Origin of the sequence: Mesorhizobium australicum WSM2073 (genome assembly GCF_000230995.2) — a bacterium.
In the GTDB taxonomy this organism is placed as follows: Bacteria; Pseudomonadota; Alphaproteobacteria; order Rhizobiales; family Rhizobiaceae; genus Mesorhizobium; species Mesorhizobium australicum.
On record NC_019973.1, the window covers coordinates 4,398,926 to 4,452,937 of the forward strand.

Genomic DNA, 54,012 nt, shown 5'->3' on the forward strand with positions numbered 1-54,012 from the left:
ACGCGTGGCCTTGGGCTTGAAGAGTTTCGGTGTCGTCGCGTTCGCGCTGCTGGTCGCTGGCTGCGCCGGAAATACGCATGATCTGCTCAACAAGACGACGGTCACCGTACCAGCATCCGATATTGCGGCCACCCATGAGATATTTGTCGCCACCACCCGCCAGAAAGCGGTGAAGGACCCGCGACAGGTCTTCGACGGCGACCGTTCCCTGACCACCAGTTTCGCGCGGGTCGACGTCACGGTTCCGAAGAGCCATCAGGTCGGCAACATCGAGCGCGCCAAGGGTTCCGCCAACAGCAATCCGGCCAAGGATTTTGCGGCCACGGACGTCACCTTCTACGAAGGCGCGCCGCAATTCGCCAAGGCGGTCGGCTCCGACATCGCCATGCGCGGCGACCGGGCGCTGGTTTTCGTGCATGGCTTCAACAATGGTTTCGACGATGGCATCTACCGGCTGACGCAGATCGCCCACGACACCAAATATCCGGGCACTCCGGTGCTGTTCTCATGGGCATCGAGCGCCAAGACGACGGGCTACATCTACGACAAGGACAGTTCCACCGCCGCCCGTGACGATCTCGAGGCAACGCTCAGGATGCTCGCCAAGACGCGCGTCAAGAGCATCGACATCATCGCCCATTCGATGGGAACCTGGCTGACGATGGAGGCGCTGCGCCAACTTGCCATCACCGGCGACCGCGATCTCGGCGGCAAACTGGGTTATGTCATCCTTGCCTCACCGGACATCGATGTCGACGTGTTCAAGAAGCAGATGATCCGTTATGGCAAACCCAACAAGCCGTTCGCCGTGCTGCTTTCGGGCGACGACCGGGCGCTCAAATTGTCCTCGTTCATCTCCGGCGACAAACCGCGCGTCGGCGACTATGGCGATGCCGCCGATCTCGCCTCCTATGGCGTGTCGGTGGTCGATCTGACCAAAACGAAAGGCGGTGACGGCGGCCTCAACCACGCGAAATTCGCCGACAACCCGTTCCTGGTGCAATTGCTGGGCGACCGGCTGCGCACGCCGGCCGGGCTCGCCGCGGACGAGAACCCGGCACAGCTCGCCAATATCGGTCAGGGCCTGGGAAAGGTCGTCGGCTCCGCCGCAGAAGTCATCATCACGACGCCGTTCAAGGTGCTGACCATCGCCACCGGCGGGTGAGCAGCCACGAGCGGACGGCTGGTCTCAGACGAACAGATCGACCTTCTGGAACGTCGTCACGTCGATCAGGCCGACGTCGGAAATCCTGAGCTCGGGAATGACCACCAGCGCCAGCAGCGAGTGCTGCATGTAGGCATTGTTCAGGGAACAACCCATCTTGCGCATCGCCTCGGTCAGTTTCTCGGCCTTGGCGGCGACGATCTCGGCCCGCTCGTCCGACATCAGTCCGGCGATCGGCATTTCGACCAGCGCCAGTTCCTTGCCCCTGGAGAACAGCACGACCCCGCCGCCGACTTCGCCCAGTCGGTTCACGGCCAGCGCCATGTCCTGCTTGTTGGTGCCAACGCAGATGATGTGATGGGCGTCATGGGCGACGCTGGAGGCCATGGCGCAGTCGGCCATGTAACCGAAACCGGAGACGAAGGCATTGGTGACGCCACCCGTGCCCCTGTGCCGTTCGACCAACGCGATCTGACAGACGTCGTTGCGGCGGTCCATCGCGACCAGCCCGTCCTCGACCGGCAGATCGGCCTCCAGGGCCCGCGTCGGTGCCTGGTTCTCGATGACGCCGATCACCCGCACCCGCACCTCGTTGGCGCCCTTGGGTGCCGCGATATCGAAATCGCCGGCCTTCAGTTTCTTGCCCAACTTGACGGTGTTCTTCGCCGTCTTCGGATAATCATAGGCCGGGATATCGATGTCCAGCTTGCCGCCCTTGGCCAGCCTGACGCCGCGCGCATAGACCTCGTCGATGCTCATTGCGGCGAGATCGGAGACGACCAGCAGGTCGGCCAACCGCCCCGGCGCGATCGAACCGATCTCGCGTTCCAGTTTGAAATGCTGAGCGGTGTTGAGCGTTGCCATCTGGATCGCGGTCACCGGCTTCAGCCCCTGCTGGATGGCGTGGCGCACCACCCGGTCCATGTGGCCGTCCTGGACAAGAGTGCCGGAGTGGCTGTCGTCGGTGCAGAGGATGAAATTGCGCGGATCAATGCCGCTCTCCGTCACCGCCTTGATCTGAGAGGCAACGTCGTACCAGGCCGAGCCCAGCCGCAGCATCGCCTTCATGCCCTGGCGCACGCGCGCGATGGCATCCTCGGCCCGCGTGCCTTCGTGGTCGTCCTCTGGGCCGCCGGCGACGTAGCCATGGAACGGCAAGCCAAGGTCACGCGAGGCATAGTGGCCGCCAACCGTCTTGCCAGCCTGAACCGTGGCGGCGATCTCGCCCGACATGACGGGATCGTTGGCGGCGACGCCGGGGAAATTCATCACTTCGCCGAGCCCGATGATGTTTTCCCAGGTCATTGCTTCCGCGACATCGGCGACCGTCAGCTCGGCGCCGGCATGCTCCAGCCCCGGTGCCGACGGCACGCAGGACGGCATCTGCACATGCACGTTGATGGGCATCGCCACCGCCTCGTCATGCATCAGCCGCACGCCCGGCAGGCCCAGCACATTGGCGATCTCATGCGGATCGATGAACATCGAGGTGGTGCCGTGCGGGATGACGGCGCGGCAGAATTCGGTGACTGTGACCATGCTGCTCTCGACATGCATGTGGGCATCACAAAGGCCGGGCACGAGGTAGCGGCCGCCGGCGTCGGCCACCTTGGTGCCCTGCCCGATCGTGTGGCTGGCATTCGGCCCGCAATAGGCGAAGCGGCCGCCCGATATGGCGATGTCGGTGCCGGCGATGATCTCGCCCGAATGGACGTTCACCCAGCGCCCGTTGCGGATGACCAGATCGGCGGGTTTGCGGCCCATCGCGACATCGACCAGATCGGTCGCCATTTCGGTCCACGGTTTGGGTTTTGTCGCGCGGACGGGCGGCTTCCTGATCATCAAAGACTCCTGTTTGTCCGACTGTGCCAAGCCGACGGCGTTTTGGCCAGCGAGGAAGAATGGATTTGCCTGGAGATTGCCGGATTACTCCGGTTTCACGTCAACTTCGACCTTGGCGTCGCCGGCTGAAATCCGCTCGGCGATACGCTCGACCTCGCCGCCCTTGAACGTGCCGCTGACCATGATTTCGCCGCCGCGTATCGGCTCCACGACGCGCGGCGACATCACCACGGCGCCGTCGATGCTGAGATCGACAATCTTGCCGACATTTGCCCCCGTAAACCTGGCAAAGGCTTTGCCGCTGTCGGGAGTGAGCTTCAGGCTGAGCATGGCCTGCCCCGAAACAGAATCGGGAACGGCCACGGCCTTGGCAATGATGAGCGTCAGCGGTTCGGCCACGGCGGCCTGACCGACCAGCACCACCGCCGCGACGGCCGCGACCAAGCGGAACAAGATGCGCATGAAGGATCCTCTCACGATGGCGGTGTTTCGCACGAGGCGCGCGCCACCGCAATCGCGGCAGCACGCTACCCGCCAACTCCTCGAGACCCGCGAGGACGCTAACCGCGTTTGCAGAAATCCGATTCCGTTTTGCCGAAAATCAGGTTAGGCTCCGACCTGGGGTCTATGACTCTTCTCGGGGAGTTCGATGCATCGCCTGATGGTCGCAAGTGCCGGTCTTCTTGCCCTGTCCTTGCCGGCATTTGCTGCCGACGCGACAGTCGATGTGCCGATGACCGCGCCTGGCTTCGACTGGACCGGCTACTATGCGGGCCTGCAGGCAGGATATGGCTGGGGCCGCTCCGAGATCACCACGACGGAAGGCGCGCCGTTTTCCATCACGCCGGACGTCGGCGGTGGGTTCGTCGGCGGCCATGTCGCCGGCCTCTGGCAGTTTGATCAGGCAGTGCTGGGCGCCGAGGCGGACCTCAACTATTCCTCGGTCGACGGCATGGCGCAATCGGGCCTGGGAGATACATTCGGCGCCGACATCAAGTGGTTCGGGTCGGTCAACGCCAAGGCCGGCTTCGCAATGGACCGCCTGCTGGTCTATGGCATCGGCGGCATTGCCTTTGCCGGCATCGAGACGTCGCAGACCTCGGGGCCAGGGTTCGACAACACGGGCACAAATGTCGGCTGGACCGTGGGCGCAGGCGTCGACTACGCGCTGACCGACAAGTTCGTCGTCGGCGCGCAATATCGCTACTACGACTTCGGCTCAGAGAACCACGAGGCACCAGCCCCCTTCAACGACCGCGATCAGAGCGTGAAACTGAACACGGTCGGCATCAATCTCAGCTACAAATTCTGAACGTAGTCCACAGGTGACGTTTTCGGCCCTGGCTTACAACGGCCGCGGCTACTCGCTGGAAAGGGGGCGGCCGGCGCCCCCAAGTGGGCGGGGGGATGGGTTGGCCTGAGAGGCGCCGGCCCAGGCGGATCAGATCCGCCACGCAGATATTTACCGATGCGCGCGGCGCGCATAATTCCGCGATCGCGCCAGTATCGTTATGCCACCTCCTCTGGGTGCGCGTTCGGCCACCGCAGAACACGACTTGACGGGCTGTGTCTGGCATCTGAAAAGGACGTGCCTGCGGACGTGGCGGAATTGGTAGACGCAAGGGACTTAAAATCCCTCGATCTCTGATCGTACGGGTTCGATTCCCGTCGTCCGCACCAGAAAAAGTCTTCAGATTTGTTTTGATTTTCTCTGTTGAACCGCCGCAGCATCATTTAGCCGGCGTGCCACTGCTGCGGATCACTGCTGTAACTCGGACAGCGCCCTCTCCATCGGGGCCATTGAAATCTGGATCGGGCCGGAAAAAGCCACGTCCATGTCGAAGATCAGGTAGATCGCCCCGGCAACCAAAGCCGCCGATGCCGCGTAGGTCGAAACGGTGATCGTATTGCGTGGCGCCCTGAAGCCGAAGCTGGCGAAGATCAGCACCAGCCAGGTAACCAGGAGCGTGATCAGAGGCACCGGGATCGTGCCCTCCGACTGCTCGATCAGCACCCAGCGCAATTCCAGCACTTTCTGCAAATGCTGGCGGGCGTCCTGCACAATGAAGCCATGCGCATCGTCGGTCGGCGCCAGCGCACTCAGCCGGGTGCCGATTTCCGCCAGCAACTGCTCAGAGAGCCGGTTGGCGGCGACCAGCGTCTCGCTCGTGGGCGAAGAATCACCCGCCACACGCTGCACATAGACGACCAGCGGCTGGCGTACCGTGTCGGTTTGCGGGCCATATTGGCGCAAGGTCCTGTCGAGAAGGATCAATTCGGTCGCATAGGCGTGCACGTTGCGGTCGATCGATTCGAAGGTGTTCCTGGCCGAGTTGATCATCAGGCCGAGCATCAGCGAGGTCATGACCCCGAACAGGTTCGCGGCGTGCCGAACCACGGTGTTCGTGTCGTCATCACGATGTTTGGCTGGCAATTTTGGCCATATCGCCGTGCTGGCGAGCGCGGCCACCGTCAGGCATAGGAAGATTACCATTGCGATGAAAGCTTCGCGCATGCCGCTCATTCCGATTGGCAATGGCAAGGCGTCAGTTGATGACCGCCATCACTACTCCGGCGCGTCCTTGCGCCCTGCCGAACGCCTGCTGCGGCCCTTGTGGCCGATATTGCGGCCGTCACCGCCCCGGAAGGCAAGCGAAGCCAGACCCCGACGCACCGAGGTCCCCAGAGCCTTCGATCTTGATGACGGGTGTGTCATTCGATGTAAGTCACCGCACCCGTTTGCAAGTCATAGATTGCCGCGACTATCTTCAGCTTCCCCGCCTTGATCAGGCCGGCTAGGACCTTGCTCGAGGCGGCCAGTCGCCTCGCGGTCCTCCGCGCGCTTTCCTTGGCGGTGTTGTCGACGAAATCACCCGCTTCGCTCCGCGCGGCTATCGCCGCGGGCAGGATCGGTTCGATCATCGGACCGATCGCGCCAGGATAGGTCGCGTTCTTGGTCACTACGTCGCACGCCGCCTTGACGGCGCCGCAGTTTGTGTGCGCGAGAACGACGATCAAGGGTGAGCCGAGCACCGCTGCCCCGTATTCGACCGTACCGAGCGTGGCGGTGTCGACGAGGTTGCCAGCATTCCGGGCGACGAACAGTTCTCCAACGCCGTGACCGCCGAAAATCAGTTCAGGCGGAACGCGACTGTCGGCGCAACTGATGATCGTGGCCCAGGGCGCCTGGTGTGCGGCAACAGCATTCCGCTGCGCGGCAAGGTCTATCGAGCAGAGTTCCGGGTGACCGACGTAGCGTTCGTTGCCGGATTTCAGTGCGGCGAGCGCGTCATCGAGGCTCAGCGCGGTCACCGCACCTTGGGCCGCGCGCGCCCATGTGGCCCCACCAACGCCGAACGCAACGAGCCCCGCGCCGACTTTGAGGAAATCCCTCCGGTCGACCGCTTTGCCATCACAGGTGTAGCACATTCTCAATTCCCCGCCCTGGTCCCCAAGGCATAATATGCGCTTGCTCTAATATATAGCAAGCGATAGGCGACAACGTCAGGATTGATGAGATGGCGGCGGGATGCGAGACGACTAAAGCCACCGGCAACGCAGTGCTGGGTGCCCTCGTATCAACCGGCTTACCGCCTTTAGGTGACCTTCAGCGAGAAATTGCCGTGGATCTGGATGCCCAGTCGCTCGCCCTTTCTCCAGCGCACTTCCGCTCGATAAGTCGCACCGTCCAACGGCACGCGCAGCCGGAAGGTATTTGGCACTTCAACCCCCGCAGCGACACGCAACTCGGCGCCATGCTCATGCTGGTTTCTGACGGCGCAGCCTATTTCGCCATCCTGCGTGATTATGAACGCCTCCTTCAAAACCACCTCGCGTAAGTGCGTTCGACGCTCTACTGGAGGTTCAGAAGGTTTATCGGTCATGGCAAGCCGCCTCCGACGAGCGAAATGCTACCAGACCAAGGTCTGCAGCTCAGGACGCAAAGGTCTGACGTTTTCGCTTAATTCGTGTATCTGACCCTTTGTACGCTCGGCACATTAGTAAATCGTGAAATATATACTCTATGGTCGTCGCCAATATTGTCACCTGACGCTGAGACACAGACGGCGAAAATGGCATGGGGAAGCCAGGTATGTTCATCGACTTCTACGAAATGCTGGAAATCAGTCCGAATGCCAATTCGGAAACGATAGAACGCATTTTTCGGCATTTTGCCATGCGCTACCACCCCGACAACCAAGTGACTGGGAACGAGTCACGCTTCAGCGATATTCTTGAGGCTCACAACACGCTCAAGGATCCGGTCAAGCGTGCGCAATACGACATTCAGTACAAGGCGCATTTGAACCACCGGGCCGAGCTGACCGATGAGGCGAGCAACACAAAGGGCTTCGATCGAGATTCCGTCATTCAAGCCAAAGTGCTGTCACTGTTGTATGTAAAACGCCGGCAGGACGTCAATCATCCCGGGATAGGCGATGAAGAACTCGAACGAATGTCAGGCTGTCCGCAAGAGCACCTCGAGTTTCACCTCTGGTATCTGAAAGCGAAGGGCTGGATAGCCAGGACGGAAAACGGCACGTTCGCCATAACCGTCGAAGGCGTCGATCGCGTTAATTCCGAACATCATCGTGACGCGGCCACCACCCGACTGTTGGGTCACGCGGGCTGAATTGAGATCGCTCGGTCTCTGATCAAGCCGTCACCGGATTCAGCTTCAGGTGCTGGATCAGGATGATGGTCTTGGCATCGACAATGCGGCCATCGGCGATGCCGGCCAGCGCTTCGTCGAGCGGCATTTCCAGGACCTCGATGTCCTCGCCCTCCTCCGCAGCGCCGCCGCCGGCCGAGATGCGGTCGGCGGGCGAGTAGCGCGCGACGAAGAACCAGAGCCGCTCGGTGACGCTGCCCGGGCTCATATAAGGCGAAAACAGCCGCTCGATGTCCTTCAACCGGTAACCCAGTTCTTCCTCGGCTTCCTTGCGGATGGCGGTTTCCGGATCGTTTTCGTCCAGCAAGCCGGCGCAGGCCTCGATCAGCGGCTCGCGGTGGCCGGTGACATAGGCGGGATAACGGAACTGGCGCACCAGAAGCACAGTCGAACGCTGGGGGTCATAGGGCAGGATCACCGCGCCGTCGCCGCGATCATAGGTCTGGCGGACCTGCGTCTCCCATTGACCGTCACGCCGGCGATAGTCGAGCACGGTCTTTTTCAGGACCGCCCAGTCGTCGGAGAGAACCTCTTCTGAGCGGATACGAACGCGGTCTTCCATATGACACCTCGATGCTGGCTGGCGGACGCAGGCGTAGCCGCGAAGCGGAACAGGCGCAATCCGGCGATTGGTCCAGCGCGCGCTTCACCGTCTCGTGTGTGGTATGGACGGGTGCCGTCGCCTAGATAGCGCATTCCCCTTCCCGGAGTTTTTCCATGACGACATCGCTTTTCCAGCCGATCACCCTCGATGGGCTCACCTTCCCCAACCGCATCGCCGTGGCGCCGATGTGCCAGTATTCCGCCGAGGACGGCTCGGCCAGCGACTGGCATCTTTACCACTGGATGAACCTTGCCATGTCCGGTGCCGGCATGGTCACGGTGGAGATGACCGACGTCGAGCGGCGCGGGCGCATCAGCCATGGCTGTCTCGGCCTCTATTCCGAAGACAATGAAGCCGCCGCGCGGCGCGCGCTGGATGCGGCCAAGCGCGTGGCCGCACCCGGCACTAAGTTCGGCACGCAGCTGGCGCATGCCGGCCGCAAGGCCTCGAACCGCAAGCCCTGGGAAGGCGGCGGCCCATTGCAGCCAAACGAGGATCCCTGGCAGACCGTCTCGGCTTCGGCCATCGCCTACGACGCCGGCTGGAACGTGCCGCGCGCCCTGGACGACGAGGAAATCCTGCAGCTCGTCGAGCGGTTCGCGGACGCCGCAAGGCGGGCCGACCGTGCCGGCTTCGACTTCATCGAACTGCATGCGGCGCATGGCTACCTCATCTTCCAGTTCCTGTCGCCGCTGTCCAACCAGCGCACGGATCGCTGGGGTGGCTCGCTGGAAAACCGGATGCGTCTCGTCGTCGAGATCGCCAGGGCGGTGAAGAAAGCCGCGCCGAAACTGATGCTCGGCGCACGGCTGTCGGTGAAGGATTGGGTCGATGGCGGCTTTGACGTCGCGGACGCGGTGGAGGTGGCGAAAGCGCTGAAGGCCGAAGGCGTCGCCTATCTCTGCTGCTCGAGCGGCGGCAATTCGCCATTGCAGAAATTACCCACCGGCCCCGGCTATCAGGTGCATCTGGCCGAAGCCGTGCGCAAGGGCGCGGGCATCCCGACCCGGGCGGTCGGCCTGATCGACGACCCGAAACAGGCCGAGGCTGTTATCGCCGAGGGTCGCGCCGACATGGTGGCGCTGGCGCGAGCCTTCCTCGCCGATCCGCGCTGGGGATGGCGTGCGGCCGCCACGTTCAGCGAAAAGATTCATCCGGCGCCGCAGCTCGCCCGCTCGGTGACGACGATGGAACATTGGATGAAGGCCACCGGCTGATCCCCCTTTCTCCCGACGCCGGCGCGCTTGCGCAACGGCGTCGCGACCTTTGGGCGCAGGCCGAAGGCCACTTTTGCAACCAAATTGGCTGCTTTGCGTTGCGGCCATGATGATGGACAACAAACCCTTTGAAACGCCGGTCGTGGTCGAGCTTGGCCATGTCGGCAAATATCGCCATATCCGCTCGACCCAGGAGGCGGCCGAGTGCTTGATGACGGTGTGGCCGCTCAATCGCGGGCCTCGTCATCGTGATGCCCTCGACACTTGCCTCAAAGTGCTGGAAGGTTATCGTTCGACAGCGGAAGCGCGCCGGGCACTGATCGAGGCGGCCAGGGAATCGGAAGTGCTGGTGCCCGACGACAAGCTGCCCGACGACCGGCTGCATTGAGCAGGCGGACCTTTTAACTGGAGGTTTTGATGGCGAAGCTGACTTACAAGATCGTCGAGCATGACGGTGGCTGGGCCTACAAGGTCGGTGCGACCTTCTCGGAGACATTTCCCACCCATCAGGATGCATTGCGTGCCGCCGAGATCGCTTCGGCCGAACAGCAGGTGGCGGGTTCCACCGATGGTATCCAGTATGAGGACGCCGAGGGCAAATGGCACGAGGAACTGGCCGACGGCCGCGATCGGCCCCAGACTGAAATCTCGGATTGATCCAGCCCTGCGCCAGCCGCGGACGCCAGGAGAGACGGCGTCCCGCGGCAGGCAATACACGGCTGGCCTATTTACTTGCCGCAATACTGATCGTTGACGTTGCCCTGGGCGTTCGCATCGGGGCCTGGCGTGCTTGAGGCACAAGGCCCGGCCGGGCCGGGGTTGCCAAGGGTGCTCAATCCAGAGCCGTCGGCGTTGATGCTGCCAGTGGTGCTCTGGTCGATGGCCGACGAATCCTCATTGCCGAACAGCCACCAATTGTGATGGTTGGAATAGGTAGCGTCCGACGATTGGGCCATCGCCGATGTGGCGAGACCGATCGTCAGGACGGATGCTGCGAAAAGTTTCCTGTACATTGATTTTACTCCGTATCTTGATCTTGGCCGCCTTGGGATGCGACACGGGGTAAACCTGACCGTCAGCCGAATGGTTCCCTGAAATTCTCGTGAAGTGGCGGTGATGTCGGGTGACAAAAGCGCGTGCCGCCATGCGCTCGAAGGCTGTGACCTGTTCGGGCGCGACGGATTGCGGCACCACCTCGGCCCTGGTCGCCCTCCGCGACCGAGGACAATCCGGAAGGGCTTGTTCCCATCCTGGTCAAGCCGCGCTTGGTACTGCAATGCAGGTGTGGTGGACGTGTCGGATCGTTCGCCTTTGGACGGCATTGCCGCCGCCCATCCGCCGCGCTATTTCAGGCGACCCGTCCTGCCGGAGCGTTCCATGCCTGAAATCGTCACTGCCGCCATGCTCGTCATCGGCGATGAGATTCTGTCCGGCCGCACCAAGGACAAGAACATCGGCCATCTCGCCGATATCATGACGGCGATCGGCATCGACCTGAAGGAGGTGCGCATTGTTCCCGACGAGGAAGACGAGATCGTCGCGGCGGTGAATGCCGTGCGCGCACGCTATACCTATGTCTTCACCACTGGCGGCATCGGCCCGACGCATGACGACATCACAGCCGATTCGATCGCCAAGGCGTTCGGCGTGCCTTGCGAATACGATGCCAAGGCCTATGCCCTGCTGGAGGCGAGCTATGCCGCGCGCGGCATCGAATACACCGAGGCGCGCAAGCGCATGGCGCGGATGCCGCGCGGCGCCGGCCATATCGACAACCCCGTCTCCGTGGCGCCCGGGTTCCGCATCGGCAACGTCCATGTCATGGCCGGCGTGCCCTCGATCTTCCAGGCCATGCTCGACAATGTCGTGCCGACCTTGAGAGCCGGCACCAAAATGCTGTCGGCCACGGTGCACTGTCCGTTCGGCGAGGGCCTTGTCGGCGGGCCATTGGGCGAGATCCAGAAAGCCCATCCGGATACGATCATCGGCTCCTACCCCAAGTATGGCGACGGCAAGTTCTGGACCGAACTGGTCGTTCGTGCCCGCAGCGCGGAGGCGCTTGAAGCCGCGCGCGCCGACGTCGAGGCCATGGTGGCAGGCTTCGCGGCTGAGGCGAGCTGATCCGCTGCAAACCGGAACCAAGAACGACGCTACGACGTTTCCATGGCGCGGGGCTCGTCGCTCGCACGATCGAGGGGTCATCATGCGTTTCAAGACCATCGTTGCCATTCTGCAGAACGAGCAGGACGCCGAGCGGGTGCTCGACTGCGCCATTCCGCTTGCCAGCCGCTTCGAGAGCCATCTGATCGGCATCCATGCCGAGGCGCTCCCGGTGCCCTACACGTCGGCGACGGGCTTTCCCGATACGGAATTCCTGCAGGTTTCTGCCGACATGAACCGGGAGCGGGCCGACAAACTCCAGGCTGTCTTCCTGAAGCGGATCGAGGATTCCGGCCTTTCCTTCGAATGGCGCAGCCTGGAGAGCTTCTCCGGCGACAGCGCACTGACCGGCATCTCAAGCGTGCGCGCCGCCGATCTCATCATCGCCGCCCAACGCGAGACCGGCGGCGATCCGAGTGCCGACGTCGATACGCTTGTCTACGACGCCGGCCGGCCGGTGCTGGTGGTGCCGAGTGGGGGTCCGCTGGTCACCACCTTCAAACGCGTGCTGCTTGCCTGGAACGGCAGCAAGGAGGCCGCGCGCGCCGCGTTCGATGCCTTGCCTTTCATCATCGAGGCCGAGAAAACCGACATACTGGTCATCGATCCGCCCGATACGCTCGACGAGCGCCCGGAGGCCGCGGGCGCCGAAATCGCGTCGGCCCTGTCGCGCCACGGCGCCACCGTTAGCGTCTCGGTGCAGAAATCGGGCGGCACCTCGGTCGACGACATGATCCAGAACAGGATCACCGAGACCGGCGCCGATCTGCTGGTGCTTGGCGCCTACAGCCACTCCTGGCTGCGCCAGCTGCTGTTCGGCGGGGTAACACGCACGGTGCTGCGCTCGTCGCAGGTCGCGGCCTTCCTGTCGCGATAAGTCCACAGCGATTGCTGCCGGCCACCCTTGCCAAGTCCGGGGGTTTCCAGTTAATTCCGCGCGCATTCCCCTGTTTCTTGCACGCGGCCGCCGCGTGCCGTGGAGTGCGCGAGACATGTCCCTTCCCGAAAAAGCCTTCCCGGTCTCCTGGGACCAGTTCCATCGCGACGCGCGCGCACTTGCCTGGCGGCTTGCCGGCACCAGCAAAGGTCAGTGGAAGGCTATCGTCTGCATCACGCGTGGCGGCCTGGTCCCGGCGGCGATCATTTCGCGCGAACTCGGCATCCGCGTGATCGAGACGGTCTGTGTCGCCTCTTATCACGACTACACCAGCCAAGGGCAGTTGCAGGTGCTGAAGGAGATCACGCCGGCCTTGCTGGCCGACGATGGCGCCGGCGTGCTGATCGTCGACGACCTAACCGACACCGGCAAGACCGCCGGCATCGTGCGGGCAATGATGCCGAAGGCCCATTTCGCGACAGTCTACGCCAAGCCGAAAGGCCGGCCGCTGGTCGATACGTTCGTCACCGAGGTCAGCCAGGATACCTGGATCTATTTCCCTTGGGACATGGGTTTCACCTATCAGAAGCCGATCGCCGACGATCACGCCGGCTGATTCGCGGCAAGCTGCTTTTTTCCAATCAAGCCAGCGCCGACGGCAATATTTGCTTGCGCGAAGGCATCCGCCGCCAAGATATCCTGTGAAATCGACCCTTGTTGGCGGAAATCAGCCAGCGTGACCGAAGTTTTTACTTTTATTGGTCACAATTAGCCGTAAGATTCATGAGACGGCAAACGATTCTGGAGGCTGGGGCTAGCTTCTCCGATGTTGACACGGCCAACGACGCACAACCACCTTGCTGAAAGGGTCAGGCGACTCTTTGGCACGGCGCCGTGCCGTCTGCAGGTTGCCGCCCTGCCCTGGCGCGATGTCGGGAACGGCGTCGAGGTCATGTTGATCACCAGCCGTGATACTGGCCGCTGGGTGCTTCCAAAAGGCTGGCCGGAAGCCAGGGAGCCGCTCTGCGAAGCGGCCGCCCGCGAGGCCGCCGAGGAAGCCGGTTTGCGCGGAAACATCTCTCATCTCGAAGCCGGCCGCTATTTCTATGCCAAGGTGCTGGCTTCGGGCGAAGAAGTGCCTTGCGAGGTTCTGGTGTTCCCACTGCACGTCGACAAGATCGCGGACCGCTGGAAGGAAAAGCACTCCCGCACCCGCAAATGGGTCAGCTCCAGCGAAGCGGTGCGCATGGTCAATGAACCCGACCTTTGCCAGATCATCGCCTATTTCTGTGCCGACCCACGCAGGTTCTCCTGATCGACGCCTTTCGCGGCAGACGCACAACCTTGTGCCGCAAGGGTTTGCTAATTTTTGGTGGTTAGGATCGATCGTTCCTGGCGTTTGATCGATGGCGAATCCCGCAGACCCACTTCAGCACGACCCCGGCGAGCCGCAGCGCGAGCATCGTCCGCGCGTGCTCAAAGGTGGAACAGTCATCACGGGGATCCAGAATTCCGAAGTCGCCTGTACGGTGCGCAACCAGCATGCGGGCGGCGCCGAACTGAAGTTACCGGCCGAAGCCAGGGTTCCCGATCATTTCCTTCTCTACATACCGCTCGACGGCGTCGCCTATCGCTGCGAGGTCCGCTGGCGCCGCAGCGACCGGATCGGCGTACAGTTCAACGGGACCGAACCCAAGCCGAAGCTACACTACGGCTGAGGCCCGGCTCACCGGCACGGCTGGCTTTTTGCGGCATCCCAGCAAATGTTTCGCAGCGCCCGTGCCGCTGGCCAACGATCGCACCGGCTTACCGCCGGGCAGATGGCCGACGGGTCGATTCTATCCCCGTTATCCACATGTGTGACACACAAGATGTTGGGGTCACAAAAGCTACGCAAACGAATCCTTGACGGCTCGAAACGAGTCGCCTTTTATAGGCCATGCGCTCCTGTTGAGAGCGCGACCGGAAAGTTCTGAGCCCGGTCTTTTTCCCGGATTATGTGCGTTTTGCCCGCATTTCCGCCTGTTTACGAGGCCGGCGGAAGCGTTGGGATCGTGGGTTGGGTGGGCGACGAAAGGGAGAATTGTCGGACTGGAATAAATTGTCTGTTAATACTATATTTAGTGTTTGCAGCTAAGTTCGACGCTAGATAGTGTGAATTTCCCTCGAGTGAGGGAATCGAAAAATTCAGTTTTGAGGGGCCCGCGGGCCGGTTGGCAGCCTCGGCAGATGCCTGGCAAGGCGTATTGTCGTGTGCGTGGCCGAGCCTGCGAAGAGGAGATGCCGCATTGTTCGCAATGCCGGCAAACGGCGGACTGCGCGTTTCGTCTTTTGGGGCAGAAATCCCCTGATGAAAGCGCTATATGTAGACAAAAGGGACCGGACCAATGCGCATCGAGCGTCGTTTCACCAAGCCAGGACATGCAGGCCAAGAAGGGGCCGCTTATGCGGAGATCGAATTCCGCAAGGCGCTTTCCGAGATCAAGAATCCCGATGGCTCGGTGGTGTTCCGCTTGGACAACATCGATGTGCCTGCGCAGTTTTCCCAGGTCGCCGCCGACATCCTGGCTCAGAAATATTTCCGCAAGGCCGGCGTTCCCGCGCGCCTGAAGAAGGTCGAGGAGAACGACGTCCCCTCTTTCCTGTGGCGTTCCGTCGCCGACGAAGCCGAACTCGCCAAGCTTCCCGAGGCCGAGCGCTACGGCTCCGAGATCGACGCCCGCCAGGTCTTCGACCGGCTGGCCGGCACCTGGACCTATTGGGGCTGGAAGGGCGGCTACTTCAAGGCGTCGGAGGAAGACGCGCGCGCCTTCCGTGACGAGCTTGCCTATATGCTGGCGACCCAGCGCGTCGCGCCGAACTCGCCGCAATGGTTCAACACCGGCCTGCACTGGGCCTATGGCATAGACGGTCCGAGCCAGGGTCACTTCTATGTCGATCCGTTCACCGGCAAGCTGACCAAGTCGAAATCCTCCTACGAGCATCCGCAGCCGCATGCCTGCTTCATCCAGGGCGTGCAGGACGACCTCGTCAACGAGGGCGGCATCATGGATCTGTGGGTGCGCGAGGCGCGCCTGTTCAAATATGGCTCCGGCACCGGCTCGAACTTCTCGCTGCTGCGCGGCGAAGGCGAAAAGCTGTCCGGCGGCGGCCGCTCGTCCGGCCTGATGAGCTTCCTCAAGATCGGCGACCGCGCCGCCGGCGCCATCAAGTCGGGCGGCACGACGCGCCGAGCGGCGAAAATGGTCATCGTCGACGCCGACCACCCCGATATCGAGGAATTCATCGACTGGAAGGTCAATGAAGAGCAGAAGGTCGCCTCGCTGGTGACCGGCTCCAAGATCGTCAAGAAGCATCTCGAAGCGATCATGAAGGCCTGCGTGAACTGCGAAGGCCATGACGACGACTGCTTCGATCCGGCCATCAACACGGCGCTGAAGCGCGAAATCAAGTTGGCCAAGAAATCGGCTGTGCCGGAAAACTACATCTACCGCGTCATCCAGTTCGCCAAGCAGGGCTACACCTCGATGGCGTTCAAGACCTACGACACCGACTGGGATTCTGACGCTTATCTCACCGTTTCGGGCCAGAACTCCAACAATTCGGTGTCGCTGAAGGACAATTTCCTGCGCGCCGTTGAAGAGGACGCAGACTGGCATCTGACCGCCCGTAAGGACGGCAAGGTCTTGAAGACACTGAAGGCGCGGGACCTCTGGGAAAAGATCGGCTACGCCGCCTGGGCGTCGGCTGATCCCGGCCTGCACTTCAACACCACGATGAACGACTGGCACACCTGCGCTTCGGCCGGTGCGATCCGGGCCTCCAACCCGTGCTCGGAATACATGTTCCTCGACGACACGGCCTGCAATCTCGCCTCGATCAACCTGCTGCCCTACCGCAACACCGACGGCACCATCGATATCGCAGCCTACGAGCACACCGTGCGGCTGTGGACCATGGTGCTGGAAATTTCGGTCATGATGGCGCAGTTCCCGTCGAAGGAGATCGCCAAGCTCTCCTACGACTACCGCACGCTGGGCCTCGGCTATGCCAATATTGGCGGCCTGCTGATGACGTCGGGCATTCCCTACGATTCCGACGAGGGCCGCGCCATCTGTGCCGCGCTGACCGCCATCATGACCGGCGTCGCCTACTCCACCTCGGCCGAGATGGCCTCCGAACTCGGCGCCTTTCCCGACTATGACCGCAACGCCCAGAACATGCTGCGCGTCATGCGCAATCATCGCCGCGCCGCCTATGGCGACAAGGACGGCTACGAGAAGCTGGCCGTCAATCCTGTGCCTCTCGTCGCATCGGACCTGAAGCAGCAGGATCTGGCCATCCATGCCAAGGCCGCCTGGGACCGCGCCATCGAACTCGGCGAGGAGCATGGCTACCGCAACGCACAGGCAACCGTGATCGCGCCGACCGGCACGATCGGCCTGGTCATGGATTGCGACACCACCGGTATCGAGCCCGATTTCGCCCTGGTGAAGTTCAAGAAGCTCGCCGGCGGCGGCTATTTCAAGATCATCAACCGCGCCGTGCCGGAAGCGCTTCGCACGCTGGGCTATTCCGAGAGCCAGATCGCCGAGATCGAGGCCTATGCCGTCGGCCACGGCAATCTCAACCAGGCGCCGGCCGTCAACCCCGGCTCGCTCAAGGCCAAGGGCTTCACCGACGACAAGATCGCGGCGCTCAACGCGGCGCTGAAGTCGGCCTTCGACATCAAGTTCGTCTTCAACCAGTGGACGCTCGGCGCCGACTGGGTGAAGGAGACCTTCGGTTTCACCGACGAGCAGCTCAACGACTTCTCGTTCGAAATGCTGCCGGCACTGGGTTTCTCCAGGAAGGACATCGAGGCCGCCAACATCCATGTCTGCGGTGCGATGACGCTGGAAGGCGCGCCCTTCCTCAAGGCCGAACACCTCCCCGTGTTCGACTGCGCCAGCCCCTGCGGCAAGATCGGCAAGCGCTCGCTGTCGATCAACAGCCATATCCAGATGATGGCGGCGGCGCAGCCCTTCATTTCCGGCGCCATTTCCAAGACCATCAACATGCCGAACGACGCGACGGTGGAGGACGCCAAGAGCGCCTACATGCTGTCGTGGAAGCTGGCGCTGAAGGCAAACGCGCTCTACCGCGACGGCTCGAAGCTGTCGCAGCCGCTCAATGCCTCGCTGCTCGCCGATGGCGAGGAGGATGAGGATGATGCGGTCGAGCAGCTGATCCAGGCACCGGCGGCGGCGCGCGCGGCGCAGATCACCGAGCGCATCGTCGAACGCATCATCGAACGCGTGTCGCGCGAGCAGGAAAAGCTGCCCGGCCGCCGCAAGGGTTATACGCAGAAGGCCAAGATCGGCGGCAACACCATCTTCCTGCGCACCGGCGAATATGACGATGGGCGTCTCGGCGAGATCTTCATCGACATGAACAAGGAGGGTGCCACCCTGCGTGGCCTTCTCAACAACTTCGCCATCGCGATCTCGCTTGGCCTGCAGTATGGCGTGCCGCTCGACGAATATGTGCACGCCTTCACCTTCACCAAGTTCGAACCGGCCGGCATGGTCATCGGCAACGATGCCATCAAGAGCGCGACGTCGATCCTCGACTATGTGTTCCGTGAGCTGGCCATTTCGTATCTCGGCCGCAACGATCTCGCCCATGTCGACCAGTCGGATTTCTCCAACACCGCACTCGGCCGTGGCATCAGCGAAGGCAAGACCGACGCCGTCTCCAAGGGTCTGACCCGCGGTTCGCCGGTGAAGCTGGTCTCGAGGGCAGGCGAGCCGAAGGGCTTTGCCGGCTCCGGCACCCCTGCCCGCTCGGCGCCGACAGCCTTCTCCGGCTCCAACGTGCTGGCGCTGAAGCCCGCAACCGACGAGGCGGTCGCCTACAAGCGCGACTATGAGGAGCGGGCTAGGGAATTGGCGGAAGACATCGCCTTCGAGGAAGCGGCCTCCGATGCCTCGACCGATACCACCGCGGCGCTGTTCACCGACACGGCGGCCCATGAAGCGGCCGAAGCGAAGAAACTCGCCGCCGACCGCCGCGCCAAGTCGCTGCTGCAGGGCTACACCGGCAATTCCTGCTCCGAGTGCCAGAACTTTACGATGGTAAGGAACGGGACTTGCGAGAAATGCGATACTTGCGGTGCCACGAGCGGGTGCAGCTGAGGAAAAACTTAAACCGTAACATCATCGGCCCGGTCATAAGATCGGGCCGAAATGGCAAAGGGAACAAAAAGGGTACAACGCATAAGGATGTCTTTATGTGACATCCTCCGAAAACACCAAGGCCGACCCTCACGGGTCGGCCTTGAATACCGCGAATAAGCCGAAGCTGACGCGGGGCGAAGAGACCTGACGACCTCTCCTGTAGCAAGGTCACCATATGGGGAGTCGGGGCTTGGAGTCGAGGTAGCTGAGGCAACACGGGACACAGAAAATGTCTACATTTGGAACGTCAGCTTATCTGAAATTGATCTCCCTTAATCCGAAGCCGCAACGCACCGAATTGCGAAAAAGACTCTCTCCGAGCGATACCTCTTATGACTTTCATCGATCGCTACGCCTTCATGCCAATCGGTTGCTCGCAAAGGGGGAAAGCACAGAGAGTGTGCTCGAATCCGTAGGTCGCATAGCAAAACTGCCAGAACGAACTTCCGTCCAAGCGGGCCTCGCAGCCCTCTTAAATTGGCGCGCTTCTCATCCCTCAAAACTTTTTGAAATTAGAAGCCACATTTACACCAGCCCAAACGACATCTTCAAAATCGGCTTCTCGGCGGATTTTGGGACAGTGATCGATGGTAGGCGATGCGCCGTTCACCTCTGGAACACAAAGAATCCTCCCCTTTCAAAGAGATTGACGATTGGAACTCTCTCTTTGCTCAAGCAAAGCTACCAAGACATAGATAATCTTGTCGTGTTGTCACTGCTCGACTCCCAGCTTTTATGGTCAGTTGAGGATCCTCGATACACAGCTATTGGACACAACATCGCACTACGGATCGAAGAAGTCATCTTGAGTGTCGAGGGAGAATTGCGCACGCCCACTAAGGATCGGCGAACTCCGCCTGCTCCTCCATATCCGTTGGCATGACTGATCACCACGAGCCCCTTCTCCCTCATTGTGGGAGAGGGGCGGCGCCTGGGACATTGAACAGCATCCTCAAGCAGACCTGTCTAAAGGAGTGATAAGATGCGCTACGCGGTCGTGTTTGAAAAAGCAGAAATAATTTTTTCCGCTTATGTGCCGGACCTGCCCGGCTGCATCGCGACCGGTGCGACTGTTCCTGAGGTGGAACCGAGATTCGTGACGCCTTATGCTTTCATATCGAAGGTTTGCGAGCCGATGGGCTGGATGTGCCCAACGGTGTCAGTCTCGCGGAATATGCGGAGGCATAGAAAACCACCGCCGTCCACTCGATCTCAGCAGCTACCCCCTACGGCAACACCCGCAGCGTCTGCTCATCAAACAACGGCTCATCCTGGCCCACGCGGACGAACAGCACCTTCCGCCCCTCACCCGCCGGTACCTCGAAATACTGGATACCGTCAGGCATTTCGCCCCAGTCGCCGCAGGGCGGGTCGGGGACCTCGTCAGGGTCGGCCCGCGCCTTCAGCTCTTTCGCATAAGCGGCGTCGGGACTGAATGTGTAGCGTTTGACGCCGGCGGGCACGGTGCCCTCCGTGTAAGGCGCGAGCACGCAGCGGGCGCTGACGGCCTTGTCGGTCTTTTCCAGGAACAGACGCCGCATGGCAGCCTCTGCGGTTTCGCCAGGCTGGATGTCGAGCACCTCGACAAGCGGATCTGGCGCACCGCCATCGCTGTATTTGATGGCGAGCGCATTGCCGACAAACTCGAAATGGATCTGGCGAAAGCCGAAATCGCAGCGCTGCGCCCATGCGACCAGACCGATCGTCCTGTCTGTCAGTTTTTCCCAGACGCATTTGTCGATCGGCGGCCGCGATGGTGCCGGCTCCTCCGCGCGCGCCCCGGCAGATACCGTCACGAACGCGAACAGGGCGCAGGTCCAGACGATCGATCTCATGGCGCTATTCATCGCTGCATCCCGTCAAAGTGAAGGCATCCCATGCCCAGCCATCCGGATTGGCATTGGCGAAATCGGCCCATTCGGTGAAAGCCGCGCCGAAATCCGGCAACAGCAACCCTTTCGGCGCCGGTGTCGCTTCGTGCGAATTCAGCTGCTCGGCGCCGCCTCCGGTCAGGGCATAGACCTGCCCGTCCCATATCCGGCAAAGCCCGCTGTCGTCTTGCAGACCCGCTTCGCGGTCGTCGTCGGTGCAGGGGTGGCGGATGGTACCGAGCGGAAACGAGTTCTTGCCGTTGGTCCAGGTAATATCGGCCGGCAGGCTTATGCCGGTATGAGGCACGGCCAGCGAGAACACCTGCGTCGTCAGTGCCGCCGGTTCGTTGCCCAGCGGCCGGAATTGCATGACCGCGCCCGAGCGTGGCTCCTGATAGGTGGCGTGGCTCAAGAGGCATTCCTTGGCGCTCGCCGCTTGCATGAGCCCGAGCGAACCCAGGGCAACGAAGGCCAGTTTGCGAATGATCATCGAAATCTCGGGCAATCTGTTGTGAAGCAAGGCCGGCTGCGTGCCGGGCCGCACAGTCGCATCATCCGTACAAAACCATAAGCGAAATCCGGAACCGCTGCGTTTATCGTGCCTCGATCGAAAACTTGCCCCACACAAACCCGCAATCTGTATGATCGAACGCAGCGGCCCAGGAGACAAAAGATGCGGCGTTTGGCACTGATCATAGCGATCTCCGCAACGGCGATTGTGCCGGCCGTTGCGGCAGCGCGCTATGTCGGGACGTGGTCCAGGGACAGGTTGAACTGCCATGCGACCGCCGACGTCCAGCGCCAGACTGTCTTCACTGTGGATCAGTCGGCCCTGTCGTTTCCCAACCTCGGCTGCGAGCACGCGATCTTTCGCAAAACCGCCATCGGCTGGGTGGTTCGCGCCAGCCAGTGCTACGGCGCGGACCCATCGCTCGACGAGCCATTTTCTCGCACCATCCATATCAAAATCGACGGCGCGACGGTGCGGTTGAGCTGGCGCGGATTCGACAGCGGACCTCTCGTGCGCTGCTGAAAGCGGTGACACTCAGACCGATCCGACCAGCAAGGCCGCGCCGCCGAGAAAGCCTGCCGAGCAGACCCACAGCAGCCATAGCCCGCGCACCCGGCATTCGAGCACCGCCGAGGCGGGGTTGGCGGGGTCATAGCGAACGTCGACCTTGCTGCCCTCGACATAGCGCCGCGCCTGACCGCCGACGAGGCCGGGCAGCGAGGCCGTCACGCTGGCGCCGAAAGCGACGCGATCGGCGCTGTAGCGCTGTCCGGCGACACCATAGCTGTAGACGATGCGGGATTTGAACACCGTGCGCCAGGGCCGGTACCCACCGCCCTCAAACCGGTCGCGGGTCTTGATTGCCTGCAGGCCGGACGCATCGATACGGCCGGCAGCGGTCGGCCATGTTGCCGCTTGTCCGGCCATCGATCTTTGGGCAAAGCCCATGCGCAGCACAAAAAGCCCCATGAACAGCAGGAATGCCGCCGCACCGAGGTTCCGCGGCTTGGGCAGATGCGGCCCGATAGCCTCCAGCACGCCACCGACCGAAAACACCAACACCAACGCACCGACCACGAGCCCCGCCGAAAGCTGGACCATGAACTTGAAGGCGCCGTCCGGCATGGTGCGCTCGATCACGGCCTTGCCCGGGCTGGACGGGTCATAGAACACGGTTACCGCCGCGCCACGCGGAAACCGCGCAAGAGTTTCCGCGACTTCGAAATTTCCGAGGTTCTCCTGCACGCTGTAGTGCGAGCTTTGAAATGTCTTGCCGCCCACCTTGTACTCATAGGTGATGGCCGGAAAATTGCGGATTTCGGTCGAGGTGCTGCTCTCCGAGCCGGTACCCGAGCTTGTCACCTCGCGCGCCTCGACGCGCGACGAGACGATCTTTCCAGGCGTCGGCAACCAGCGGCTGGCCGCCTTGACCTCGAGCCATTTCAGGAAAGTGACGATCGACAGCATGCCGGCGACCGCGCAGGCAAAGCCGACCAACAGAAACTTGAGCTCCAACTCGTCCCCCCGACGACTAGAGTACAGCAGCACGCATATAGACAGCATGGCGAGGGCAATGTCTCGTCTATTCGCAAGATCAGGAAATGATCGCTGGCAAGGTTCAATGCTGTCGCGTGGCCATGGGAGCGGCGACCAGCCGCTATTCGGCATCGTCGATTGCCATGACGCGAACATAGCCCTCCAGCTGAAGGGCGCGATCCCGGATGATGTTGGTGGCGTCGGCTGCCTGCATGGGCACGTACATCGTGCCTTGCCTTGTTTCATAGAGGGCGCCCCGTGTCTTCGCCTCGCTGTCGCGGAAGGCCAGCCAGGCGCGTTGTGACAGACGAAGATTTTGCGCTGCCTGGCGCGGTAATTTGCGCAGGAGTGTCGCATAAGCGGCATTCATGCGGCGATCGTAGTCGCTTGATGCCGTCGCCTCGCAGTCGGTTTGGCCTGCTGTAGAGCCATTGGCTGGATCATCCAGGCAGCGGTCGAGCGTATCGGCGGTGGCGTCTTTCAGACCCGCGGCCATCGGGCTCGCGGGCAACAGCAATGTCAGCAGGCAGACCAGTGCCCCATCGAGCCGAAGCCTCACACCGATGTTCTCCATCTTGCCTCCGAGGACGTATCCGAAGCACGGTGGGAACCGCGCCAGGAACCGGTGGCCAATGCGGCGGGCCATCCGCACGATGACGTGATAAAAGGACGATCGATCCGATCGGACGGAGATCCAGGAGACAACAGCCGGGACGATGCGCATGAGCGAACAAACCGAAGATGACACCGATATACTGAACCAGCTCGCCTATGTCAGGGCCGATCCGACCCAGCACGACACGCTGACCCTTCTCGCCATGATCGATGCCGCGATCGCCGAGATCATGGGCTTGAGGGCGCGGCTGCGGTTGAGCGAGGAAAAGAACGGCGGGAGCAACCGGTTCCAATAGGTGGACAGGACGAGCGCCGACGCGAAAGCATCGGTTCTAATCCGCGTCGGCCATCATGGCCCGACCTCCGCCGCCGGCCCAGGCGCGCCATTGCCGCTCATCGCCATGGAAGACGTTGAGATCGATGCGGCCGGTTACGCCATGCGACAGGCCGGAGCCGGAATACTGCCAGAACAGCCATTTGCGATCGGGATAGACCTTTGACGGATGCCGGGCCACGGCGCGCAGCCAGAACGGGTAATCCGGGAATGCGCCCTGAAGGTTGTCGCGATAGAAATCGGGCGCCGTGTAGATGATCGGCCGCTGGCCGTAATGGCGCTCCAGCTTGTCCATGAACACCTGCATCTTCTCCAGGACCTTTTCGCGCGACGGGCGCCGCTGGCAGCTGGAGTCGCCGTTCCACTCGACGTCGATCACCGGCGGCAGCGCGCCGTCGACCTTCGGCACGTTGCGGATGAACCAGTCGGCCTGCTCGCCGGCGGTGCGGCACCAGTAGAAGAAATGATAGGCACCGCGCTTCAGGCCCGCCGCGTCGGCATCACGCCAGTTCTTCATAAACAGGGGGTCGAGGTGGTCGCCGCCGTCGGTCGCCTTGATGTAGGCGAAGTTGGCGCCCTGGGCGCGCAGCTTCTCCCAGTTGACGTTGCCTTGCCAGCGCGACACGTCCACCCCGTGCACGGCAAGGTGACGGGGCGACGAGCGGCCGAAATTGATCGGCTTGGCATCGCGGAAGCCATAACGCGTGACCGGGCCGGCCAGCATGGACGGTGCCGCCCGCGACAACAGCTTCGGCGGCGACACCAGGGCGGCCTCCTCGATCGGCGGCTCGACGCTGTCGGGCAGTTCGGGTGCGGGAAACGCCACCGTCTCTTCCTCGGCAAGGCCATAAGGCCGAGCGGTGGTATCCTCTGCCGCAACCTCAATCCGCTTGCGCGCCGCGTTTGCCCTGGCCACCGGAACGGACGCGATCGGCGCGCTTGGACGCACCACCGAACTGGTGACTTCATTGGACGGCTTCTGCATGTCGAGCGCATCCATACCCGATGTCGACGAACAGCCGGCAAGGCAGAGCGATGCGATCACGAAACTCACGACGCCTGGTAACCGCATCTGGACCTGTACTCGAACACAACAGACCGAAGGCGACGGCCGACGGACAACCAGACGAGTTATGAACGAGAAATTACCAATAAAGTTTGAATCAAGTTTTTTACCATGGCTGTGGCCGCGTTCTGACAGTCGTCGGCAGCGGCCCGGCCAAGCCTTGACAGGGCCATGATGTGGCTGTTGAGAACGGGGTGCGGCGCGGCGGCCCTGCCCGCGCCAAGGGCCGCAAGCTGCCGGTCGAGAATTATTACGGCTGGCTCGTCGACGGCAAGCTCGACGAACTCAGGATCTTGCTCGACAGGGCAGCTGAGGAACACTTTCAACACGGAGCTTGCGTGCAGTCGTTCATCGACCAGAGCGTATGTTTCATCGAGAACCATCAGGCCTGGGCGGGTCTCGTGGTCGGATTGCTGGCCTTCGGCGAGTCGCTGGTGCTGGTCGGCATCCTGTTGCCTGGCACCACCGTGCTGATCATCGTCGGCGGGCTGGTGGGCGCCGGTATCGTCCAGCCCCTGCCCGTTCTCCTCGCCGCGACGCTCGGCGCGGCGCTTGGCGACACCATCTCCTATTTTCTCGGCAAATGGCTGGGGCGCGGCGTCGTCCACAAATGGCCGCTCAACCGTTATCGCCGCGAGATCGCCAGGGCGCGCCTGTTCTTCCATCGCTACGGTGTCGCCGCCGTTTTCGTCGGCCGCTTCTTCGGTCCGGTGCGTGCCACCGTGCCGCTGGTCGCCGGCATGATGGGCATGAACAGGCGACGCTTCCAGGTCGCCAATATCCTGTCGGCGATCATCTGGGCGCCGGTCGTGCTGTCGCCTGGATGGCTGGTGACGAAAGGAGCCGACAATCTGCCTGAACTCGACGCGACCAGCCTGTTCGGCCTGGCGGTGATCGCGGCCATGGTGGTGGCGATCATCGTCGCCGTGCTTGTCGTCAGACTGCGTGGCAGGCGCAATGCAGGGAGTGCGTCTCGCGATTGAAGGCGCCTTGCATCAGCCGCCGCGCTTCCTGAAGACGCCGATCATCGGCCCCAGATTCCAGTAGTCGTCGTTGCGACCGATGGCCGGAGCGAGCAGGCTCGATATCGTGCCGTCGAGAAAGAGCGCGTTGTCGCAGCCGAGCGCGTCGCGAAACAGGCGAGCGAAGGCATGGAACGTCACCGTGCCGTTCGAGATGGCAAAGACGGCAACACCGTCCTTTCGCACTCCGACGCCGTCGCGGCTCTTGCGCGAGGTGCCGTCGGCCTGGAATTTCGGGTGAAGCTGGCCGTCGATCACCAGCATTGGCCCTGATTGTGTCGCATAGTCGGTGGCTGGCCGCTGCCTGACGAAGTCCTTGGTCGCCCGCACCACGGCCTTGCCGCGGCTCATATAGAAAATGCCATTCGGCTGCAGCGAAAAATTGCCGCTTCCCGATCCCGTTTTCACACCGGCCATTTCCTGGCCGCGTTCGACGTAAAGGCCGACCGGCCTGAGATCGGGGTGGTACATGCCGGCATTGATGGCAAACAGCATGGTCCGGCCCGCCATGCGCTGGGCGTTGTCGAGATTGTGCAGCGACTGAAAAGGCTTGCCTGCCGGGTCTTTCCAGAACAGTTCGATCGAATAGAGCTTCGGATCGACCTCGCAGACGAGGAAGCTCGTAGCCTCGAAGGAGACGTCGCGGCACGGCGGCACCGAAGCGAACCACTGGCCGAATGCCGCTGTCGTGGCGACCGCGTACGGCAACGCGGCCTTGAACAAGCTCAGCAGCAAGGGCGCCGAATACAGGACGGTCAAAAAATCCATGCGCGTTCCGGATTGCCATTCCAACGAACTGTCGTGGATAGCACCGCTTGCCGGCACGATGAAGGATTTGCTGAAAGAAGTATGGATTATAACCCGGACTTCGGGCAGCGATTATTTGACCGCGCTGACCAGCTTCTCCTCGCCGGCAAGAATGGAGACCCAGCGCCCGGTATTGTCGCTCGCCTGTCTTTTGAGATAGCGATACGGGGTCTGGTTCCAGAGGCGAACCTTGTCGACGAGATTGTCGAGGATGAAGTCGCCCTTGTCGGTGCGCACCGTCAGCACGGCATGGCCTTCGCCGTCCGGCTTGCGAACCACCGTCATCAGGAGATTGGCTATGGCGATGCCCAGGCTGTTGAGCTCACGCCGCTTTTCCAGCGCGTAATCCTCGCAATCGCCGAAGCCATTGTCCGGATAGGCCCACCATTCCTCCTTGCCGTAATTGTCCATGTCGCTCATCGGCTTGACGCGCGCGTTGACCGAGAGGTTTACGGCGCTGATCTCCCGCAACAGCTTGCCAGTCATCTGTTCCGGCTCGCTGTCGGATGAACGGATCGAGCACTCGGCGGCATGAATCTTGCAAAAATCATAGTGGCCAATCGGCTGGGACGTCGAGCCGCCGATAGCCATGGAAACGGGAGCCGTGTAAGCGGAATTCGCCGCCGAACAGAAAGCAATCAGGGCAATCGCAAGCCCCAGCCCCTTCGCCTTCCGGCGCCAACCCATCGAGGATGCCATCCGGCCCCGCCCATCTGTTTTGTTAACAGAACGTTAAGGGCGGTTGTATCCCGAAGTCAACCAAACCGGCCGATCACATCTTGGAGGGACGCCGCATGCCCCTTCGAGGGTTGCAGCAGCGCAACACCGAGGTTCGGGCTAGGGAGCTAGACGAGCCATCCCATCGCCACCCCCAGCAGCAGGACGACGCCAAGCAGGCCACGGTAGATGACAAAGGGCCAGGCGGAGAAGCGTTCCAGCACACGCATCAGGCCCCAAATGGCGAAGAAGGCCGAAATCGAGGCGACGAGCAGCCCCAGGCCAAGAACCGACCATCCATGGGCATCGAGATGCACCTTGTGCAGTTCCCACAATTCCTTGAGGCCGGCGAGCGCGATGGCCGGCAGCCCGAGCAGGAACGAGAAGCGTGCCGCCTCGGCCCGCTTGAAGCCGAGCCCCAGTGCCGCCGTCAGCGTCGAACCGGAGCGAGAGACGCCCGGGATCAGCGCGCCGACCTGGGCGACACCGACAAGAAGCGCGTCGGCGAGCGACGCTTCGCCGATGGTGCGCTTGTGGCGGGCGAAAATCTCGGCCAGGGCCAGCAGGATAGCCATGCCTATGCAGGCCCAGCCAATCACGCTCAAGCTGCGCAACGGCGAATTGCAGGTGTTGAGAACACCCGAAAGTACCACGCCGGCGATCACAATCGGGATTGTCGCCAGCACGATCCAGGAAGCCAGTTGGAAATGCCGATCGGCGAAATCGCGCCGTGTGAGAGCGTCGATCGAACCGAACAGGAGATCCCTGACATCGCCCCAGAAATAGCTGACCACGGCGGCAAGGGCGGCAAGCTGCATGGCGGCGGAGAAGGCGGAACCCGGATCCTGCCAGCCAAGCACCGCCGGCACGATGCGCATATGGGCGGTCGAGGAAATCGGCAGCAGTTCGGTTATGCCTTGCACCAGGCCGAGGAATGCGACCTTGGCAAATCCAAGGCCGACAAAGCCCGTGTCGACGCCTTGCGTGCAGATATCAGCCATGTCGGGTTCCATCCGGGAGAGATCGGAGTTGCGAAGGCACCATCGGAGGAGATCGGTGCCCGGCAAGGCATACCGTCATGCGGCGGATAATCAATTTACGGATTTGTAAGCTGGCACCGCCGCGTCGGACGCGCACGGTTCAAACCGGCCCGAAGGGCCGGCGATGCTCCCATGGCTGGAGGTTGGCAAGACGATTATGGGCAGAGCCAAAGTTTCTGGCAGGTCCTGGCAATAACATGGGCGGGCGGCACAACAGGCTCCTCCGTGGAGGGCCGGCGAGCCCGCTCGAGCAGCATGCGCAGCTGTTCCGGGCGCACACGGTCACGTTCCATCACGAGCAGGACCATAGGATCGCTCAAAAGCTCGTCCAGGGTGCTGATGCTGTCGTTCATCCGTCGTCTCCTCGAATGCCGGGCCCGCGACGCTTAGATAGGGAGACAAAGATGGCCCGCCAATGACGCTTTGCCGGCTATCACGTGTCTCTTTGGATTAATTTTTGGTCATCCTGGGGCACGTCCTTTCCCTTCGCGGGGAAGAAGGAAGCTAGGCCGGCGGAGCGCCTTCAAATTGCGGCAGGCCGTCATCCAGCATCACCCAGGGCTGTTTCGAGACGGTCCAGATGTGCATCTGGGGCCTGAACAGCGATGGGTCGTCAAGCGAACCGGTCGTCACGCCGATGATGCCGGCGGAATCGCGCCGCGAAAACAGGGTCGTGCCGCAGGCCGGACAAAACCCGCGCTTGAGGTCCGGCGAGGTGTTGACCGTGGCCAACGGGCCCTCGACCGTCACATCGTCGATGCGGAAAAGAACACGCGCATTGAACGCCGCGCCGATCGCCTTCTGGCAAAGCCGGCAATGGCAGATGCGCTCGTTGATGGAGGCGGCATCGGTGCGATAGCGCACGGCCCTGCACAGGCATCCGCCCTCGTATTTTGCCATCGCCTGGATCCATTGGTGGAGTGAACAGGCGGCAAAAGTAACGGCGAGGTCGATTGGGTCAATTGAAAAGCTTTGATACAAGGTCATCGATTATCGTGATGCAGCAGGATTTCATGACACCCGACATCGAAACGATCGGCATCGCGGCCCTGTTCGGGTCGCCCTCGCCCGCGCGCGACCGTGCCGACGCCGGGATCATGGCCGCGGCGGCCGGCATCGGCTTCCTGGCGGTCCGGGATTTTCCCGGCGATGACTGGCTGACGCCCGACAAGCGCGCGCAATTGCTGCGCATCTTCGCGCTTCCTGACGCCGAGAAGCAGGAATTGCTGCGCTGGAATTTCGATCACACCAAGAAAAATTTCTACCGCGGCTGGTTTCCGCTGCAGCCGCAAGCCGTTTCCTACAAGGAAGGCATCGACATGGGGCCGGATCTTGCCGATGGGGCGCGGGTCACGGCTTCCGACGATCCCTTGTGCGAGCCGACACCCTTGCCGGACGAGCATGCCCTGCCGGGCTGGCGCGCTGCCGCAGCCGACTACTATCGCGTGATGGAAACGGTCGGCACCATGCTGATGCGGTCGATCGCCCGCGGGCTTGGCCTGCCTGAGATGACCTTCGATACCTATTTCGACGGCGGCATCTCGACGCTGCGCCTGATCCGCTATCCCCTGCGCGACGCCAATGCGGGCGTCGACACCAGCGGACCGGAGTATTCGGTGACCCACAAAGGCGAGACGCGCACCATCATCGGCCGCGAACATGCAGATTCAGGCTTCGTCACCTTGCTGGCGCAGGACGGCGTCGAGGGCTTGCAGGCGAAAAACCTCGCCGGCGAATGGATCGACGTGCCTCCAGCCGACGGCACGCTGGCGGTCAATTTCGGCCAGTTGCTGGAACGCTGGACCGGCGGCCGCGTGCGGGCGACACGGCACCGGGTCATTGCGCCAAAAACGGTGCGGTTCTCGATCCCGTTCTTCCACGAGCCACGCGTCGACGCGGAAATCTCGCCTTTGCCGCTGGACGGCGCCGAACCCTTCGCGCCGTTTCTTTACGGCGACTATCTCTGGGAGTCGGCGACGAACTTCGTCGAAATGAGCGGCATCAAGCATCTGAGGCAGCCGCGCCGGGCCAAGGCTTCCTGAACAGCACGCCGGCTGTCTCGCAGGAGACGGCCGGCGGAGAAGGCAGGGGTCATTCGGCTTCGCCGACCACCTCGTCCCAGCTCTTCACCCTGGTCTCGCCGTCGAGGAACGGCAATGCGGCGGCCGTCAGTTCCGGAGCGAAGAAGACATCGTAGTGGGTGCGGTTGGGCAGGATGGCCAGCCGGTTCCGCGACAGGTTCTCGCGCATCCAGCCGGCATCTTTCAGGCCGCCGCCGAGCATCTGGTAGAACTTGATCTCGTGCTCGGGCTTATACATGTCGCTGTCGCCATAGGCGAGCATCACGGGCATCTTCAGCTTGGGAACGTCGGCCGAGAAGTCGTAGTTCTGGCGCATGAAATTGCCGAGCGCGTCGAGCAGTTTCGGGAAGTCCTCCGGATGCGGGGCGACGGCGACGTAGGATTTGTACATCGGCGTGTCTTTCATGTACGTCGCGGCGGCGGCACTCACCTGTGCCTGCTGCGGACGCATCTCGTCGTAGAAGCCGTCGGCGGCATAACCGGTCGAAACAAGGACCAGCCGGCGCACGGCCTCGGGATGCTGGACCGCCATGCGGAAGGCAACCCCGCCGCCCAGCGAATAGCCCATGACGTCGACCTTGTCGTAGCCGAGTGTCTTGACGATACCAGCCATGTCGTCGCCGATCGCCTGCAGGCTGAATGGCCGGTCGCCAAGGGCGGTGCGGCCATGCCCCTGCAGGTCGACCCCGATGACGGTGCGGTTTTCGGCTAGCTTGGGCAGGATCGGCGCGAACATGTCGGTGGAACCGAGGCCGCCATGCAGCAGAAGCAGCGGCTCACCCTTGCCATAGACGGCGTAATAGTAATTCACGCCATTGATCGGCAGCAGGCCAGACTTTTGTGGCTTCGGCAGTGTTTTCGTTTCGGTCGTCATGGCAGGCTTTGTCTCCTCTGCATTGATGGTGCCCGGGCAAGCGAGAAACGCAGCGGCCGAGGCAAAAATGGCAAAAAACAGAACTTTGGACATATCGAACTCCTCCGGTGTGGCTCTGTCAGAGCGTCCTGGCGAGATCTTCGAGCTGATCGGTGCACTGGCCCCAACCGGCGTGAAAGCCCATGGCCTCGTGCTGCTCGCGGTCGGCGACGCTCCAGTGCCGGGCGCGCGCGATGTAGCGGGTCTTGCCCTCGCCCTCGTCCTCGAAGGTCAGTACGACTGTCATGAACGGTTTTTCCGATGGCACCCATGACTGGGTATAAGCATCGGTCAAGACGATCTTCTCGCCGGGAACGACCTCGAGGAAGACGCCGGGGTTGGGGAACTCGTTGCCGTCGGGCCCTGCCATGACGACTAGGCTGTTGCCACCGGTGCGCACATCCATCTCGGCACGCGGCGTCGTCCACGGCTTTGGCGCGAACCATTGCGTGATCAATTTCGGTTCGGTCCAGCAGCGATAGACGTCCCCGCGCGGTGCATCGATGATGCGGGCGAGAACCAGTTCACGGTCGTCGGCGGGGGCGATGTCGAGCTTGGTGGCCACGGTGGTCTCCTCGGTTTGATCTGGCTTCCGTCCCAAGGACGAGCCGACGCAAAGCAAACCGACATCGCCCGCGAAAAATTCTGGAAACGGAGGCTGAAAACGGCGAGCGGAGCGCGTGTCAGTGGCGCTTGGCTTGCACCAGGTAGGCGTCGATTACGGTCTCGCCCAGCCATTTGGCGGCTTCGAGCCGGTGCAGGCCTTCGACAAGTATGTGCCGCTTGCCATCGTGGCGGACCTGGATCGGCGTCTTCATGCCGTTCTCGAGCATGTCCTCGGCCAGATGCCGGACGGTCTCGGGGTGCAGCGTCTTCTTCCGCGCCGTGGGCACGTAGATGTCGTAGACCTTGACCTTTTGGACCCTGAGCATACCTGTCCCCATGGCGGAACTGCCGCCGTCTTCCTGAGATAGTCGGTTTGCCGAAGGCGGCCAAGGGCGCGGCTAACGAATGCTGGCATGATCGTTTCCATTTGACGCCTGGCGGGCGGATCGCCGAAATGGCGCCTCAGATGGGCCAGGGCTTCATGATCAATCTGCCGACCGAATTCCCCGATTTCGGGCTGACAGCCGAGCAGCGCCGCCACGCGGTGCGCGGCCACTATTACGAGTGGCCGGGCATGGATGGCGAGCGCGGCGAAATCTGGTGCTACAGCGACCGGTTTTCCTATCGCGCCGGCGAGACAGTTACGCTGCATGTCAGCTCGACCGCTCCGTCCTTCGGCATGAGGATCATCCGCGATGGCGGTGCCGAGACGAGAGTATTCGAGAAATCGGACATTGCGGCGCGCTGGCAGGAGAGTCCGGAGCAATGCTCGGTCGAAGGCTGCGGCTGGGAAGCCTCCTTCGAATTTCGCGTGGAGAGCGACTGGCCCTCCGGCGCCTACCTGATAACGCTGACCGCCGACGGACGTGACGGCAAGCCGATCCAAAGTCACCACATTTTCATCGTCTCTCCCCAGCCCGGCAAGAAACCTGGCCGTGTGCTGCAGGTGGCGGCGACGGGCACCTGGCTTGCCTACAACACCTGGGGCGGCTCCAACCATTATCAGGGCATCACCGGGCCCGACCGCGACCAGTACTCGCCCATCGTGTCGACGCAGCGCCCCTGGTGCCGCGGCTTCGTCGTGTTGCCCGGGGATGCACCGCGCGTGCCGTTGGAGGTGGCGGTGCCGCCGAAGACCGTGCCGCGTTATCCGCACATGGAATGGGCGCTCGCCACCGGCCATTCGAAGAAATACGCCTCGTCGGGCTGGGCCAGCTACGACAGTCATTTTTTTCGCTTCGCCGAACGATCAGGCTACGGCGTCGACCTCGCCAGTCAGCATGACCTCCACTTCTCGCCCGAGATTCTCGACGGTTATGACTGCGCGGTCTTCGTCGGCCATGACGAATACTGGACTTGGGAGATGCGCGACGCGGTCGACTTCTATGTCGAACGCGGCGGCCATGCGGCGCGTTTTGCCGGCAATTTCATGTGGCAGACGCGGCTGGAAGATGAGGGCCGCCGGCAGGTCTGCTACAAATATCGCGCCCGCACCGAGGACCCGGCCTATCGCGGCGGCGACGTGACCCGCGCCACCAATTCCTGGGAAGCACCGGAAATCGGCCGGCCGGGTTCGGCGACCTTCGGGCTCAATGCGACACGGGGCGTCTATGCCGGCTGGGGTGGCTGCGCGCCACGTGGCGTACGCGGCTTTCCGGTCTATCGGCCGGAGCACTGGGCCTTTGCCGGCACCGGCATCTACTATGGTGACCTGCTCGGCGCCGACAGCCATGTCTATGGCTATGAGGTCGACGGGCTCGATTTCGAGATCCGCGGCGGGCTGCCCTACCCCACGCCAGACAGCGGCGCGCCTGACGGCCTGCAAGTGCTGGCAGTCGGCATGGCCAGCCAGGTCGAGGAAAGCGCCGACATTCCGATCGAGGACCAGTTCCTCACCGACGAGGATGGCCGCTTCACCGCCGAAACCTTGTTTGGCGAGGCAAGCGACGCCAATCTCGAAAAGGTCAAACGCGGCAATGGCATGATCGTCAATTTTCCACGCGGCAAGGGCGAGGTGTTCCATGCCGGAAGCTGCGAATGGGTCGCCGGCCTGCTAAGACAAGACCCGATGGTCGAACGGGTCACCCAGAATGTCCTCGACCGCTATATCGGAAAGTCCTGACATGTCGAAAGCCCAGACCGCCGTTCAAGACACTGATGCCCGGCGCCGATCGCATTTGTTCTACCTCTCCAGCCTGCGCCGGCCGCTGATCGACCGCGCCGAAGGCATTTACATGTGGACGCAGGACGGCCGCCGTTTCATCGACGGATCGAGCGGCCCAATGGTCGCCAATATCGGCCATTCCAACCGCAATGTGCTCGATGCGATGAAGCGGCAGATGGACCGCGCCACCTTCGCCTACCGGCTGCATTTCGAGAACGAGCCGGCGGAAGAATTGGCGCGCGAACTGGCTGGAAAGTTGCCGGAAGGCATGGACCGCATCTTTTTCGTGTCCGGCGGCTCGGAAGCGACGGAATCCTGCATCAAGCTGGCGCGGCAATGGGCCGTGGCCACCGGCCAGGCCAGCCGCTGGAAGGTGATCACGCGGTTTCCTTCCTACCACGGCGGCACGCTCGGTTCGCTTTCGATCACCGGCGACGACGCGCTGGCCGAAACTTTTACGCCGATGATGCGGGTGATGCCGACCGTGCCGGCACCGACCGCCTGGCGCGACCGCGACAATCTCTCGATGGAGCAGCGCGGCGTCCGCTACGCCGACATGCTGGAGGAGAAGATCCTCGCCGAAGGTCCCGAAAGCGTCGTCGCCTTCATCATGGAGCCGATCGGGGGTGCTGCGACCGCGGCCCTGGTAGCACCCGACAGCTATTATGCGCGCATTCGCGAGATCTGCGATCGCTACGGCATTCTGCTCATCCACGACGAGGTGATGAGCGGTGCCGGCCGCACCGGCAAATTCCTCGGCGGCGACCACTGGAACTGCAAGCCTGACATCGTTGCGCTGTCGAAGGGGCTCGGCTCGGGCTATGCGCCGCTCGGCGCGCTGGCCGCACCGATGCGACTGGTCGAGCCGCTGCTCGCTTCCGGCGGCTTCCAGCATGGCCACACCTATGCCGGCAATCCGCTCGCCTGCGCCGCCGGGCTTGCGGTGCTGGGCGAAATGGACCGGCTCGACCTGATTGCCAATGCGGCTGCCATGGGCAACGTGCTGATGGACGGATTGAAGGAACTTGCGAAGCGGTTCCCCTTCATTGCCGATGTGCGTGGCAAGGGGCTGCTTACGGGCGCCGAAATGGTCGCCGATCCCGATACGCTGAAACCGATCGAGCAGGGCAAAAAAGCCACGCAGCGCCTGCTTGATCTCGCCTATGAGCGCGGGCTGATCATCTATGGCCGCAGGGTCAAGGGCGGCGTCGACGGCGACAATTTCATGGTCGCGCCGCCGATGATCGTCACCGGCGAGCAGGTCGGCGAGATCATCTCCATCATCGGCGACTCGCTTGAGGCTCTGGCGGGCGAATTCGACCTGCCGGTCGAAGGCCGGGGGTAGCGGAAATGGCGCCGCGAAAAGTCATCATCACCTGCGCCGTTACAGGCTCGGTACACACGCCGTCGATGTCGCCCTATCTGCCGGTGACGCCGGACCAGATCGCCGCGGACGCTATCGCCGCGGCCGAGGCCGGCGCCTCGATCCTGCATCTGCACGCCCGCGATCCCAAAGATGGCCGCCCGACCGCCGATCCCGAAGTGTTCATGCAGTTCCTGCCGCGCATCAAGCAGGCGACCGATGCGGTGATCAACATCACGACAGGCAGCTCCTCGCTGATGACGCTGGACCAGCGGCTGGCGGCGCCGCTTCGGGCCCAGCCCGAAATGTGCTCGCTCAATATGGGCTCGATGAATTTCGCGCTGTTCCCGATGCTCGACAAGCCAAGGGACTGGCAGCACGAGTGGGAACCGAAGCTGCTCGAAGCCACCCGCGACACTATCTTCAAGAACACCTTCGCCGACATGGAAGGCGTGATCGAGCGGCTGGGCAAGGGCTGCGGCACCCGCTTCGAGTTCGAGTGCTACGATGTCGGCCACCTCTATTCGCTGGCGCATTTCCGCGATCGGGGGCTGGTTTCGGGGCCGCTGTTCATCCAATTCGTGCTGGGCATCCTGGGCGGCATCGGCGCCGACCCGGACAACCTCATCCATATGAAGCGCATCGCCGACAAATTGTTCGGCGACAGCTACCAGTTTTCGGTGCTGGCCGCCGGCCGCAACCAGATGCCGCTGATCTCGATCGCCGCAGCCATGGGCGGCAATGTCCGGGTCGGACTGGAGGACAGCCTCTATGATGGCCGCCAGCTGGCGAAGTCCAACGCCGACCAGGTGCGGCGCATCCGTGGCATTCTCGATGGACTGTCGCTGGAGGTCGCCACGCCGGCCGAAGCGCGTGACATGCTGGCGCTCAAGGGCGGCGACAGGGTGGCTTTTTGACGAGATGACAGCGCCCGCTCCTGCCACTGTACCTGTCACGCGTGCGGTTATCCTTCGCCCCGGCACCATCGATGACGTCGAAACCATTCACGCGGCGATCCTGAAGCTTGGCACTCATATCGGGGCGCCCGAGGAAATCATCTCGACGGCGGACGATCTCAGAAGCTGGGGCTTTGGCGAAAAACCCGCCTTCTCGACCCTCATCGCAGAAGTCGACGGCGAATTCGCCGGGCTGTGCCTGCATTTCCCGATCTTCTCGACCTGGATGGGACGGCCTGGCGTCTATGTGCAGGACCTCTATGTCGAGGACCGGTTTCGCGGCCGCAAGATCGGCGAACGCCTGCTGCGACGCGTGGCTGCCGAGTGCCGCAAAGAGGGCGGCGTGTATCTGAGGCTGTCGGTCGACACCGACAATGAGGGTGCCAAGTCCTTTTACGAACGGCTGGGCATTGCCTGGTCGAGCTACGAGCAGACGCAGAAAATCATCGGTGAGGCATTTTTCGCCTTCGCCGACGCGCCGGAAAATGGGGAGCAGCAATGAAGGCCTTCTATGCGCAGGAGCAGAAGCGCCACGATCCCAGGGCCTTTCTTTCCAGTGGCGCGGCGCAGCCCAACCCTGAACAGCCGGAGCGCGTCGAAAGATTGTTAGCCGGCGCAAAATCAGCTGGTTGCACGGTCGAGCGACCGCGCGATCACGGCCTCGGTCCGATCTCGGCGGTGCACACACCCGAGTATCTCGACTTCCTCGAACATATTTTCGAACGCTGGCAACGGATCGAAGGGGCGTCGGCCGAGGTCATTCCCAACATCCACCCGATCGCCCGCAACGGCTCCTATCCGGCCTCAGCAGTGGGCCAAGCCGGCTACCACATGGCCGACACCGCCTGCCCGATCTCGGGCGAGACATGGCAGAGCGCGCTGTGGAGCGCCTGGAGCGCGGTCGAGGCCGCCGAAACCGTCATGGCCGGAGCGTCGGCCGCCTATGCGCTGTGCCGCCCGCCCGGCCACCACGCCTTCGCCGATGCCGCCGGCGGCTTCTGCTTCATCAACAACTCAGCCGTGGCGGCGCAAGTGCTGCGCAGGCAGGCGGCCCGCGTGGCGATCCTCGATGTCGACCTGCATCACGGCAACGGGACGCAAGGCATTTTCTATGCGCGACCTGACGTGCTGACGGTGTCGCTGCACGCCGATCCGGTGCGGTTCTACCCGTTCTTCTGGGGCCATGCCGACGAGCGCGGCGAAGGTCCCGGGCTTGGCTATAATTTCAACCTGCCGCTGCCGCGCAAATCCGCGGATGCGGCGTTTCTGGAAGCGCTCGGCGTGGCGTTCCAGCGTATCCGCGCCTTCTCCCCCGATGTGCTGGTCGTGGCGCTCGGCCTCGACGCGTTCGAGGGCGATCCGTTCGGCGGGCTTTCGGTGACGACGCCGGGCTTCTCGCGCATCGGCGAGGCCATCGCCGGGCTCGGCCTGCCGGCGGTCATCGTCCAAGAAGGCGGCTATCTCTGCGACGAACTCGGCGACAATCTCACCGCCTTCCTCACCGGCTTTGGCGGCAAGGCGCGGTGAGAGTTCAAGCCCAAGTCAGGAGCGTTGCTGCCTGAGCATGGCAATCACCCGGTGCACGCTTTCCAGCGTCTCGTCGATTTCGGACGCGGTGTTGTAATGGGCGATGCCGATGCGCACGACGCCTTGCTCGGCCGGAATGCCGAGCTGATGGATGATCTCCCAGGCATAGTTGTGGCCCGACCACACGAAGATGTTCTCGGCGTTCATCTGCCGCACGATCGTTTCGGGGACAATGCCATCGACGGTGAAGGAGACGGTCGGCACACGATCGCCGAGCCGTTTCGGATCGGTGATGCCTCGGACCGTCAGCCCGGAAATGTCGGACAAGCCATCGATCAGCCTTTGCGCCAGCGGGTTTTCATGGGCAATGGAGACCTGGAACGCCTTGGCGATCTTCTGCCTTCTTGAACCACCCTCACCTGCCGCCGCGCCGAGCTCGGCGAAATAGTCGACCGCGGCGGTCAAGCCGGCCATCAGTTCAATCTGCGGCGTGCCGAGTTCGAACCGCTCGGGCAAGCCGTTCGAGGAGCAACGGCACTTATAGGCTTGCAGACCGTCGATGACGTCGCGCCGGCCCCACAAGATACCCATATGCGGACCGAAGAATTTATAGGCCGAGCAGATCAGGAAATCGCAGCCGAGTTCCTGCACATCGATCAGCCCATGCGGTGCGAATTGCACCGCATCGACATAAACCAGCGCGCCGGCCTGTTTTGCAAGTTGGGTCAAGGACCTGACCCGGTTGATCGAGCCGGTGAGATTGCTGGCGTAGTTCAACGCCACCAGCCTTGTCTTCCCGGACAGCAGGCCGGCGAGTGTCGCCTCCTCGATCTGCCAGGTCTTTTCGTCGAACGGCAGCCAGCGCACGACGAGGCCGAGGTCCTCGGCCAGTTGCAGCCAGGGCGACACATTACCCTCATGATCCATGCGGGTGAGGATGATCTCGTCGCCTGATTTCATCGTGCGGCCGAGCGTGCGTGACATATGATAGGTCAACGTCGTCATGTTGGCGCCGATGACAATCTCCCGCGGGCTCGCCGCGCCGAGGAAGTCGGCCATCGCCAGATGCGCCTCGTCAACGACCTGCTGTGCCGCGATCGTCGTTTCAAAATAACCGCCGAGATTGGCGTTGGTCGTAAGCAGGCAGCGCGACACCGCGTCGGCCACGACCTGCGGCACCTGCGTGCCGGCAGGATTGTCGAGATAGATGCGCCGCCGGCCCTTGTCGGTCAGCGAGAGAGCGGGGAATTTTCCACGCACGGCCTCGATCGAAAAATCCACCATCGTCTCCATCCCTTTGCTGCTACACGACAATTCCGGGCTCGGTCACGGGCAGGGATTGCCGACCCTCTGGTGAACGGCATCCACCGCCTTCTGCATTTCTTCAGTCCAGACGACATCCACCGAAGACAGCGCCATCTCCAGTTGGAAAATGGTTGTCGCACCGATGATGTTGGAGGTCACGAAGGACCGGCTCGAGACATAGGCATTGGCAAACAGCGCCGGCTCCAGGCCGAAAGAGCGCGCCAGCTCATTGTATTCGAGCTGCGCTTCGGCGGCATTGGGCGTCTCGTAACGCTGGCCGCGGTTAAACAGCTGCGAGCGCGAGCCCTGCGGGCGGGCGCCATGATCGTATTTGCCGGTCAGATAACCCTGGGCAAGCGGCGAATAGGCAAGCAGCGACACCCCTTCGCGCTCGCAGACCTCAGCGAGGTTCACCTCAAAAGTGCGGTTGACGAGGTTGTAGGCATTCTGGATCGAGGCGACGCGAGGACCGATCCCTTTGTCGGCCTCTGCAAGGAAGCGCATCACGCCCCAGGAACTCTCGTTGGAGAGACCGAAATGGCGGATTTTTCCTGCCTTCACCAGGTCATCGAACACCGCGAGCGTTTCGGCGATCGGCGTTTCACCGACCGGCGCGCCGACAGAATCGGCACGCCGCGCCACGGCGCCGACGCGCGTCGGGTTGGCGCCCCAGGGGATGTCCCGCTCCGGCCAGTGGATCTGATAAAGGTCGAGATAATCCGTGCCAAGCTTGGCCAGCGACTTGTCTATGGCATCGAAGATATCGGCCCGCACCAATTGCGAGGGCCGGTCGCCGCGAAACCAGCTGTTGGCCGTGCGGCCGACGACCTTGGAGGCCAGGATCACCTTGTCGCGGTTGCCCTTGGCCTTCATCCAACTGCCGATGATCTTCTCGGTCCGTCCTTGCGTCTCCGCCTTGGGCGGGATCGGATAGAGTTCGGCGGTGTCGATGAAATTGACGCCGCGCGAGAAGGCCAGGTCCATCTGGGCATGGCCTTCGGCCTCGGTGTTCTGCTGGCCCCAGGTCATCGAACCAAGGCAGATCTGGGTAACAAGAAGATCGGTCCGACCGAGACGGCGTTTGTGCATGGGATTCTGCTCCGGAGGGCATATGTGCGCGGCTGCGCGGGGAGGAGTTCGCATCTTATAGGAAAAGCAGAGGCGCTCTCCAAGCCTTGCCAGGCCGACTTTTGCGTGAGCAGAGCGGGGTTAGCGTCGTGCGGCGGCCACGGCGCGGCGCTTGGCCTCGTCGATCAGCATGTTGGCCACCTGCATGCGGATCATGGCGCGCTGGCGCAAATGCGGGGCGACGCGATCGGGATGGTTGGCGAAAGCAAAGCTGCGGCGCATGCGGCCGAAGTCGGCGGCGCTCTTGGACTGCTCCAGTCCCAGTTCGACCGCGATCGATTCAGGATCGATTGGCGGCAATGTTTCTTCAGGCTTCGGCTCTTCGCCAGCCAGCGCCAGCCTTGCCTGTTCAAGCACGGCGGCAAATTCGCTGGCCAGATCAGCGCCGGCCTCGCGATATTCCGCGGCGGATACCTTGATGCGGCCGGAATGGAGTTCATCGGCGACCGAGAGATAGTCGAACGGGATGGATGGGCGCGCGCCGGTCTCTACGCCCTCACCGCCGTTGCCCTTGTCGGTGGCAACGAAGAGGTCGTCGAGCAGTGACGCAAAATCCCGCTTGGCGCCGGTAGCGATATCAGCCTCCCCCATGCCCGACAGTTCGAGTTTCAGACCATAGAACCAGCTCGTTAAAAATAAATACCGCCGGTCTTAACTAATTTCCATTCAGGGGATCGTTACCGCAGGCGCAGGCAAAAGCCGGACTGCATGTTCATGCAGTCCGGAAATTCGCCAGGAGTGGCGAGGAAAACTGGCCATGTACCAGCTTCGAAGCCTACGTTGGGCGCGGCGCAAGAGTTTCACCTTGCTGCAAAAAAATTTCAAAAAAACATCCGGACATGGCAGGCATGCATATGCTGCACTGCACAATCTTCACGATTCATCTATATTGCCTGATGTGGAGGACCAACCAGGAGCCTGAATTATGGGTTTCTTCACGGAAATGTTCGCCCGGCCGCGCCCGCAGGAACATCTGAGATATCGCGCGGCGCTCGCGCTCCTTTATTCGATGAGCAATGCCGAGCGCGCCGACATCGGCATCAAGCCCGCCGATTTCCCACGCATCGCCCGCGAAATGTCCATCCGCTAAGCAGGTTGCGAGATGTCCCGGATCGACCCGGGACATCTCAAAGTCCGATTTCTCAACGCGATCCGAGGAATGTCGCCTTGCCCAGCGGCACGCCATTGTGGCGCAGGATGTCGTAGGCGGTGGTCAGGTGGAAATAGAAATTGGGCATGGCCACATGCAGCAGATATTGCATGCCGCTCAGCGTCGTTTCCCGGCCCCCCAGCTTCAGTTCGATCATCCTGTCATCCGACCCGTCGATATCGGCTGCGGAAAAAGTCGCCAGGTAGGCGACCGTCTTGGCGAGCCTCGCTTCGAGATCGGCGAAGCTTGCTTCATTGTCCTCATATTTAGGCACTTCGCGGCCGGCCAGCCGTGAAGGCGCGCCCTTGGCATGGTCGGTTGCGATCTGCACCTGCCTGGCAAGTGCGAACATGTCGGGCGCCAGCCGTGCCGTCAAAAACACCTGCGGGTCGATCTTGCGGTCAAGCGCATTCTGTTCGGCTGCAGCCAGCACACTGGAAAGTGCTTTCAGCCTGGCTGAAAACACGGGCACGGATGCCTCATACATCGATATCGTCACGTCGGATCTCCTGTCCGGCAGGAACGCCGGCGCGAGGACGTAGCGCTCTCAGGCGCGATTCTTCAAGCGGTGGCCGCATGGCGTCACCACGTCGCCGCAATCGCTGCGGTAGAATCTTCGTTATCGAGCGGAGATTCCCGATGAGACGCGCCCTTTTCGCAGCGACTGCCCTTCTCTCCCTTGCCACGACAGGCCACGCGGCATTGGCCGCAGCCGATACGCCCGAAGCGCCTTACGTCGATGATCGGTCGAGCGCGGATGCGGTCGTGCATTCACTCTACAGCGCCATCAACCGGCATGAATTCGCCCGCGCCTGGGGCTACTTCGGTGATACAAAGCCGGCAAAGGATTTCGACACATTCGCCAAAGGCTATGACGGCACCGACAAGGTGGAGGTCAAGACCGGTCCGATTTCGGACGAGGGCGCGGCGGGCAGCATCTATTACAACGTCCCGGTCGCCATCCAGGCAACCGACAAGAAGGGCGAGGCGAAGGTTTTCGCCGGCTGCTATACGCTGCGCCAGGTCAACGCCCAAATCCAGGCGCCGCCGTTCCAGCCTATCTTCATCGACAAGGGAGCGCTGAAGCCCTCCACAGCCGACTTCGAGGAGGCTTTGCCGCCAAGTTGCGGCGACGGTCCGCCGCCGCCGCAAAAGGACACCGCACTGGAACAGGCCAAGAAGGCCCTCCTGGCGACCTATGGCGACCAATGCGACAAGGACCGCCTGGCCAATGAGCCGGAGGTCTTTTCGATCAAATACAAGGACAGGAATGCTCAGCCGAACGATCCTGACAAGGAGACCCGGCTGTTCCACTTCTCCTGCTCGGCCGCCGCCTACAATGAAAGCTCGGTCTACTACATGACCGACGAGGTGGACGGTGTCAGGCAATTGCAGTTCGCCGAGCCGGAGACCGATATACGCTACGAGAACAACGACAGCGACGGCAAGCTGTTGAGTGTAACGGTGATCGGCTTCCGGACCACAGGGTGGGCGGTCAATTCCGGCTATGACCAGAACGCTCACACCATCACCACGCTCAACAAATGGCGCGGCGTCGGCGATGCTTCGGATGCCGGGACATATCTGTTCCGCAACGGCGATTTCTCGCTGGTCCAGTATGACGTCGACGCGTCCTATGACGGCGAGGAGAACCCGCAGACGATCGTCGACTACAACACCGCGCCTTAGATCCTCTAGCGCATCAGGCTTATGGTGCCTTCGACAGCATCCAGCTTATGGTGCCTTCGACAGCATCCAGTCGAGCGTGCCGCGCCAGTCTACCATGCGGATCGGCGTGCCGTGCGTGCCGGTCTCGAAGCGCACGAAGCGGGTCGGATAGTTTTTTGATTTGGCAAGGATGGAGCGGAAGAACGCTTCCTGGTTGGCCACGGGAAAGACCACATCGTGGCTGCCCTGGCCGAAGAACACTGGCACGCGACGCTTGAAGGCGGGACTGCCGAGAAAGCCCTCGTCCCACAGCGATCCGAGCAGCAGCAGTCCATTCACGCGGCCACCAGTATCCTTGCGTGCGGCAAGTTTCCAGCACAGCGCGCCGCCCATCGAGCCGCAGGCGACGAAGATTTTCGCGCCCGGAGACTGTTCGGCATAATGGTCGATCAGGGCGGCGACCAGTGCTGCGCCCTTGTCGCCGAAATCAGGGAAATCCGGAGAAATATAGAGCCCGCCATTGCCGGCCATCAGGTTCTTGAGCCGGTTGAAATTGCCGCCGAAGGTGAAGTCGTCGACGCCTTGCTTGCGGCTGCCGCCCTGCCCGTGCAGGTAAAGCACGATGATGGCGGCTCCTTGCGTCCTACCGACGGCGACATGCCTGACATCGCCCGCGTCGGTCTTCAGCATCAGATCCTGCTGCACCTTGCGCACGCCGGTGTCGGTGTACTGGGCATGCACGCGTTTTTCCGGCACCTCGTCGCGCTGGTTGATGTCGCGCATCTCGCGGTAGTCGAGGACCGTGTAGGCGCCGTTGCTGTCGGATGACAGCGTCGCCGGATAGGCGAAGAGATCGTCCTTGAAGGGTTTCAGGGACAATGTGTCGGCACTGGCGGCCGAGGAAAACAAGAAAAGCATTGCCGTGACGAAAGCGCGGCACGCGACGGTACGAATAGCCATACCGCAGGCATGCTAATGCCGCCTCCGTTTGTCAATCCTGCAGCACGCCGCCAGCGCCTTCCAGTGCCTCTCGGGTGTCGACATCGACGGACGCGCCTTCGCCGATCTCGACATCGATGACATCGAGCCCTTCGGCCTCGACCAGATGGCGAGCGCCGGTGTCGCCTTCGAGATGGGCGATTGCCGCGAATAACGAGCGCGGCAAAAGCACCGGGTTGCCGCGTTTGCCTTGGTGCGTGGCACGGACCACCGAGTTGCCGCCGGCCCTGCGGAAGGCATCGATAAGCCTGTCGAGGTCGTCGGATGCGACACCCGGCATGTCTCCCAGAACGATCATCGCACCAGCGGCGTCTTCGGGCAGATAGGCAGTGCCGGCCTTAAGCGAGGTCGACAGGCCATCGGCAAAATCAGGATTGTCGGCGAAGGTGACGTCGAGGCCCGACAATGCCGCGCGCACCCGCTCGCGCTGATGACCGGTGACGACGATCGTGCCCGAAGCCTTCGAGGCGAGCGCGCGTTCGGCGGTGCGGCGCACCAGCGGCTGGCCGTCGAACAGCGCCATCAGCTTGTTCGGCCCGCCCATGCGGCTCGACCGGCCTGCCGCCAGAAGCACGATCCCGACCTTGAGCCGGCTTTTGGCCGGCAGCGGCTCGCGCGGCTGCGGCCGCGTCGGTATCTCCATCAGCAGGCCGCCGACGCCCATGCCGGCAATGTCGCGCGCGGTGACGTCCAGGCCGGCAATCAATCGGTCGAGCACCCAGTCGAAGCCGTTCTCCTTGGGGCTGCGGGCGCAGCCAGGCGCGCCGATGATACGCTTGCCGCCGAGTGTGCCGAGCACCAGCAGATTGCCGGGATCGACCGGCATGCCCGCGCGGATGATGGTACCGCCCGCCCCCTCGATCGCCGCCGGAACGACGTCGGCGAAATCGCTCATGGCGGAAGCCCCGAAGATCACCACCATGTCGTTGTCGCGCGCAAGCGCGATGGCGGCCTCGGCGACAGGGGCGATCTCATGCGGCGTACGGCGCTCCGCCGTCAGCCAGCCGCCGGAGCGCGCCAGCCGGGCTTCGGTGACGCGCAGCGTCTTGTCGAGCACGGTTGGCTTGGTGCCCGGCAGCACCGTCTGGATGACGCCGACACGCATCGGCCGATAGGCGTTGACGGCAAAAATTTCGCCGCTGGCGCAGATTTCCGTCACGGCAGCCACCAACGAGGAAGAGACCGCGAAGGGGATGATCTTCACCGTCGCGACCATCTGGCCCTTTTCGACCGACGCGTGCTGGGCCAGCGTCGCGATGGTGATGGCAGGATCGACCGCATTGATCGCATCGATGACAGCGGCATTGACGGTGAAGATGCCAGCCGCCTTGGCGTGGAGATTGACCCGGCCGGTAGCGGCGGGCTTCGCCTCGATGCCGCCTAAGGTCATGCTTTCGGCAATTTTTTGCGCCGCGGCGTCCTCGCCGAGATCGTCCGGCGCCAGCACAGCCGCAACGACCTGCGAAACACCTGCCTCCTTGAGCGTGGAGACATCTTCGGCGCTCAGCCTGTGCGCCTTGCGAAATCGCTTTTCGCCGGCCGCGGTCGCATGCGCCAGCACCGCCCCTTCGGCCGCGTCGATCGGAATCGGACCGAATTTCACGCCGCCGCGCCCTTCGCATCGAGGCCGCGTGAGCGGAAGGCAAGAATGGTCTGCGCGAGAATGGCGACGGCGATCTCGGCGGGGCTTGCCGCCCCGATATCCAGCCCGATCGGCGCGTGGATACGCGCGATCTGGTCCGCACTCGCGCCCAGCGCCAGCAGGCGCTCGACGCGCTTGGCATGCGTCTTTCGGCTGCCGAGCGCTCCGACATAGAAACAGTTGGCGTCGAGTGCCGCCTTGAGCGCGAAATCGTCGATCTTCGGATCATGGGTGACGGCGGCGAGCGCCGTGTAAGCGTCAAGCGGCTGGCGTTCCAGCACGTCCTGCGGCCAGTCGGCATGCAAGGCGACATCGGGAAAGCGGTCCGATGTGGCAAAGGCGGTGCGCGGATCGATGATTTCCAAGGGATAGCCTGATATCCGGGCCATCGGCGCGAGCGCCTGACTGATATGCACGGCGCCGATCACCACCAGGCGCGGCCGCGGCAGATGCGCATTGAGGAAGAAGGTCCGCCCTTCCGCCTCGACAGACCCCGAATTGCCGGATCGAAACGCCTTGGCGATCGCCGCTCCGAGATCGCCGGCGACCTGATCGCCCTCCCGCACGATACGGTCGCGACCATCACCGAGATCGGTGACGAGGATCGCCGCGCGGCGGGCGCGCCGCTCGGCGTTGAGCGTCTTCAGCGCATAAGGATCCATCGGAGGTCAGCCCAATCGCTCAACATAAACCTTGATGCGGCCGCCGCAGGACAGGCCGACTTGCCAGGCGGTCTCATCGGCAACACCGAACTCCAGCATCCTGGCTTTGCCGGAGCCGATGACGTCGACCGCCTCGGTCACGACAGCGCCCTCGACGCAACCGCCCGAAACTGAGCCGTGGAAATTGCCATCGGCATCGATGACAAGGTGGCTGCCGACCGGGCGCGGCGCCGAACCCCAGGTCTCGACCACGGTCGCGACAGCGACATCCTTGCCGTCCTTCATCCAGGCTTCCGCGATGATCAGCGGGTCGCGGGCCTCATCGAGATAAAGACTGTCACTCATCGTTGCTTCTCTCAGGGTCTGTTTTTCCAAAAGCCGGAAAATATATGGCTATGCGGCGCGCCTTGCGCCAGCATCCATCCACCGCCGTGGATCGACGGAAAGGACCGATTTCTTGTCCAGCGAGGTGCAGAGATCGGCGAGCGCGTCGAGATTGTGCACCGAGCGGAATTCGTCGACATGCGGCAGCATCGCCTTGACGCCGCGGGCGCGCGCCTGAAAACCATCGAAGCGCAACAACGGATTGAGCCAGATCAGCCGCCGGCAGGATTTGTGCAGCCGTTCCATTTCTTCCGCCAAGCCCCCTATATCGTCGCGCTCCAGCCCGTCGGTGATCAGAAGCACCACCGCGCCCTGTCCCAGCACACGTCGCGACCATACAAGGTTGAACTCGGCTAGCGTATCGCCGATGCGCGTGCCACCCGACCAGTCCTTGACCGCCGCCGAGCAATCGGCAAGGGCGGCATCGGGATCGCGGTGGCGCATCTGCCGGGTCAGGTTGGTCAGCCGCGTGCCGAAGACGAAAGTGTGCACGCGCCGGCGCTTTTCCGTCAGCGCATGCAGGAAATGCAGGAAGATGCGCGTGTATTGGCTCATCGAACCGGAAATATCGGCCAGCACCACCAGGGGCGGATGAACTTCGCGGACCGAGCGGAATTTCGGCAGGATCAATTCACCGCCGGTGCGCGCCGCCGAGCGCATCATGGCACGTGGATCGATGCGGCGGCCATGCGCATCGGCCTTGAAGCGTCTGGTCCGCACCATGTCGACAGGCAGCCGCAACGCCGCGATCGCCTTCCTGGCGTCAGCCATCTCGACTGCGTTCATCTGCGCGAAGTCCTTGCCCCGCAACAGCTCGTTGCCGGAAAAGGTGAAGCGGGCGTCGACCTCGATCTCAGGGATTTCCTGAGGCGTCTGGTTTTTCCGATGACCCTCGAACATCGCCTGGCTGACGCGATTTTCAGCCGCGCGCGGTTTCTGCTTCTGCCTGACGTCAGGCGCCACCGGCGAAAACATCGCCAGCAGCTTCTCGATCAATTCGCGCGATTTCCAGAACAGTCGGAAAGCTTCGTCGAAGGTGGCATGATCCTCATGCCGCGAGACCAGAACGGCGTGCAGGGTCCAGTAAAAGTCATCACGCGAGCCGATGCCGGCGACGAGCACCGCCTCGATCGCGTCCTTGACCGAAGCGGGCCCGACCCGCATGCCGGCCTTGCGCAAGGCGCGGGCGAAATAGACGATGTTGTCTGCGATCCGGCCGTCCGCCGTCGCCTCTCCAGGGTCGGGTCGGGACGCCTTCACCACCCTACTCCGCCGCCGCGAGCTCGGCCTTGACCTCATCGAGGATGCGCCGGCCCTCGCCCGCGCCGATGCGGGCAATGTCGTCCTGGTATTTCAGCAGCACCCCGATCGTGTCGGACACGGTCTCCGGATCGAGCGCCACCTTGTCGAGTTCGGTCAGCGCGCCGGCCCAGTCGATGGTTTCGGCGACGCCCGGCACCTTGAACAGCTCGATCTGGCGCAGCTTCTGGATGAAGGACACCACTTCGGCCGAAAGCCGCTGGTTGGCCCGAGGCACCTTGCGGCGCACGATCTCCAGTTCGCGCTCGGCATCGGGGTAGTCCACCCAGTGATAAAGGCAGCGCCGCTTCAGCGCATCGTGGATTTCGCGGGTGCGGTTGGTGGTGATGATGACGATCGGCGGCTCTTCCGCCTTGATCGTGCCGAGTTCAGGCACAGTCACCTGGAAGTCCGAGAGGATTTCGAGCAGGAAGGCTTCGAAGGCTTCGTCGGTGCGGTCGAGTTCGTCGATCAGGAAAACCGGGGCTGCGCCCGTCTTGCCAGTCAGCGCATCGAGCACCGGCCGGCGGATCAGGTACTTTTCGGAGAAAACGTTACGCTCCATGGCGGAGCGGTCGACCTTGCCGGCGGCCTCCTCCATGCGGATTTCGATCATCTGCGCGGCGTAATTCCACTCATAAACGGCCGAGGAGACGTCGAGCCCCTCATAACACTGCAGGCGGATCAGCCGGCGGCCAAGCGCCTCGGCCAACACCTTGGCGATCTCGGTCTTGCCGACGCCGGCCTCGCCTTCGAGGAAAAGCGGCCGCCTCATGCGCAGAGACAGGAAAAGCACCGTTGCCAGCGACCGGTCCGCGACATAGTCCGCGCCGGTCAGGAGATCGAGCGTTTCGTCGATCGTCCGCGGCACGGGGCGCGGTTCCAAGTCGCTCATTCCTTCTCCGCGGGTGCGGCGGCCCCACTTTCCAGGACGTGGTAGCCGCGGGCGTGATAGATCAGCGGCCGCAAATTATCGCCCATACGCAGACCTGTCACCTTGCCAAAAAGCACACGATGGGTGGCCAGGTCCTTGGTGTCGATCAGTTCGCAGTCGAACACGGCTAGCGCGCCCTTCAGCGTCGGCGCGCCGGTGGAAATCACATCCCATTCGCCGAGCGCGAAGCGCTCTTCGACCGGCAGGCCAGTCATGCCGGAAAATCCAATCGACAGCGGCTCCTGGTGCGAAGCCAGCGTGTTCAGGGCAAATTTGCCGTTCTTCACGAACAGCTCATTCTTGGCATTTTCACGATTGAGGCAGACCAGGATGGTCGGCGGCGTATCCGACACAGAGCATGCCGCGATCACCGTCGTCCCCCGCTTTCCGGCGGGTCCGTCGGTGGTCACCACATGGACATGACCGGCAAAATGACTCATCGCGTCGCGATAGGCCTGCGGTCCAATATCGTTCTTCTTCAGCACTGGAAGATTCCATGGCCATTGTTCACCTGACATATATGGCCAGACATCACATGCCACAAGCGAAGTGCTTGGCCCATATCCCGAATTCGCGTGTTGCACCAAGGCCGGGCAGCCTTTAGGTCTTGGCGGGAATTTGACGCCTGCGCGACGTCGCGGGCTTGGAGGAATTCTTCGGCAGCATGCGATCCGGGGCAACCATAACCGCAGCGCTGGCCTGGCTGTTCATGGCCGGCGCCGCCAGCGCACAGACGCTCACGATTGGTGTCGCAGCACCCCTGTCGGGACCATCGGCCATCCTCGGCAGGCAGATCGAGGCTGGCGCCGGGCTCGCGGCAGAGGTGGACGGCATCCAACTCAAGACTGTTGATGACGCCTGCACCGGCGATGGCGGCGCCGCGGCGGCCAGGGAATTCGTGGCAGCCAAGGTCAATGTCGTGATCGGCTTCCTCTGCACGGAGGCGATCGAGGCGGCGATGCCTGTCCTTAAGGACGCCAATATTCCTGTCATCACCGTTGGTGTGCGAACCGAAAGCCTGACCGACCGCCGCGCCAAGACCGGCTGGCCGGTTTATCGCCTCGGCCCGCGAGGCGACGACGAGCGCAATGCCGTCGCCTCCACCCTTACCCGCCTATGGCGGAACGAGCTGTTCGCGATCATCGACGACGGCACCATCTATGGCCGTGAGATGGCGGAGACATTTCGTGCTGCTGCCGAGCAGGCGGCACTGAAACCGGTCTTCGTCGACACGTTCCGGCCGCAGCTCGACAACCAGATCGGCCTGGTGGGACGGCTGAAAAAGGCCGGCGCCACGCATGTCTTTGCCGGCGGCGACGGCGACGACATCGCCATCATGGGGCGCGATGCCGCCCAGCTCCAGACGGGCATCGTCCTTGCCGGCGGCGAAAACCTGCGCACGCCGCCCGGCGACGTGCCTTACGCGACCGGCACGCTGATGATCGCGCCACCCGAATGGGCCGATGTCGCGGATCCCAAAGTGCTGGAAAGCTTCTCCGCGCACAAGATCGTGCCGGACGGCTACGCCCTGCCGGCTTATGCTGCGGTCGAGATCGCCAAGGCCGCATCGTCGGACGCAGCAGGCTCCGGCGGGCCGCTGGCCGAGGCACTCACCGGGCATGATTTCACCACGGCGATCGGACCGGTCCGCTTCGACGACAAGGGCGACCTCAGCCAGAGCCTCTACCGTGTCTTCCGCTTCGACGGCACCCGCTTCGTGCCCTTGGAAAACAACTGATGTTCCGCACCGGTCCACGCAATCTCATCACCGATGTCATGGGCCTGCGCGTCGGCAATGCTTCCGACGCCAGGCTGAAGTCCGGCGTGACGACCGTCCTTTGCGACGAGCCGCCGGTCGCGGGAGTCCAGATTCTTGGCGGCGCGCCTGGCACCCGCGAGACGGATCTGCTGGAACCGCACAATTTGGTGGAGACGATCCATGCCGTGGTGCTGTCAGGCGGTTCGGCTTTCGGCCTCGATGCTGCCTCCGGCGTGCAGGCCGCATTGCGCGAACGCGGCATCGGCTTCGAGGTTGGCGGCTTCCGCGTACCGATCGTGCCGGCGGCGATCCTCTTCGATCTGCGCAATGGCGGCGACAAGGACTGGGGCCGCTATCCCCCCTATCGCGACCTCGGCTACGAGTCGGTGCAGACTGCCGCTGTCGATTTCCAATTTGGCACGGCGGGCGCCGGAACCGGTGCACTGACGTCGGGGCTGAAGGGTGGCCTGGGTTCCGCCTCGACACTGCTGGACAATGGGATCACCATCGGCGCGCTGGCCGCCGTCAACCCGACCGGCTCGGTGACCGTCGGCCGCACCCGCCATTTCTGGGCGGCACCCTTCGAAATCGGCGATGAATTCGGCGGGCTTGGTTATCCCTCGCCCATGCCCGAGGACGCGAAGCGGATTTTGCTGAAATACCGGGACAAGGATCACGGACGGCAGATGGACAGCGGCGGCAACACGACCATCGCGGTCATTGCCACGGACGCGGTTCTCACCAAGGCCGCCGCCAAACGCCTGGCGATTTCGGCGCATGACGGCTTCGTACGCGCCATCTGGCCGACCCATACGCCGGCCGACGGCGACCTGGTGTTCGCGCTGGCCACCGGCAAGAGCGGGGTCGAACTGACCGCCGACGCGGCAATCGACCTCTACGCCGCCGCCGGCGCCACTATGGCGCGCGCCATCAGCCGTGGCGTGTTTGCCGCGACGCCAGCCGACAACGACCTGTTTCCCGTCTGGTCGTCACGTCACTAGGCTGGCTAAAGCCGTCGATCAAACCGGATCGGATTTTTCTTCCTCGAACGTCACCGCGACATCGGAATTCGCGGACAGCCACACCTTCTTGCCATCGACCTCGGCAACCAGGGCCAGGGAAATATAGTGGTGATGGCCCTTGTGAGCCCCCTCGCCACTGTCGGCCTTGGTCAGCTTGATGCGCTGACCATCGACCTTGTCGACGGTGCCGATATGCACGCCGTCGGCGCCGACGACGTCCATGTGCTCACGAATTTTGCTGGTGTCGGTCATGTTAGCTTCTCCATTGGGGTGGGTTTCCCTTGGGACTGCCGACAATAACAAATGACGAGCGGTTTGGATGCATCGGCCTTGGTCCGCACGACGTTTTGGTCTCGTCGTGCTAGGGATTGAAGCGATCAGGCCGAAGGAGCGATGACAATGCGGACGCTTTTCCTGTTTGCCGTTTGCCTGGCCACGCAGTTCGCGGCGTCGATTGCCCAGGCCGGCGATGTCGCGGAGCTCGAAATCCTGGGCTTCACCCGGGATGGCGGCGTGTTCGCCTTCGAGGAGTACGGCATCCAGGACGGGTCGGGCTTTCCCTATGCCAACCGGTATTACATCGACACGAGCAACGACAGCTTTCTCAAGGGCACGCCGGTCAGGGTCCGGCTCGACGACGAGAAGGCAACGCTCGACGCTGCCCGCCTTCAGGCCCGGCAAAAGGGCGAGGCCATTGTCAGCCAGGCCGAGCTGAGTGCCAACCGCGGCATCACCGCCGGCTCCAACCCGGTGACCGAGCTTTCGGCCGATCCACATCGCATAGTGGTCAATCCGCGACCGATCTTTTCCCCTGTCGACCAGCCGCTCGAGTTCCGGCTCGACGAGATCGGCATGAATGACACCGAAAGTTGCGCCAGCCAGGGCGAGATCAATGGCTTCCGGCTGCTGCGTATCGAGGCGCGGGATGGCGGCACCACCAAATTGCTGCACGAGGACAAAGCGATCCCCAAGAGCCGGGGCTGCCCGAACGGCTACCGCATCGGCGCGGTGCAGACGTTCTCGATGGACAGCCTCAGCGCTTATGCGGTGCTGATCGCGGTGCGCCAGTATGGCTTCGAAGGGCCGGACTTTCGCTGGATCGCCGTGACCGGCCGCCTGTGACAGAGCTTGTCCAACCCGTCAGGCGCAATCGCGCCCTGCACCACCTTCGCGGCGCCATGCCGACACTGCGTGCAGCGCTTCTCGGTGCGCTGCTGTGGGCCGCCGCCATGGGCGCCAGCGCACTCGTCAACCTGTTGCTGGACAATTGGGTGACGCCGGGCAAGATCCGCACCGTGTCCCTGCTGTTTGCCGTCGGCGGCGCCCTGGCCTTTCCGGTTGGCCTGTTTGCCGCACGGCTGGTTTCGCTCGGAAGGGGCCGGGAGGTCGCCTTCGCGGCGATATTCGTAGGGCTTGCTGCCGCAACGATCGGCCTCACCGCCCTGCTGTATGCCCTGCAATACCGCTCCTATTATGCCGAATGGCATGCGCCCGTATTCACCCTCACATGGGGCTTTCAGCTCGCCTTCACGATGGCGGTGGCGTCCTACCAGTTCGTGGTGCTGGGCATCCGGCTCTATTTCCCGCTTGGTTTCGTCGCCTTGTTCGCCGTCAGCCTCTGGTTTGCACGGCAGCAGCGTTGAGCATTTGGTCCGCCTCTGTTAGGACGCGGACAAATCCCTCCGACACATCAGGAATGACCGATGATCCCTCGCTATTCCCGGCCGGAAATGGTCGCCATCTGGTCGCCCGAAACCCGGTTTCGCATCTGGTTCGAAATCGAGGCCCATGCCTGCGACGCGCTGGCCGAACTGGGGGTCATCCCCAAGGAAGCGGCCAAAACGATCTGGGAAAAGGGAAGCGCGGCCGAATTCGACGTCGAGAAGATCGACGCGATCGAGCGCGTCACCAAGCATGACGTTATCGCCTTCCTCACCCATCTTGCCGAATTCGTCGGGCCCGACGCGCGCTTCATCCATCAGGGCATGACGTCTTCGGACGTGCTCGACACCTGCTTTGCGGTGCAACTCACCCGCGCCAGCGACATTCTGCTGGCCGACATCGATACGTTGCTTGCAGCGCTCAAGCGCCGCGCCTTCGAGCACAAGGACACCGTCACCATCGGCCGCAGCCACGGTATCCATGCCGAGCCGACGACCTTCGGCATAAAGCTGGC

The 54,012-nt window shown here is 62.7% G+C and carries 61 protein-coding genes, 1 tRNA gene and 1 pseudogene (1 of these 63 running past the window's edge); 31 read left to right on the plus strand and 32 right to left on the minus strand.

The annotated features are described in order from the left end of the window. The first annotated feature begins 4 nt into the window (after nt 1-4). Nucleotides 5-1,165 carry an alpha/beta hydrolase gene (locus MESAU_RS21190; protein ID WP_015318070.1) on the plus strand — a complete coding sequence of 387 codons (1,161 nt, stop codon included), beginning with the start codon at nt 5-7 and terminating at the stop codon, nt 1,163-1,165. A gap of 24 nt (nt 1,166-1,189) precedes the next feature. Here MESAU_RS21190 and ade read toward each other — a convergent pair whose 3' ends face one another. Both ade and MESAU_RS21200 read right to left on the minus strand, forming a co-directional pair. Continuing rightward, nucleotides 1,190-3,007 (minus strand): adenine deaminase, encoded by a 1,818-nt coding sequence (gene ade, locus MESAU_RS21195; protein ID WP_015318071.1) that lies wholly within the window; start codon nt 3,005-3,007, stop codon nt 1,190-1,192. An 84-nt stretch (nt 3,008-3,091) separates the two neighbouring features. After that, the gene (locus tag MESAU_RS21200) at nt 3,092-3,469 is read right to left on the minus strand and encodes a SecDF P1 head subdomain-containing protein (RefSeq protein ID WP_041163464.1); all 378 of its coding nucleotides are present in this window, start codon (nt 3,467-3,469) and stop codon (nt 3,092-3,094) included. A gap of 187 nt (nt 3,470-3,656) precedes the next feature. Between MESAU_RS21200 and MESAU_RS21205 the strand changes: the two genes are divergently transcribed. Both MESAU_RS21205 and MESAU_RS21210 read left to right on the plus strand, forming a co-directional pair. Continuing rightward, complete coding sequence (locus MESAU_RS21205; protein ID WP_015318072.1) at nt 3,657-4,319, plus strand: outer membrane protein; 663 nt, start codon at nt 3,657-3,659, stop codon at nt 4,317-4,319. A gap of 282 nt (nt 4,320-4,601) precedes the next feature. Next, nucleotides 4,602-4,687, plus strand: a tRNA-Leu gene (locus MESAU_RS21210). Nucleotides 4,688-4,766: 79 nt separating this feature from the next. On the opposite strand, the gene MESAU_RS21215 is transcribed toward MESAU_RS21210, so the two are convergent. From MESAU_RS21215 to MESAU_RS30380, 3 genes are all read right to left on the minus strand, one after another. Beyond that, the gene (locus MESAU_RS21215) at nt 4,767-5,522 is read right to left on the minus strand and encodes a bestrophin-like domain (protein ID WP_015318073.1); all 756 of its coding nucleotides are present in this window, start codon (nt 5,520-5,522) and stop codon (nt 4,767-4,769) included. 197 nt (nt 5,523-5,719) lie between these two features. Further along, the gene (locus MESAU_RS21220) at nt 5,720-6,436 is read right to left on the minus strand and encodes a carbonic anhydrase (protein ID WP_015318074.1); all 717 of its coding nucleotides are present in this window, start codon (nt 6,434-6,436) and stop codon (nt 5,720-5,722) included. A gap of 167 nt (nt 6,437-6,603) precedes the next feature. Next, nucleotides 6,604-6,891: a hypothetical protein gene (locus tag MESAU_RS30380; RefSeq protein WP_015318075.1), complete on the minus strand. Its 288-nt coding sequence runs from the start codon at nt 6,889-6,891 to the stop codon at nt 6,604-6,606. Between the two features lie 209 nt (nt 6,892-7,100). Between MESAU_RS30380 and MESAU_RS21230 the strand changes: the two genes are divergently transcribed. Further along, a complete protein-coding gene (locus MESAU_RS21230; protein WP_015318076.1) occupies nt 7,101-7,640 on the plus strand; it encodes a J domain-containing protein in 540 nt (179 codons plus the stop codon). 22 nt (nt 7,641-7,662) lie between these two features. On the opposite strand, the gene MESAU_RS21235 is transcribed toward MESAU_RS21230, so the two are convergent. Then, a complete protein-coding gene (locus MESAU_RS21235; protein ID WP_015318077.1) occupies nt 7,663-8,241 on the minus strand; it encodes an NUDIX domain-containing protein in 579 nt (192 codons plus the stop codon). Between the two features lie 155 nt (nt 8,242-8,396). On the opposite strand from MESAU_RS21235, the gene MESAU_RS21240 reads away from it, so the two are divergent. From MESAU_RS21240 to MESAU_RS21250, 3 genes are all read left to right on the plus strand, one after another. After that, on the plus strand, nt 8,397-9,500 hold the full coding sequence (locus MESAU_RS21240; RefSeq protein ID WP_015318078.1) for an NADH:flavin oxidoreductase/NADH oxidase: 1,104 nt from the start codon (nt 8,397-8,399) through the stop codon (nt 9,498-9,500). Between the two features lie 109 nt (nt 9,501-9,609). After that, nucleotides 9,610-9,888, plus strand: a complete 279-nt coding sequence (locus tag MESAU_RS21245; protein WP_032935880.1) for a DUF982 domain-containing protein — start codon at nt 9,610-9,612, stop codon at nt 9,886-9,888. Between the two features lie 29 nt (nt 9,889-9,917). Next, a complete protein-coding gene (locus MESAU_RS21250) occupies nt 9,918-10,157 on the plus strand; it encodes a DUF2188 domain-containing protein (protein ID WP_015318080.1) in 240 nt (79 codons plus the stop codon). Between the two features lie 71 nt (nt 10,158-10,228). On the opposite strand, the gene MESAU_RS21255 is transcribed toward MESAU_RS21250, so the two are convergent. After that, nucleotides 10,229-10,513: a hypothetical protein gene (locus MESAU_RS21255; RefSeq protein ID WP_015318081.1), complete on the minus strand. Its 285-nt coding sequence runs from the start codon at nt 10,511-10,513 to the stop codon at nt 10,229-10,231. A 364-nt stretch (nt 10,514-10,877) separates the two neighbouring features. Between MESAU_RS21255 and MESAU_RS21260 the strand changes: the two genes are divergently transcribed. The 8 genes and pseudogenes from MESAU_RS21260 (at nt 10,878) to MESAU_RS31955 (ending at nt 19,943) form a co-directional block, all read left to right on the plus strand. Beyond that, on the plus strand, nt 10,878-11,621 hold the full coding sequence (locus MESAU_RS21260; protein WP_015318082.1) for a competence/damage-inducible protein A: 744 nt from the start codon (nt 10,878-10,880) through the stop codon (nt 11,619-11,621). A gap of 82 nt (nt 11,622-11,703) precedes the next feature. Further along, nucleotides 11,704-12,537, plus strand: a complete 834-nt coding sequence (locus MESAU_RS21265; RefSeq protein WP_015318083.1) for a universal stress protein — start codon at nt 11,704-11,706, stop codon at nt 12,535-12,537. 115 nt (nt 12,538-12,652) lie between these two features. Beyond that, nucleotides 12,653-13,153 carry a xanthine phosphoribosyltransferase gene (gene gpt / locus MESAU_RS21270; RefSeq protein ID WP_015318084.1) on the plus strand — a complete coding sequence of 167 codons (501 nt, stop codon included), beginning with the start codon at nt 12,653-12,655 and terminating at the stop codon, nt 13,151-13,153. Between the two features lie 210 nt (nt 13,154-13,363). After that, nucleotides 13,364-13,852 carry an NUDIX hydrolase gene (locus MESAU_RS21275; protein WP_015318085.1) on the plus strand — a complete coding sequence of 163 codons (489 nt, stop codon included), beginning with the start codon at nt 13,364-13,366 and terminating at the stop codon, nt 13,850-13,852. Between the two features lie 91 nt (nt 13,853-13,943). After that, nucleotides 13,944-14,255, plus strand: a complete 312-nt coding sequence (locus tag MESAU_RS21280) for a PilZ domain-containing protein (protein WP_015318086.1) — start codon at nt 13,944-13,946, stop codon at nt 14,253-14,255. 669 nt (nt 14,256-14,924) lie between these two features. Continuing rightward, the gene (locus MESAU_RS21285; RefSeq protein ID WP_015318087.1) at nt 14,925-18,713 is read left to right on the plus strand and encodes a vitamin B12-dependent ribonucleotide reductase; all 3,789 of its coding nucleotides are present in this window, start codon (nt 14,925-14,927) and stop codon (nt 18,711-18,713) included. 271 nt (nt 18,714-18,984) lie between these two features. After that, nucleotides 18,985-19,638: a hypothetical protein gene (locus MESAU_RS31285; protein WP_015318088.1), complete on the plus strand. Its 654-nt coding sequence runs from the start codon at nt 18,985-18,987 to the stop codon at nt 19,636-19,638. Nucleotides 19,639-19,737: 99 nt separating this feature from the next. After that, nucleotides 19,738-19,943: pseudogene (locus MESAU_RS31955) on the plus strand (type II toxin-antitoxin system HicB family antitoxin). Nucleotides 19,944-19,981: 38 nt separating this feature from the next. On the opposite strand, the gene MESAU_RS31520 reads toward MESAU_RS31955, so the two are convergent. Both MESAU_RS31520 and MESAU_RS21295 read right to left on the minus strand, forming a co-directional pair. Further along, nucleotides 19,982-20,590 (minus strand): hypothetical protein, encoded by a 609-nt coding sequence (locus MESAU_RS31520; protein ID WP_245262887.1) that lies wholly within the window; start codon nt 20,588-20,590, stop codon nt 19,982-19,984. Between the two features lie 4 nt (nt 20,591-20,594). Next, on the minus strand, nt 20,595-21,116 hold the full coding sequence (locus MESAU_RS21295) for a hypothetical protein (RefSeq protein WP_015318090.1): 522 nt from the start codon (nt 21,114-21,116) through the stop codon (nt 20,595-20,597). Nucleotides 21,117-21,299: 183 nt separating this feature from the next. Between MESAU_RS21295 and MESAU_RS21300 the strand changes: the two genes are divergently transcribed. Next, complete coding sequence (locus MESAU_RS21300) at nt 21,300-21,659, plus strand: hypothetical protein (RefSeq protein ID WP_015318091.1); 360 nt, start codon at nt 21,300-21,302, stop codon at nt 21,657-21,659. Nucleotides 21,660-21,671: 12 nt separating this feature from the next. Here MESAU_RS21300 and MESAU_RS21305 read toward each other — a convergent pair whose 3' ends face one another. Together MESAU_RS21305 and MESAU_RS21310 are read right to left on the minus strand one after the other, a co-directional pair. Then, nucleotides 21,672-22,652: a DUF3592 domain-containing protein gene (locus tag MESAU_RS21305; RefSeq protein ID WP_245262888.1), complete on the minus strand. Its 981-nt coding sequence runs from the start codon at nt 22,650-22,652 to the stop codon at nt 21,672-21,674. A 142-nt stretch (nt 22,653-22,794) separates the two neighbouring features. Then, entirely contained in the window at nt 22,795-23,247 is a 453-nt protein-coding gene (locus MESAU_RS21310; RefSeq protein WP_015318093.1) for a lysozyme inhibitor LprI family protein, read from the minus strand. Nucleotides 23,248-23,395: 148 nt separating this feature from the next. On the opposite strand from MESAU_RS21310, the gene MESAU_RS21315 reads away from it, so the two are divergent. Then, nucleotides 23,396-23,584 (plus strand): hypothetical protein, encoded by a 189-nt coding sequence (locus MESAU_RS21315; RefSeq protein ID WP_015318094.1) that lies wholly within the window; start codon nt 23,396-23,398, stop codon nt 23,582-23,584. Between the two features lie 36 nt (nt 23,585-23,620). On the opposite strand, the gene MESAU_RS21320 is transcribed toward MESAU_RS21315, so the two are convergent. Then, the gene (locus tag MESAU_RS21320; protein ID WP_015318095.1) at nt 23,621-24,694 is read right to left on the minus strand and encodes a glycoside hydrolase family 25 protein; all 1,074 of its coding nucleotides are present in this window, start codon (nt 24,692-24,694) and stop codon (nt 23,621-23,623) included. A 332-nt stretch (nt 24,695-25,026) separates the two neighbouring features. Between MESAU_RS21320 and MESAU_RS21325 the strand changes: the two genes are divergently transcribed. Then, complete coding sequence (locus MESAU_RS21325; protein ID WP_041163849.1) at nt 25,027-25,671, plus strand: DedA family protein; 645 nt, start codon at nt 25,027-25,029, stop codon at nt 25,669-25,671. Nucleotides 25,672-25,683: 12 nt separating this feature from the next. On the opposite strand, the gene MESAU_RS21330 is transcribed toward MESAU_RS21325, so the two are convergent. The 5 genes from MESAU_RS21330 to MESAU_RS21350 form a co-directional block, all read right to left on the minus strand. Further along, nucleotides 25,684-26,478, minus strand: a complete 795-nt coding sequence (locus tag MESAU_RS21330; RefSeq protein ID WP_015318097.1) for a phosphodiester glycosidase family protein — start codon at nt 26,476-26,478, stop codon at nt 25,684-25,686. 111 nt (nt 26,479-26,589) lie between these two features. Then, complete coding sequence (locus MESAU_RS21335; RefSeq protein ID WP_015318098.1) at nt 26,590-27,216, minus strand: transglutaminase-like cysteine peptidase; 627 nt, start codon at nt 27,214-27,216, stop codon at nt 26,590-26,592. Nucleotides 27,217-27,362: 146 nt separating this feature from the next. Beyond that, a complete protein-coding gene (locus tag MESAU_RS21340) occupies nt 27,363-28,235 on the minus strand; it encodes an undecaprenyl-diphosphate phosphatase (RefSeq protein WP_015318099.1) in 873 nt (290 codons plus the stop codon). Nucleotides 28,236-28,429: 194 nt separating this feature from the next. After that, nucleotides 28,430-28,627, minus strand: a complete 198-nt coding sequence (locus MESAU_RS21345) for a hypothetical protein (protein WP_015318100.1) — start codon at nt 28,625-28,627, stop codon at nt 28,430-28,432. A gap of 151 nt (nt 28,628-28,778) precedes the next feature. After that, nucleotides 28,779-29,174: a GFA family protein gene (locus MESAU_RS21350; RefSeq protein ID WP_015318101.1), complete on the minus strand. Its 396-nt coding sequence runs from the start codon at nt 29,172-29,174 to the stop codon at nt 28,779-28,781. A gap of 113 nt (nt 29,175-29,287) precedes the next feature. Here MESAU_RS21350 and MESAU_RS21355 point away from each other — a divergent pair, with 113 nt between their 5' ends. Beyond that, nucleotides 29,288-30,316: an isopenicillin N synthase family dioxygenase gene (locus MESAU_RS21355; RefSeq protein WP_015318102.1), complete on the plus strand. Its 1,029-nt coding sequence runs from the start codon at nt 29,288-29,290 to the stop codon at nt 30,314-30,316. Nucleotides 30,317-30,365: 49 nt separating this feature from the next. Here MESAU_RS21355 and MESAU_RS21360 read toward each other — a convergent pair whose 3' ends face one another. The 3 genes from MESAU_RS21360 to MESAU_RS21370 all read right to left on the minus strand — a co-directional run bounded on the left by MESAU_RS21360 (nt 30,366) and on the right by MESAU_RS21370 (nt 32,200). Further along, nucleotides 30,366-31,322 carry an alpha/beta fold hydrolase gene (locus MESAU_RS21360; RefSeq protein WP_015318103.1) on the minus strand — a complete coding sequence of 319 codons (957 nt, stop codon included), beginning with the start codon at nt 31,320-31,322 and terminating at the stop codon, nt 30,366-30,368. Between the two features lie 25 nt (nt 31,323-31,347). Continuing rightward, entirely contained in the window at nt 31,348-31,833 is a 486-nt protein-coding gene (locus MESAU_RS21365) for an SRPBCC family protein (protein ID WP_015318104.1), read from the minus strand. Nucleotides 31,834-31,951: 118 nt separating this feature from the next. Then, a complete protein-coding gene (locus MESAU_RS21370) occupies nt 31,952-32,200 on the minus strand; it encodes a ParB N-terminal domain-containing protein (RefSeq protein WP_015318105.1) in 249 nt (82 codons plus the stop codon). A gap of 155 nt (nt 32,201-32,355) precedes the next feature. Between MESAU_RS21370 and MESAU_RS21375 the strand changes: the two genes are divergently transcribed. Genes MESAU_RS21375 through MESAU_RS21395 form a run of 5 tightly spaced genes read left to right on the plus strand, consistent with a single transcriptional unit; the run spans nt 32,356 to nt 37,884 of the window. Then, nucleotides 32,356-33,996 carry a N,N-dimethylformamidase beta subunit family domain-containing protein gene (locus MESAU_RS21375; protein ID WP_174361998.1) on the plus strand — a complete coding sequence of 547 codons (1,641 nt, stop codon included), beginning with the start codon at nt 32,356-32,358 and terminating at the stop codon, nt 33,994-33,996. Nucleotide 33,997: 1 nt separating this feature from the next. Beyond that, the gene (locus tag MESAU_RS21380) at nt 33,998-35,383 is read left to right on the plus strand and encodes an aminotransferase family protein (protein ID WP_015318107.1); all 1,386 of its coding nucleotides are present in this window, start codon (nt 33,998-34,000) and stop codon (nt 35,381-35,383) included. Between the two features lie 5 nt (nt 35,384-35,388). Next, nucleotides 35,389-36,318, plus strand: coding sequence for a 3,5-dioxohexanoate:acetyl-CoA acetone transferase (gene kce / locus MESAU_RS21385; protein ID WP_015318108.1), 930 nt, complete (start codon nt 35,389-35,391; stop codon nt 36,316-36,318). 4 nt (nt 36,319-36,322) lie between these two features. Continuing rightward, nucleotides 36,323-36,859, plus strand: a complete 537-nt coding sequence (locus MESAU_RS21390; RefSeq protein ID WP_015318109.1) for a GNAT family N-acetyltransferase — start codon at nt 36,323-36,325, stop codon at nt 36,857-36,859. Further along, a complete protein-coding gene (locus MESAU_RS21395) occupies nt 36,856-37,884 on the plus strand; it encodes a histone deacetylase family protein (RefSeq protein WP_015318110.1) in 1,029 nt (342 codons plus the stop codon). The genes MESAU_RS21390 and MESAU_RS21395 overlap by 4 nt, the downstream gene beginning before the upstream one ends. 15 nt (nt 37,885-37,899) lie before the next feature. On the opposite strand, the gene MESAU_RS21400 is transcribed toward MESAU_RS21395, so the two are convergent. From MESAU_RS21400 to MESAU_RS21410, 3 genes are all read right to left on the minus strand, one after another. Next, a complete protein-coding gene (locus tag MESAU_RS21400) occupies nt 37,900-39,168 on the minus strand; it encodes a cysteine desulfurase-like protein (RefSeq protein ID WP_015318111.1) in 1,269 nt (422 codons plus the stop codon). Between the two features lie 42 nt (nt 39,169-39,210). Continuing rightward, on the minus strand, nt 39,211-40,278 hold the full coding sequence (locus tag MESAU_RS21405) for an aldo/keto reductase (protein ID WP_015318112.1): 1,068 nt from the start codon (nt 40,276-40,278) through the stop codon (nt 39,211-39,213). 120 nt (nt 40,279-40,398) lie between these two features. Further along, the gene (locus MESAU_RS21410; RefSeq protein WP_015318113.1) at nt 40,399-40,908 is read right to left on the minus strand and encodes a hypothetical protein; all 510 of its coding nucleotides are present in this window, start codon (nt 40,906-40,908) and stop codon (nt 40,399-40,401) included. Between the two features lie 334 nt (nt 40,909-41,242). Here MESAU_RS21410 and MESAU_RS30395 point away from each other — a divergent pair, with 334 nt between their 5' ends. Further along, on the plus strand, nt 41,243-41,407 hold the full coding sequence (locus tag MESAU_RS30395) for a hypothetical protein (RefSeq protein ID WP_015318114.1): 165 nt from the start codon (nt 41,243-41,245) through the stop codon (nt 41,405-41,407). Between the two features lie 52 nt (nt 41,408-41,459). On the opposite strand, the gene MESAU_RS21415 is transcribed toward MESAU_RS30395, so the two are convergent. After that, nucleotides 41,460-41,966 (minus strand): DUF1993 domain-containing protein, encoded by a 507-nt coding sequence (locus tag MESAU_RS21415; protein ID WP_015318115.1) that lies wholly within the window; start codon nt 41,964-41,966, stop codon nt 41,460-41,462. Between the two features lie 140 nt (nt 41,967-42,106). Between MESAU_RS21415 and MESAU_RS21420 the strand changes: the two genes are divergently transcribed. After that, the gene (locus tag MESAU_RS21420; RefSeq protein WP_015318116.1) at nt 42,107-43,156 is read left to right on the plus strand and encodes a DUF1176 domain-containing protein; all 1,050 of its coding nucleotides are present in this window, start codon (nt 42,107-42,109) and stop codon (nt 43,154-43,156) included. Between the two features lie 45 nt (nt 43,157-43,201). Here the strand turns inward: MESAU_RS21420 and MESAU_RS21425 are convergent, their stop codons facing one another. From MESAU_RS21425 to MESAU_RS21455, 7 genes are all read right to left on the minus strand, one after another. Next, nucleotides 43,202-44,053: an alpha/beta hydrolase family protein gene (locus MESAU_RS21425; protein WP_015318117.1), complete on the minus strand. Its 852-nt coding sequence runs from the start codon at nt 44,051-44,053 to the stop codon at nt 43,202-43,204. Nucleotides 44,054-44,126: 73 nt separating this feature from the next. Next, complete coding sequence (locus tag MESAU_RS21430) at nt 44,127-45,737, minus strand: NTP transferase domain-containing protein (protein WP_015318118.1); 1,611 nt, start codon at nt 45,735-45,737, stop codon at nt 44,127-44,129. Beyond that, nucleotides 45,734-46,438, minus strand: a complete 705-nt coding sequence (locus MESAU_RS21435) for an XdhC family protein (protein WP_015318119.1) — start codon at nt 46,436-46,438, stop codon at nt 45,734-45,736. Before MESAU_RS21435 ends, MESAU_RS21430 begins: the two co-directional genes overlap by 4 nt. Before the next feature lie 6 nt (nt 46,439-46,444). Then, a complete protein-coding gene (locus tag MESAU_RS21440; protein ID WP_015318120.1) occupies nt 46,445-46,783 on the minus strand; it encodes an XdhC family protein in 339 nt (112 codons plus the stop codon). A 48-nt stretch (nt 46,784-46,831) separates the two neighbouring features. Continuing rightward, nucleotides 46,832-48,121, minus strand: coding sequence for a vWA domain-containing protein (locus MESAU_RS21445; RefSeq protein ID WP_083883056.1), 1,290 nt, complete (start codon nt 48,119-48,121; stop codon nt 46,832-46,834). Next, entirely contained in the window at nt 48,087-49,016 is a 930-nt protein-coding gene (locus MESAU_RS21450) for an AAA family ATPase (protein ID WP_015318122.1), read from the minus strand. The genes MESAU_RS21445 and MESAU_RS21450 overlap by 35 nt, the downstream gene beginning before the upstream one ends. Beyond that, nucleotides 49,013-49,540, minus strand: coding sequence for a flavin reductase (locus tag MESAU_RS21455; protein WP_015318123.1), 528 nt, complete (start codon nt 49,538-49,540; stop codon nt 49,013-49,015). Before MESAU_RS21455 ends, MESAU_RS21450 begins: the two co-directional genes overlap by 4 nt. 179 nt (nt 49,541-49,719) lie before the next feature. Between MESAU_RS21455 and MESAU_RS21460 the strand changes: the two genes are divergently transcribed. Both MESAU_RS21460 and MESAU_RS21465 read left to right on the plus strand, forming a co-directional pair. Beyond that, a complete protein-coding gene (locus MESAU_RS21460) occupies nt 49,720-50,793 on the plus strand; it encodes a branched-chain amino acid ABC transporter substrate-binding protein (protein WP_015318124.1) in 1,074 nt (357 codons plus the stop codon). Further along, on the plus strand, nt 50,793-51,815 hold the full coding sequence (locus tag MESAU_RS21465) for a P1 family peptidase (RefSeq protein WP_015318125.1): 1,023 nt from the start codon (nt 50,793-50,795) through the stop codon (nt 51,813-51,815). The genes MESAU_RS21460 and MESAU_RS21465 overlap by 1 nt, the downstream gene beginning before the upstream one ends. Nucleotides 51,816-51,833: 18 nt before the next feature. Here the strand turns inward: MESAU_RS21465 and MESAU_RS21470 are convergent, their stop codons facing one another. Continuing rightward, complete coding sequence (locus tag MESAU_RS21470) at nt 51,834-52,088, minus strand: DUF2171 domain-containing protein (RefSeq protein ID WP_015318126.1); 255 nt, start codon at nt 52,086-52,088, stop codon at nt 51,834-51,836. Between the two features lie 147 nt (nt 52,089-52,235). On the opposite strand from MESAU_RS21470, the gene MESAU_RS21475 reads away from it, so the two are divergent. The 3 genes in view from MESAU_RS21475 to purB are tightly spaced (at most 60 nt apart) and all read left to right on the plus strand, a layout consistent with a single transcriptional unit that may run on beyond the window. Beyond that, entirely contained in the window at nt 52,236-52,958 is a 723-nt protein-coding gene (locus tag MESAU_RS21475) for a DUF2259 domain-containing protein (RefSeq protein ID WP_015318127.1), read from the plus strand. Nucleotides 52,959-53,014: 56 nt separating this feature from the next. After that, complete coding sequence (locus MESAU_RS21480; protein ID WP_015318128.1) at nt 53,015-53,479, plus strand: hypothetical protein; 465 nt, start codon at nt 53,015-53,017, stop codon at nt 53,477-53,479. A gap of 60 nt (nt 53,480-53,539) precedes the next feature. Further along, nucleotides 53,540-54,012: the 5' portion of an adenylosuccinate lyase gene (gene purB / locus MESAU_RS21485; protein WP_015318129.1), read on the plus strand. 835 nt of this gene lie beyond the right edge of the window; 473 of the gene's 1,308 nt are visible here — the first part of the coding sequence; it begins with the start codon at nt 53,540-53,542; its stop codon lies off the right edge, out of view.

What these genes read in the sequence shown, in the direction of transcription:
- ade (WP_015318071.1), bottom strand. Translation starts at nt 3,007, where the DNA reads ATGATCAGGAAGCCGCCCGTCCGCGCGACAAAACCCAAACCGTGGACC.
- MESAU_RS21200 (WP_041163464.1), bottom strand. Translation starts at nt 3,469, where the DNA reads ATGCGCATCTTGTTCCGCTTGGTCGCGGCCGTCGCGGCGGTGGTGCTG.
- MESAU_RS21205 (WP_015318072.1), top strand. Translation starts at nt 3,657, where the DNA reads ATGCATCGCCTGATGGTCGCAAGTGCCGGTCTTCTTGCCCTGTCCTTG.
- MESAU_RS21215 (WP_015318073.1), bottom strand. Translation starts at nt 5,522, where the DNA reads ATGCGCGAAGCTTTCATCGCAATGGTAATCTTCCTATGCCTGACGGTG.
- MESAU_RS21220 (WP_015318074.1), bottom strand. Translation starts at nt 6,436, where the DNA reads ATGTGCTACACCTGTGATGGCAAAGCGGTCGACCGGAGGGATTTCCTC.
- MESAU_RS30380 (WP_015318075.1), bottom strand. Translation starts at nt 6,891, where the DNA reads ATGACCGATAAACCTTCTGAACCTCCAGTAGAGCGTCGAACGCACTTA.
- MESAU_RS21230 (WP_015318076.1), top strand. Translation starts at nt 7,101, where the DNA reads ATGTTCATCGACTTCTACGAAATGCTGGAAATCAGTCCGAATGCCAAT.
- MESAU_RS21235 (WP_015318077.1), bottom strand. Translation starts at nt 8,241, where the DNA reads ATGGAAGACCGCGTTCGTATCCGCTCAGAAGAGGTTCTCTCCGACGAC.
- MESAU_RS21240 (WP_015318078.1), top strand. Translation starts at nt 8,397, where the DNA reads ATGACGACATCGCTTTTCCAGCCGATCACCCTCGATGGGCTCACCTTC.
- MESAU_RS21245 (WP_032935880.1), top strand. Translation starts at nt 9,610, where the DNA reads ATGATGGACAACAAACCCTTTGAAACGCCGGTCGTGGTCGAGCTTGGC.
- MESAU_RS21250 (WP_015318080.1), top strand. Translation starts at nt 9,918, where the DNA reads ATGGCGAAGCTGACTTACAAGATCGTCGAGCATGACGGTGGCTGGGCC.
- MESAU_RS21255 (WP_015318081.1), bottom strand. Translation starts at nt 10,513, where the DNA reads ATGTACAGGAAACTTTTCGCAGCATCCGTCCTGACGATCGGTCTCGCC.
- MESAU_RS21260 (WP_015318082.1), top strand. Translation starts at nt 10,878, where the DNA reads ATGCCTGAAATCGTCACTGCCGCCATGCTCGTCATCGGCGATGAGATT.
- MESAU_RS21265 (WP_015318083.1), top strand. Translation starts at nt 11,704, where the DNA reads ATGCGTTTCAAGACCATCGTTGCCATTCTGCAGAACGAGCAGGACGCC.
- gpt (WP_015318084.1), top strand. Translation starts at nt 12,653, where the DNA reads ATGTCCCTTCCCGAAAAAGCCTTCCCGGTCTCCTGGGACCAGTTCCAT.
- MESAU_RS21275 (WP_015318085.1), top strand. Translation starts at nt 13,364, where the DNA reads ATGTTGACACGGCCAACGACGCACAACCACCTTGCTGAAAGGGTCAGG.
- MESAU_RS21280 (WP_015318086.1), top strand. Translation starts at nt 13,944, where the DNA reads ATGGCGAATCCCGCAGACCCACTTCAGCACGACCCCGGCGAGCCGCAG.
- MESAU_RS21285 (WP_015318087.1), top strand. Translation starts at nt 14,925, where the DNA reads ATGCGCATCGAGCGTCGTTTCACCAAGCCAGGACATGCAGGCCAAGAA.
- MESAU_RS31285 (WP_015318088.1), top strand. Translation starts at nt 18,985, where the DNA reads ATGTCTACATTTGGAACGTCAGCTTATCTGAAATTGATCTCCCTTAAT.
- MESAU_RS31520 (WP_245262887.1), bottom strand. Translation starts at nt 20,590, where the DNA reads ATGAGATCGATCGTCTGGACCTGCGCCCTGTTCGCGTTCGTGACGGTA.
- MESAU_RS21295 (WP_015318090.1), bottom strand. Translation starts at nt 21,116, where the DNA reads ATGATCATTCGCAAACTGGCCTTCGTTGCCCTGGGTTCGCTCGGGCTC.
- MESAU_RS21300 (WP_015318091.1), top strand. Translation starts at nt 21,300, where the DNA reads ATGCGGCGTTTGGCACTGATCATAGCGATCTCCGCAACGGCGATTGTG.
- MESAU_RS21310 (WP_015318093.1), bottom strand. Translation starts at nt 23,247, where the DNA reads ATGGAGAACATCGGTGTGAGGCTTCGGCTCGATGGGGCACTGGTCTGC.
- MESAU_RS21315 (WP_015318094.1), top strand. Translation starts at nt 23,396, where the DNA reads ATGAGCGAACAAACCGAAGATGACACCGATATACTGAACCAGCTCGCC.
- MESAU_RS21320 (WP_015318095.1), bottom strand. Translation starts at nt 24,694, where the DNA reads ATGCGGTTACCAGGCGTCGTGAGTTTCGTGATCGCATCGCTCTGCCTT.
- MESAU_RS21330 (WP_015318097.1), bottom strand. Translation starts at nt 26,478, where the DNA reads ATGGATTTTTTGACCGTCCTGTATTCGGCGCCCTTGCTGCTGAGCTTG.
- MESAU_RS21335 (WP_015318098.1), bottom strand. Translation starts at nt 27,216, where the DNA reads ATGGCATCCTCGATGGGTTGGCGCCGGAAGGCGAAGGGGCTGGGGCTT.
- MESAU_RS21340 (WP_015318099.1), bottom strand. Translation starts at nt 28,235, where the DNA reads ATGGCTGATATCTGCACGCAAGGCGTCGACACGGGCTTTGTCGGCCTT.
- MESAU_RS21345 (WP_015318100.1), bottom strand. Translation starts at nt 28,627, where the DNA reads ATGAACGACAGCATCAGCACCCTGGACGAGCTTTTGAGCGATCCTATG.
- MESAU_RS21350 (WP_015318101.1), bottom strand. Translation starts at nt 29,174, where the DNA reads ATGGCAAAATACGAGGGCGGATGCCTGTGCAGGGCCGTGCGCTATCGC.
- MESAU_RS21355 (WP_015318102.1), top strand. Translation starts at nt 29,288, where the DNA reads ATGACACCCGACATCGAAACGATCGGCATCGCGGCCCTGTTCGGGTCG.
- MESAU_RS21360 (WP_015318103.1), bottom strand. Translation starts at nt 31,322, where the DNA reads ATGTCCAAAGTTCTGTTTTTTGCCATTTTTGCCTCGGCCGCTGCGTTT.
- MESAU_RS21370 (WP_015318105.1), bottom strand. Translation starts at nt 32,200, where the DNA reads ATGCTCAGGGTCCAAAAGGTCAAGGTCTACGACATCTACGTGCCCACG.
- MESAU_RS21375 (WP_174361998.1), top strand. Translation starts at nt 32,356, where the DNA reads ATGATCAATCTGCCGACCGAATTCCCCGATTTCGGGCTGACAGCCGAG.
- MESAU_RS21380 (WP_015318107.1), top strand. Translation starts at nt 33,998, where the DNA reads ATGTCGAAAGCCCAGACCGCCGTTCAAGACACTGATGCCCGGCGCCGA.
- kce (WP_015318108.1), top strand. Translation starts at nt 35,389, where the DNA reads ATGGCGCCGCGAAAAGTCATCATCACCTGCGCCGTTACAGGCTCGGTA.
- MESAU_RS21390 (WP_015318109.1), top strand. Translation starts at nt 36,323, where the DNA reads ATGACAGCGCCCGCTCCTGCCACTGTACCTGTCACGCGTGCGGTTATC.
- MESAU_RS21395 (WP_015318110.1), top strand. Translation starts at nt 36,856, where the DNA reads ATGAAGGCCTTCTATGCGCAGGAGCAGAAGCGCCACGATCCCAGGGCC.
- MESAU_RS21400 (WP_015318111.1), bottom strand. Translation starts at nt 39,168, where the DNA reads ATGGTGGATTTTTCGATCGAGGCCGTGCGTGGAAAATTCCCCGCTCTC.
- MESAU_RS21405 (WP_015318112.1), bottom strand. Translation starts at nt 40,278, where the DNA reads ATGCACAAACGCCGTCTCGGTCGGACCGATCTTCTTGTTACCCAGATC.
- MESAU_RS21410 (WP_015318113.1), bottom strand. Translation starts at nt 40,908, where the DNA reads ATGGGGGAGGCTGATATCGCTACCGGCGCCAAGCGGGATTTTGCGTCA.
- MESAU_RS30395 (WP_015318114.1), top strand. Translation starts at nt 41,243, where the DNA reads ATGGGTTTCTTCACGGAAATGTTCGCCCGGCCGCGCCCGCAGGAACAT.
- MESAU_RS21420 (WP_015318116.1), top strand. Translation starts at nt 42,107, where the DNA reads ATGAGACGCGCCCTTTTCGCAGCGACTGCCCTTCTCTCCCTTGCCACG.
- MESAU_RS21425 (WP_015318117.1), bottom strand. Translation starts at nt 44,053, where the DNA reads ATGCTTTTCTTGTTTTCCTCGGCCGCCAGTGCCGACACATTGTCCCTG.
- MESAU_RS21435 (WP_015318119.1), bottom strand. Translation starts at nt 46,438, where the DNA reads ATGGATCCTTATGCGCTGAAGACGCTCAACGCCGAGCGGCGCGCCCGC.
- MESAU_RS21440 (WP_015318120.1), bottom strand. Translation starts at nt 46,783, where the DNA reads ATGAGTGACAGTCTTTATCTCGATGAGGCCCGCGACCCGCTGATCATC.
- MESAU_RS21445 (WP_083883056.1), bottom strand. Translation starts at nt 48,121, where the DNA reads ATGAGGTCAAGGCCGAGCTCGCGGCGGCGGAGTAGGGTGGTGAAGGCG.
- MESAU_RS21450 (WP_015318122.1), bottom strand. Translation starts at nt 49,016, where the DNA reads ATGAGCGACTTGGAACCGCGCCCCGTGCCGCGGACGATCGACGAAACG.
- MESAU_RS21460 (WP_015318124.1), top strand. Translation starts at nt 49,720, where the DNA reads ATGCGATCCGGGGCAACCATAACCGCAGCGCTGGCCTGGCTGTTCATG.
- MESAU_RS21465 (WP_015318125.1), top strand. Translation starts at nt 50,793, where the DNA reads ATGTTCCGCACCGGTCCACGCAATCTCATCACCGATGTCATGGGCCTG.
- MESAU_RS21470 (WP_015318126.1), bottom strand. Translation starts at nt 52,088, where the DNA reads ATGACCGACACCAGCAAAATTCGTGAGCACATGGACGTCGTCGGCGCC.
- MESAU_RS21475 (WP_015318127.1), top strand. Translation starts at nt 52,236, where the DNA reads ATGCGGACGCTTTTCCTGTTTGCCGTTTGCCTGGCCACGCAGTTCGCG.
- MESAU_RS21480 (WP_015318128.1), top strand. Translation starts at nt 53,015, where the DNA reads ATGCCGACACTGCGTGCAGCGCTTCTCGGTGCGCTGCTGTGGGCCGCC.